Consider the following 57,671-nt stretch of genomic DNA (forward strand, 5'->3'; position numbering starts at 1 on the left):
CAAACCGTTGCTGTTAGCATCTCTGATTAACTGTACATCTGCATTCGCACTCAAGCCGTCAACAGCGATATTGACTGTACTACTAGCAGTTAGGCTAAAGCTGTAAAAATCATTGATATTTGTTGAATCTACCTTATCTGCAAAAGTCTGGGTACTACCAGAAGGGGTGATTTTTTTAGCGGTGGTTAATGAAAGCCCTGAATTCTCCAGAGTCACACCTAAGCGTACTGTATTACTAGCACCGCCAGTCTTGTCGTAAGCTATGCCCTGGAGAGTATAAGTACCAGCTGTTAGATTCAAGCTATTTAAGGACAAACTATAGCTGAAACTTGCTCTATTTGCATTATTAGAATCGGCAGTAAATGTATTTGCATCAGCTACATCCAACCAGGTTCCGTCTGCTCTTTGAATGCGAAAATCAACTCTGGAAAGGTCGCTAGCACCGTTGCTATCTGATACCCAAGCACTATTGACGCTGAGTGTGTCTGTTGTTTTAAGGGTGGTACTGTTGAGTTTAAAGTCTAGAGAGGTTGGAGCGAAGTTTTGGAAGAGTTTGAGATTGTAGTTAGTATCGCCAGTGTTTGAATAGACTCTGATGAAATAATTGCCAGCATCTAGAGTTGGACGAAGGGATTCACTGGTAGTTCCCGTCTTATTAGAAGTACTGATAACTTCACCACTATCAACTATACCATTACTATTAGTATCTCTGATTAATTGTAAGTCTGCATTAGCACTCAAACCATCAACAGCAATATTCAAACTACTACGAGCGGATAAACTGAAGCTGTAGAAATCATCCAAGTCTGTCGAATCTACCCGGTCTGTGAAGGTCTGAAGATTAGAAGATAATGTTATTTTTCTAGCAGTAGTTAATGTGTTACCCGCATTATCCGTCATAATTACCTCTAGTTATACCTGTTGGAAAAAATGTCAGCAAGAGTTGGCGTAGGGATGCAAAGCATGACATCCATACACATACTGGAACTGATATGTTGTAAAAATATTTTCGACTTGGTTTTTCTTTGCTATTCAAGAGAATTTGCTGAAACAAATCCTCTTAAATTATTGGAAATTTAAGACAGACCTTAATTAAAATTGCAAACTGTTTAATGTTGCTTTAAAGTCTTGATATTTAGCCAGAGTGCATTCACGTAATCGAGAAATTGAGTATAAATACCTAAAATAAGAAGAAATATGTATGAAGATTAGAATAATTATTTTTAAAGGGCTAAGTATTGTCTATTTATTTGGATAATTCTAAGTTGCAATAAGTTAGATACTCTAACAGTGTAAACTCTATTATGGTAGTTTTATATAGCAGGGGACAGGTGATAGGGGACTCTTGACAGGGCTGAAAGCCTTTGAAATTAACTGCCCTTCGGGCGAGGCAGAGGGCAGGAGGCTTGAGGCTTGAGGGAAAATCATGAGTATCAGGGAAGAATCCCCCAGCTTTTCATGAAAACGAGCGATCGCTATGTTTTCATAGCTGTGGGGAGTTAAGTCAAAAGATATTTAACTTTGAGGATGACTCTCGACTGATTGTAGAGCTTGCTTGGCTTCAAGTGCGATCGCTTCTACTTCGTCATTTACCAGAGTTTCCAAGATAGACCTAGCCTCTGCACCACCTAAGCGCCCCAAAGCTTGGGCAACTCGGTAACGAATCTGCCAATCGGAACTGGTAGCATAAGGAGCCAAGACAGGAACTGCTTGCACATTGCCTAACTCGCCAAGAGAACTAATGGCTGCCGTTTGCACTAATTCCACATCTGAAGAGAGTGCTTGTTTGAGTAATTCAAACGATCGCGGATCTCCTAATTCCCCCAATGCAGCAATAATACTGAATTGCACCAACCATTCTGGAGTACTGTGATAAAGCTGCTCTAAATCATCAAAAGCAGCTTGTAATTTCAACGCCCCTAAACAGTCGGCGGCGGCGGCTTGCACATCAGCCTCTGGGTCATTTAATAAACCGCGCAGTATATCCAACGATAAATCTAAATCCTGAGCGCCTAATGTATCGAACTGACTAACGGCTGAATACCTGACACGGGAATTACTATCAGTAACAGCTACTTGCACCAACTCAAAAGCGATCGCTGGTTCTAAATCACGGATTTGATTTACCGCACGTAAGCGTTCACCTAAATCTTCCGAACTGAGTGATTCTCTCACCGACTCAGGGGTAATACTCATTTAGCTTTCCTTGTGTTGACTGTTGACTGTTGACTAGCTGGCGGCCATTGCACGAATAATATCGCCACGGGTAAGGATACCAATGACTTGACCTGCATCATCTAATACTGGTAAGCGGTGGACATTGCGATCGTGCATCAATTGGGCTGCTAGTTTCACAGACTGTTCAGGGGAAATAGTAACTGGATTTTTCGTCATCACTTCGCCCACACTTTGTCCTAACGCTTTATGTAGGTCGCGTTCATATACGAGAGGATTCTGTAAATAAATGACGCTATCTAAAAACATTATGTATGCGGGTGGAGATACACCAGTTTCTTGCCACATCAAATCAGTCTCTGAGATAATACCCAACAATTTACTGTCGTTATCCACAACAGGTAGACCACTAATCCGTCGTTCTGCCAGAATCTTGATGGCTTCTTGTAGCGGCGTTTCTGGCTTGACAACAATAGGGTTGTGACTCATCACATCGGCAACAATTTTAGGCATTGGTTCGCTGATACTCTTTTTCCAAAGTCTCTGCGCTTATTGTAGAAAATTCGGGGACTCTACTGATGTTGGTTAATAGATTGTTACGGTAGGGGACAGGTGATAGGTGACAGGTGATAGGTCAATACGGTTCAGATAAGAATAATTAACCGCCGATAAACGCCGATAAACGCCGATTAGTTTAGATATTTAGTCAATGTTTCTGCCCAATTTAGCCTTAACTGAACCGTATTGGGTGATAGGTGACAGGTCACCGAAAATGATTTTTTAGATAAGCGATGAGATATTTATAGCAGTCAAAGCATAGGTTATACCGTTTCTTGATGAAGATGCACTTTATTCTGCGCTGTAGAGACGTTGCATGCAACGTCTCTACATTGTTTATTCGGCGCAACTTCATGGAGAATTGGTATTAGGACATCATACAATTTTAAAACCTTTAATTTCAAAGGCTTTCAGCCCTGTCAAGAGTCCCCTATCACCTGTCCCCTGCTATACATATCTCATCGCTTTTTTTTGAAATTGTGAGGATGAAAAAAGCGATCGCTCTTTTTTCTCTACAGCTACTCAGAACATATGAGAGAGCGATCGCATCAATTTTTGCTTAATTTAAAAGTTTAAATCCTACCTTTTGAGAGCAACAATATACTCTCGAAAAACCTCGTTTCCATTAATTCAACTTCCGAAGAAGTTTAAAGTCGCACTCGCTGTCTCGTTTTTAGGCATTCCAACTGGTTTCCATTAATTCAACTTCCGAAGAAGTTTAAAGCCATTCAATATCTGTCTGATGAGGTGTTCTTCGAGTTGTTTCCATTAATTCAACTTCCGAAGAAGTTTAAAGCTTTCTGCTGAAGGTCGTTCTCTTATTCAAGGAAGTTTCCATTAATTCAACTTCCGAAGAAGTTTAAAGCTAAAATTAAATTGATTATGACGTTGCATGGTCTTGAGTTTCCATTAATTCAATTTCCGAAGAAGTTTAAAGGGCTAGGCTGTAGAAGCTTGACCCAGAGCCGATCCTACAACAGTTTTTTGGGGGTTGTCAAATTTCTCCTAGATAAATGACATTAATTCTCAACAACTTTAATAATGACCAACCTCAAACCCATATCAGGAAGGTGATTTGGGGCATTTAACGAAAGAATCAGGGTTTCAGCGATTTTACTTTTGCCCCAAAAACCAATGTCAGCCCATGAATAAGTCATGATAGCTATATTGGAGAAACTTTATGTATCGTAATTCGCCACAATACCCTCACCGATATTCTTCACTCTCTCCACTAACTCCTGTGGCGATACTACCTTGACACCACTACCAAAACCAACAATCCAGCGCCACAAATCAAAATCCTCTAAAGTCCACTTGGGAAAGGTGGCTTGAAAACGATGGGGGAAATTGCGATCGCCTGTCCTCGTCAAGCAAAATAAAGACTTTGGTAAATTAGTCGTAGTCTTCTGCATCGGTGGTGACATCTTCATCTCGGCGAAGCGTTTCGTCCCCTCAGTAATAAAAGGATAAATCCCGTCATTAAACCACAGTTCCACAGTCACACAGACTTGCTTTCGTTTTTCTTTATCCGCACTGAGAAATTGTTTTTGGTCAGTGCTACTATTGCCTAAGTGCATCCCTGCACCAGCTTTAAATAATTTTTGTAGCTTTTGTAAAGCTTGTGCTTGTGCTTCTCGACTGCGTTGTTGGGTTTGATGTCTAGCTAAAAACAGCCTATCCAGGCGTTCAAATCGCATTAAACCAGAACCATCACCGCTTACACACTCATAACCCAAATACCAAGCCAAGTTAGAGAAAACTATTTGCAATGGATAAGCCAAGAAGAAGTCTTTGTCATCCCCTGGATAACCCACACCCGCAAACCGTTTTAACTCTAACACCCTAGCTTCCACAATTGCTGTTTCCAATTGGGACAGATTATTACTCAAGGCGCTACTATGCAGGTGTTTGGGGTCTACAATCGAACTGTTAGCGATCGCCCGCACTGGATAAATTTTAGCAGTATTTTCAATGCTGTGTGTTTGTAACAAACGCTGCTTAAAAGTTTCGTATATTGCCAAAGCCTGGGGGTCATTTAAACTGTTGGCTTGCGCTTGAATTATCTCAAACACTTTGATTAATTCCGGTTTAGACAGAATCCCAGTACCAGCAAAATAACCGTTACGCATAGGAAACTCAGGTAATATCTTATACGGTTTTAACACTTTTTCAATATCTTTACGCACTGTATCTTTTTCGCTTTCTGGGTTGTAAATTACGCCAGTTTGTGCCAAAGATTGAGTTAAAGTTTTTAAGCTACCCCCACCATTGTCAGTTAAAAAAGGGTGGTGAAGAATCAAGCGAATTGTGCCGATTAAACGCTGAAAAGTCTGTTTGTCGGAGTAGGAATGTATACCAATTAAAGATGTCAATTCACAACTAGCAAATTCTTCAGGATTTTGATTGGTAGCTGGGAAATTACTATTAATAATACCTTCTGTTTCTAGCCATGCTAAATCAGCCGCTATAGCTGCTTCCTCAGCATAAATTGTACCCCGCAGCTTTGCCATAATTGCGGTAATTTCTTCCAGGGAGTTGTCAAAATCGGGAAGATAGCCGAGAATATTTTCTAAAAGCTTTGGCTGAGTTAGGTGAAGTTCACCAATACCAGGATAATGAATAATTAAGAATATCAAATACATCAAGCGTTCAAAATCCACCAGATGACTGTAACGATGCGGTGTAATTTTTGCACGACGATTTTGGGAATTGACAATTTGACGGGGAATACCAGCGATGAGTTTGGTAATTTGCTGTTGGGAAAATTTAGGTGAGGTAACATCAACTTTATTGACTGCGGCGAACCCTTCACCAATAATCGGCGGAAAGTCTTGCAGCAGTTTATACATACTTTCAATGATAGGGGTGGGGACTTGGCGCTGGCGTTGTTGATTCCAATGTATGCAGGTTGACAATGGAGTTTGTAAGTACCAGCCAATCCATTGGGGTTGGGGTAAATCGGTTAAAGCCAGTTGGTTGTTGACTTTGATCAAAAAGTCGATGCGAAAGGGACGCTTAAAATTAGTCGCGTCGTAGATTATGCTTTTACCTAATTTAATTGCAGTACAAATACGGTCAATTGCTGTAGCCTCGATTTTCTGCCATTCACCTTGAATTTTCGCATCACCATATAATTCGGCGCGGATGTTGTCAGTGGAGATGATTTCGTAGTTTCCCAGCTTGGATAGGATTGTTGCAAAGGTAGATTTACCGCTTCCAGGCGTACCGATGAGAAAATGAGCGATCGCTTTCGAGTCGGTTTTGGCTGACTGTTGATTCTTGACTATAGCAGGCATTTAAGATGTTGTTTGAATAGTATTATTGCTGAAAAATCTTAAAGACCTAACCCCCCTACCCCCCTTCCCTACGAGGGAATGGGGGTTTTAAAGCCTCTCCCCTCCAGGGGAGAGGTTTGGAGAGGGGTCTTAAGTATATTTTGCACCTTTTCAAACATCCTCTAAGGTTATAATTTATAGTTATTATGCGTAGCCTCACATAAAATTTTCCAAAAAGTTTAGAATAACTTATTCTTTTGTGTTCTCATAAATCTTTCCCTCATAATCATCTAATGCCTTCATCAAGTCCTGATGTACCTGAAACATTAAACTAGCCTTCGGTATCGAAGTAAATATTGTTTGACCAGAAATAAAATTTAAACAATTTAAAAGTTTCTTTTTCCAGTTATCTTTCTTATTAGTCCCCCAAGCCTCAAATAATTCTGATTCTTGTAAACCTAACATCTGATGAAATAAAACATTTCTATAGTCTCTAGCTTCACCCCAAACTACATTCATAACGTGTGTTTCGTCTTGGCATTCTGGCTTAACAGTTTGGATTAATTGATAAAGGGCTTCACTGTAAAGACCTATCATACCGTCATTATTTAACTGGTTAAGCATAGATTTACGAGGTTTTTTACCTGTAGATAAATAATTGGGATATTCATTTAATATAGTCTTTTTCAGCTTGGGTGATTTAGCATTTTTATATTTACCCTGCTTTTCATATTCTATATGTTTTGGAAAGTTATATTCAGCCCATTTACAAATCAAGCTTTCCACAGCGCGGAAACTATGAAATAATGCCTCAACAGTATTACCTTGTTCCAAACGAACAACAGCTAAATAAGCAGCCTCATAACCAGTCCACCACCAATGCTGTAAACGTTCTTGTGCATTATCCCCTAGTTCTTGGGCAAAATTGTCAAAATTAGCGAAATTCCATTGGATTGCTATTTTAAGCGATCGCTGAAGCTTTTCCTCTTCTGGACTTAAATTATTGTTTTCCCAGTAAGAACTTAATAAACGTTCTACACCAGAATAATCAAAACGCTTTAACAGCATTTTTGCTTCTTGTAATTGAATACCTTTGAGATATTTAGAACTAGCAATGATATCAGTGCGTTCTTGTTCATATTCATTAGTTACCAAGAACCTGACTTGCTTACCAAATTTCGCTATACTCACAAATTGAACAGCCGAAGAAATTGCTGGAGTTCCCGCTTGATGGCTAACATATATCTTATCCTCCGGCTTAAATGTTAACTGAGATAATCGTTCTCGAACTAACCCTAAAGCCTGATCCCAATTATCTAAACCTTCATTTTTAGACTCAGGGTTTAGTTCTATAAACTGAATATTTTCTGCTTGTAATCTAGTAAAATTGATTTGAAAATACTTAGCAAGTATAGGCTGTAACTTGCAAGTATCTTGCCAGTAAGGGCATTTTTTTAATCGCTTATCCTGTGCTGTAAAAACAGACTCTTGATTGGATAATATGACAATAATCTTATCCGGTAATAATTTACCTGTTAATTTTTTAGATAAAGCATCTAAAATCGGGAAGTGTAAATCAGTATAAAACTTATCATCTAAATTTTGTCCATATACGATTCCCATCACTCGTGCTGGAACTGTAAAACTTTCTTCTTCTTCAACTTGTACAGGTTGAAAATTACGGTCATTTAATTGACTTCTAACTTGTCTATAGAGATTGTTCCAATTATCTCTAGTTTTTAACTGAACATCACTATTTCCTATTGATACAATCCAAATATTCATAATTACTCCTCACTATTAAATAAGCCGTTAAAAATAAACCGAACTCAAATCTTTAACCACATTCTTATTGACAAAATAACAGCCCCAAAAGCCTATTATTTCGTAGGGTGGGCATCGCCCACCACTTGCTTATTGAGAAGGTGCAAAATATGAAAAAAGTAAATCTTCAGTAGTAGCGTGGCAAGGCTAAAATGTGGCAATAGGTTTGGATAAATTTGAACGCAGATGAACGCAGATGAACGCAGATGAACAAGATGATAGATTTTTCGCTAATGCACAAGTTTAGGCTTGCCACGCCAGTAGGGTGTGTTACGGCTATGACAGAATTTGAGATAAAAAGACTTTGAGATGTAGCCGTAACGCACCGCCCACCAAAACCATGATATGGTGGGCAATGCCCACCCTACAATTACTACTGGCGCGACTGGACTAAAATGTGGCAATAGGTTTGGGGAAAATTGAACGCAGATGTACGCAGATGTACGCAGATGAAGAATATTTAGATTTTTAGCTAATGCACTATTTTAGTCTTGCCACGCCACTACTGGACTGTCTAGATTAAATTTGTGCATTAGCAAACTCTTGTGGGATGGGCATCTTGCCCGTCCAGTGCAGGCAAGATGCCTACACCACAAGAAAATTTTTTGCAACATTTTAGCCTAGACAAGCTACTACAATTACTTTATGATTCAACAGAAATATTTATATTTTGTTATTTGTCACCACCTGATTTTTATAGTTACCTAAGAGGAAAAAGTTTAGTAAAACTACTATTTTCTAAATGATTAATAAAAGTTTGAGCTATTGGCAAATCATCAGGTGTAAACATTGTTATTAATTCCACATATTTTGGTTCACGGCTATCATTAAATTTCGGTTTGAGGATACCCCCAGATTTAACATAAAGAGGGTACATTCGATGCCAAATTCTACTCACCTGACTCGGATTCTTAGAATTACCAATCTTTCCCGTCAACTCTGTCCTTTTAATAAAATTATCTCGGTGAAACCATTCTACCGCCTCACTATCTAACTCATTTTCCGCAACTCTTCCCCAAACTTGCACCCTGTGGGGATGCCAAACCTCTCGCCAATCTCGGACATAATTATTATTAGATGGTAAATCAAAACAACTTCTGATAGTATTGGGAATACTAGCTAAAAAATTCGCTATATTCTCAAGCTCACCTCTAGGAGCAGTTAAACAAAATTCCTCTAACAATTGGGAAAACTCCCAATGAGAACCTATCATGGCTTTATCATGGTTTTTAAAGTAATCAGGAAAAAATCTTTTATGGTGAACTCTCCGCCAAGATTTACCAAAGCCACCGAGAAGTAAAGAAAATTTCATCAAAAGATTTAAAAATTCTCTTTCCTTTTGAGTAACTTCTTTGATGGAAAAAATATCTAACCTGCCGGATTTTAACTGATAAATTGGCATCGGTTTAGCTTGTCTACCATTGGACGAGTATTTATGTTCTCCTGCTATTAATTGTTCTACATCAAAATTAATCCCCAATTTACCAACTATTGCCCCATCTTCGGTTCTACTTTCCCCAATACCACCCCATAATTGCTTCGTTAAACTTTGTGCTGTTTGTTGATTAGTTACTCCAGCTAATAACCGCAGTGTATGTCCTCGCAATGCAGCTTTAAACATATTTGGACGAAATTCTGGAGTGTCATTCAGCAATTTAGAAGTTATTCCCTCACCGCGAAGATTAACAGAAAGAATAACTCTTGGATCTACAATTTCTTTTACCCTACCATAACCTGCGCTGACTCTTGAACCAATACCTTCAGATAAAGCAGCTTCCCAAATTTGTTTGATTTTACCCCACTGCGTTGCATTTAACTTTTTACTACTAGAAATACCAAACTTGAATTTGGTTTTGTAAAGCGATATCTGCACATTCGCACTGGTTTTAACATTACTCATCACTTGGCGTGGTTCTTGGGAATGAATAACATCTACTAGACGCTTTTCGTCTCCCCAAGACATATCTACAGGATAGCCACCATGAAAGCGTAAAATTCCTGGTTTAGTCTTTTTTTGCCCATCTTCTATAACTTCTCCGCCACAATATTCCAGCACTTCCTCTGGTGTACATATCTGGCGACAAGCTCGCAAGAATGCACCTTTCATGCTAGAACCAGGATAATAAGGTAAGCCTTTAGCACCAATTACGGGAATAATTATGCTTTCATCTTGTCCAGAGTTGGTGACTAAACGCCAACTCAGCGTATATTCCCAAGGTTCTTTACAGCAAAATTGTGGCATTTTCACTGTAGGCTGAGATGGTCTGCGCTTCCATATTGGCACATTTTCTTCTACGGTATCTGGTACTGGTGGACAGCCTTTCAACCATTCTCTCACCCACTCAGTCGCGGGTTTTGCGTCTCCCGCATACTGAATTTTTCCCCTCTCTGGTAATTGTGCTTGATACATTAGGGGAACTAACTCATGTTCACTCATCGTCATCTCCTGAATTATTGCCAATATTGGCGGTAGGTTTGTATCTCTGCGTCCACCACACCATACAGTCACATAACTGGGTCAAAATAGCTAATGTTACTTTGCGGTGTGCGATGGAGAAAATTTGCGAGTCCCAAAGTGCATTCGCCATAGTTTCCACATCATCGTGGTTGGGAATTGTCATGTCAGCTTCAGCCATGATGTGTACAAGCTTAGTCCAAGTATCTGCCCAATATTGGGCTTTTCTACCCTCCAGGCGCAGTTGTTCCCCCCAAAAACGTTCTAAGCCATAGGCGACGGTAGCACGCATTTTATGGACTTGGTTAATTGTTTCTCTATCATCATTTCGGTATTGAAAAACCAAATCATGAGCATATTTATCTAGTCCAAATGCTGCAAATGCCATAGGGTTTACACCTTAGTTAATTGTGAATTATTTAATATGAAAAATTTGATTTCGCAATGACCAAAACCAACAGATTCTAACCCACCTAAATAAATATCATTGACCTTTTCAGCATTGGGAAAGGGTTGCCATTTTTCCCCTGCTTCATCTGGTTTGAGGGCTACAGGAAATACTAAAATGGTTTCTTCTGGTAAAGCTTCTACATTAAAAAATGCTTTATCAGCTACTCGTTTTTGGTCTTTTTCTAAGGCGACTCGACTTTGGCGGTATAATGCCATATCGTGAATCATACCGATTTCATCGTCGCCTATGACCACTGCTGGCAATTCTTGACCATCAGGAAACCAAGGTGAAAGATTTTGATGGTTTTCTATAGTCAAAAATCCAAAGTTGAAAAATAACTTATTGCCAGGTAATGGCACTAGGTTACTGGAACGAGTATATTTAGATGGGATAGGTTCTTTACTTTGAGTAATACGTTTATATCGCTTGAGTAAACGGGGACAACTTACCCAAACAATTGGTTGTCCGGGACAAAAAACTGGTAGCCAAACAATTGAGGCGTATTCAAATTTTACTAGAGACTCGCTGGTGCGTTCTGAATCTGAAGAATTAGCATCATTCCCATACCATTTATTAACTTTAACTTCTGCTAATGTTCTGGCTTCTGCTTCTTCTTTTTTTTCTGACTGCTTATATTTTTGATACTCATCTTGGCGCATTTCTGAACGCAACCGACCGCGAATTGAACTCCCAGGAATTATCCCTGTCTTAGTAAATTGGTCACGAAAAATTAAATTGAGATTTCCTCGTTCTTCTCCGGCTGTTGCTCCTACATGAACTGGTGCTAGAGTATTGATAATGCCATAACCTTTTTGATACATTAATCGACTCCTTCAATGGTAATTGGTAAACACAGTCCGCATCCTACTTTTTTTAGACCAAATCCTTCTTTGGGAAACCATTCATCAGGAAAACCTGCTTCTTCTTTGTTTCCCCACCAAGTTTTATTTAAAGGTTCATCTAATATATAGACAGTCCCAGGCGGAACCGCGTAACGTCCTCTACCTAAGCGTCCGCGTCCTTTGCGATCGCCTACACGATAACGATAGGGTGACGGTCTATCTGTGAGAATATGTGTAGGTTTGGGGAAGTCTGGATGTTGGGGATAGCGGTAAGAATAATGAGTGGAACCCCAAATTCCGGGTGTAATTAAAGCAAAACTGCGGTGAATTTTTTGTTGCAAAAGTTTGATGATCGGACTGTCATCAAGTAGTGGTATACTGGTAATTTCCACTAGATGGTTTTCGCCACCAAAGCAGTACCAACCATCAGGTAAGGCATAAGTTGAAAGATAAACTAAGCAGGTATCTTTTGGTTCTCCATTTCTGAGATGAAAACCCATTTGTACGGTGTTTTCTAAAAATAATCCATTTTCATCTTCAACATTACGCTGATTATCTTTAAGTCGGGGATGAAGCATGGGAACATATTCCCAAGGATTTTTTGCTGCATCAAAGTTTCTCCGAATTACATCAGCCGTATCTTCCCAAGAATTGACTGTTTGCCAACGACAATCAGGTTCTAAATCTTTTGTCTGTTCTGGACGATACCATTTACTTTCTTGAATAGTCCATTCGGCTACTTGTTTCTCATCTTGATTGATGATTTTTGTCCAAGGAATGGGTATATAGAAATATTCGGGGTTATCAATTTCTGCCCAAAAAGGCCCAGCGAGATAAAGATTATCTCTTAATTCTTCATGTTCTTGGAATTTGTTAATTTTATTGGCACTGAAAAATAAGCCTGATAAAGTGGTGGCATCAGGAGGAAATTTTGCACCAGAGATTCCTACTAAGTTTTCTGGTGAAAGAAATGCCCCTGCACTACCATACATTAAACCAAGGGGATTGATGATAATTAAATGTCTGTACATAATTGCCAACCTACATTGATGAGGTCGTTAATCCATTGAATGATTTGTTTGGGTGAATCTTTGCCGACTATGTGTTTGGCATCATTGCTGAGTTTTTGTTGATCATTAAAGTAAATATTAAATAAGGCTAAGGCTAATCTGTCATCAATGCTGTCTTCATCTATATTTAAATCGATTGCATGACGTGCTTTGAGTTGGGCTAAGTCACTATAAATATGCGTCCAATTTGGTTGATATTTTTTATCTCTACCAGAACATTCCCATTTTTCGTAGGTGTTACCATTGCGGTCTTGATATTTTTTCAAAATATGTAAATAATCCCAAGGACAAGTCCACTGAATGTATTGACCACTGTTAAATACAATTCGGATTGTTAGCCGATTTCTACCTAAGCTTTTTGAGCGTTTTTCTGCTTGTCTGCAATGTTGCAATACATCCCGTTGGGGAACGCTTCCCGCAACCCAGACAAAGCCAAGACTGAGAGTTATTGAATGTCCATGTTGTTTCCATCTGTCAGATAAAGTCATCAACCACTCATAGGCGGTAAATGCTGGGATAGGATTTTTGGCGCGATCGCTGTAAATTATTCCTAGAAAATCGTCACCGCCTGCATAAATTATTCGTCCATAAGAAAATGCCTCAATAAAGTTTTGTCCCCAATTTCGCATATCATGGCTAAATTGGCGGATTCCTTTATCACCTTGAGTTTCTGCGATGTCTTGCAAATATTTACCAACTCGATCGCCATCCCCCATAAACCAACCTGTCCACTGTCCTGATGTATCTTTGGTTGGTTTGCGCTGAATATCTCGAAATCCTTCATCAAGGCTTGTCATCCCAAAACGTTGGGCAATTTTTGGCCATGTCACCAAGCGTTTGGTTAATTCTGGTATGCTGAGTTTTTCATTGGGGGCAATAAATTTACCTTCAACTTCTGATGTAGTGGTGCTTTCTGTTGTGGTTGCTAGTAGGGTATAAAAGTTTTCAATCTGTTTTTTTTCTTGATTGTAGTCAATATCTTTGGGATTACGCCTTTGTCCGCCAAGCCCTGGAAATACTATTGCATCTGTTCCACTAAGGCTGGAACTTTCTCCAATCCAGTTTACGGCTATCCAATTGCGTTCGAGTTTGCTGGTTTCTAATTCTTTCATTACTTCTGTGGGAGAATTCCCTTGCGCCCAAAATATCTCCCAGCTATGATTTGCCCATTTTTTCCACTCTCGTTGCCATTCTTCGTAGGGGCCAAGCTGTCTTAAGTTGTCCTCTACCCATTCCCGACAATATTTCAAGACTTCTTTCCATGCGGATAGGAGGGTTTCTTCACTGAGTTGTTGGGGGAAGTCGCCTTTAATAAGGATACGGTTAGGCATCCCTTGTTCCAGGTTTGGTAGTCCAGGGGAAATAACTTCCGCGCCTGGATAAGCATTGGCTGCGTCTACTATCTTTTTACTCAAGTAGGAAAGTATCTCAGATGCACCATACAAGTCTCTGAGTTTACGCGATTTTTCAATAAATCCCTGTACGGGTGCGAAGGTAATGGCGGTATATATTGCTTTATCTTCCATGCTTTTGGTTTGGCTAATACTCAATGTACTAGACTGGAACGATTGTATAATTAATTGCTAAGGATGTATGCTGTAAAAATACTGTTTTATTTATTCCCTGTAATTGCTCTGGTTGACTGTGTTAAATGTAATGGTTGCATATGTGCCAAAATTTTCCCTCTGTTTTCATGCGAATGACGAGGGACTGCTGATTTTGCAATGTAGTCAACCAAAATCAGCACTAAGTCCCCTGGCGCATCCGTAGGTCTGGTAAGCTGTGATCAGCAAGTCACTATCTCGAACTTTAGCCACCCGCTTGCGTCAACCACTAGCTGTTTTTTTGAAGCAACCAAAATTTGAGGCTGTAACCTTTACCACGACTGCTTTTGAGCGATTTCACCTAAAAGTGAGGTTGGCGCAAAGCTTGTAATGCTTACTCTGTAAGCTTTTGGGGAATATTTACTCAACCACGAACTTGACAAGCAATGTCCCAAACGGTAGTTTTAAGAGAGGTTGACGCAAGTGGGTCTTTTAAGTCTTATTTTGTAAGGCTTTCAGATACCAGCAGTCTCTAATAACAATTAGGAGACGAATTAATGGAAACAACTAAAGTGCCGATTAACCCCTGCCCTGAAGCGTCTCTAATAACAATTAGGAGACGAATTAATGGAAACATTAAGAGCGTTGACCCTTGCCAAAGGAATACTGTCTCTAATAACAATTAGGAGACGAATTAATGGAAACTCCACAAACACCGGATGATTTTCAGATTACGGAAGGTCTCTAATAACAATTAGGAGACGAATTAATGGAAACTTAAGGCTAATTCCTTACGGTGCTTGAATAAATGTCGTCTCTAATAACAATTAGGAGACGAATTAATGGAAACGCCATTAAAATGATGACTTGTACCATTTGGAAAGTCTCTAATAACAATTAGGAGACGAATTAATGGAAACTTTCTAAGAATCCTTGTCCACCGTCTTTCTTAGAAGTCTCTAATAACAATTAGGAGACGAATTAATGGAAACTCTAAATTCTTGAGATTTATTTTTAAAGGGCAATCCGTCTCTAATAACAATTAGGAGACGAATTAATGGAAACGGCGCGGTAACACCTGGAACTGGAACTTTCACAACGTCTCTAATAACAATTAGGAGACGAATTAATGGAAACACAGAATAAGAATTAATCAGGTCGCCCAAGTCAAGTCTCTAATAACAATTAGGAGACGAATTAATGGAAACACGATATCGCAGAACTGCGCCATTAAGCCATGACGTAGTCTCTAATAACAATTAGGAGACGAATTAATGGAAACCAACCCCTACTTTCAATATTACGCCTAGAGCCAGGTCTCTAATAACAATTAGGAGACGAATTAATGGAAACCCTTTTGATAAAATGCCAATACCAATTGATTCAGGTCTCTAATAACAATTAGGAGACGAATTAATGGAAACACGCAAGGTTTCTTGCCCTTGCCGTGTATCTGGTCAAGTCTCTAATAACAATTAGGAGACGAATTAATGGAAACAAACCAATGCCCAGCGCTAGGCATAAGCGTCAATGTCTCTAATAACAATTAGGAGACGAATTAATGGAAACTTAATGGGCTGATTACAGAGCAGCAAGTAACTGTCTCTAATAACAATTAGGAGACGAATTAATGGAAACGCGCATATTCTAAGACTTGATACTTGTTATACTGTCTCTAATAACAATTAGGAGACGAATTAATGGAAACCTTATACTTGGCGATCGCATCTACTTTAGCTATGGGTCTCTAATAACAATTAGGAGACGAATTAATGGAAACGGTATCGTACCACTGCGAAGATGAGTAATAGAAATGTCTCTAATAACAATTAGGAGACGAATTAATGGAAACTGCAAGTCTGAACAGAATCACAGACTTCTCTAAAGGTCTCTAATAACAATTAGGAGACGAATTAATGGAAACCAAGTACCTCCTTCGCAACAACAGGAATTTTAGTCTCTAATAACAATTAGGAGACGAATTAATGGAAACTTTCTTTTTCCTAGCAGTCGCGCATTCAGTATATGTCTCTAATAACAATTAGGAGACGAATTAATGGAAACTGGTATGGAATTGAGGGGCGAGGCGGGGTCGAGTCTCTAATAACAATTAGGAGACGAATTAATGGAAACTTGAGAAGAAGGATCAAGTATGGATTCGTAAACGTCTCTAATAACAATTAGGAGACGAATTAATGGAAACTTGAATAATCCCCGCATTAGCAGAAATATCTAAAGTCTCTAATAACAATTAGGAGACGAATTAATGGAAACAATACCCCAAGCAGTCAAGTCAGGGATTTCAGTCTCTAATAACAATTAGGAGACGAATTAATGGAAACTTCAAAATATCTCAATAATCAATTATATTGATTACGTCTCTAATAACAATTAGGAGACGAATTAATGGAAACTCGTTTATCGAATTAATGGGCAAGACTCATCAAGGGTCTCTAATAACAATTAGGAGACGAATTAATGGAAACCACTCATGATCATCATTAATCCAGGGGGGATTGAGTCTCTAATAACAATTAGGAGACGAATTAATGGAAACTCCTAATGCTAAATTAGCTTGATAAACTCCATTAGGTCTCTAATAACAATTAGGAGACGAATTAATGGAAACGGTGACGCGGGTGGAGGCGATCGCAACTCAGATGGGTCTCTAATAACAATTAGGAGACGAATTAATGGAAACGCCAATATATACAAGCAGTGTTTAAATTCGTCGGTCTCTAATAACAATTAGGAGACGAATTAATGGAAACGAGACACCTGGGATACTAATGGTGGGAATACCTATGTCTCTAATAACAATTAGGAGACGAATTAATGGAAACACTGACTGGTACACCAATTAAAAACGGTAGACCAGTCTCTAATAACAATTAGGAGACGAATTAATGGAAACCACAAAAATAAACCTAAAATTGTAGGCACACCAAAGTCTCTAATAACAATTAGGAGACGAATTAATGGAAACTCAGCTTCCTTAACTAGCATCTGCCAGACTTCATCACGTCTCTAATAACAATAAGGTCTGTTAACTGACATCTTGCATCTTCTCAATAAGCTAGTGCCTCCCTGCACTGCCCACCCTACGAAATCATAAGTTTTCCTTACGTTCCTCACTGCGCGGAGGAGAAGTGTCGGCGATGCACTCCCCACCCTACGAAATAATAAGTTTTCCAGCCTGTTATTTTGTCAATAAGAGAATGGTGCAAGGTACAGCACATTTCATCTGAGTGAGGTACACAAGGGCGGGCAAGATGCCCACCCCACAAGAATTTTATAATTTATATCTGTACCTCATTTAGCTGCAACTTGCTGTATAAGTTATCTCCCCCCACTTCCCACTACTCTCAACGCGGCGATAATCTCACTATTTGCTTCTGGAAATGTAAACTGGTCTAGTTCATCTAAATTTACCCAGCGAACTTCGGCACATTCTAGAGGTTGAGGAATACCTTGAAGCCAGCGACAATGATGTACTGTCAAGGTGACGCGCAGGTGGGTATAGGTGTGGTCGATAGTGATGAGACGTTCACCCACTTCAATTAATATCCCTAGTTCTTCCTCAATTTCTCTTTGAATACACTCTTCTACGGTTTCCCCTGGTTCAATTTTACCGCCCGGAAATTCCCACAAGCCGCCCATCACACCCTCTGGACGACGACGGTCAATTAATATTTGCTGCTGGTCGTTCCAAATTACAGCAACGCCGATAATTTTGTGTGGTGGAGTGGTAATTGTGTTCATGGTGTTTTGCGATCGGGAGAGGGGAAGGGGGAAGGGGAAAAGGGAAAGGGGGAAGGGGAAAGGGGGAAAGGGGAAAGGGGAAAGGGAAGAATTTATTGCTTTTGCCCTTCCTATGGACTAATGACTAATGACCAATAGCAAAACTCGGCAGACCTGCTAAATATCTACCGAGTTTTTGCTTTTAAAAATATAACTTAATTGTTTACATATTTTGTATGTAGTAAGGACTTTAGTCCTCTAGATATCAGCACTAAAGTGCTTACTACATACTATTCAGCTTCGTTTTGGTTACTGTCGCTTCCTTGTAAGACTGTTTCAAAGTTCATTCTCTGTTCGGCGTTACGCAAGAAGTAGCCGCTAATCATGGCTGAAGCCAGCAAGCGTCCCAGGTTTTCCCGGCTGGTGGTGATGGTAACACCAAAATGTTCTGGAGGTAAGTTACCCAATAATCCAATGATATTGCGTTCCATTACCTGAAAAACTTCTGGTGATGTGGGTTTAGAAAGTTGGGTAACTGTCTCTGGACTTAATGATTTAACATACTGCCACAGCAAATTACTTGTTTCTGAATCGCTATTAAAAAATTCTGACACTCGGTTAGATTGGTTACTCACTTTTTCCTCCTGCAATAACACTGCTGGCTGTGATGATAGTGACTTTAAATATATGACTGTGTATTTGTCTATTATTGAACTTGTTACACCATTTGGTGTTCCTGTCAATTAATGTAACAAACTTATTCACATATCAAAGTGGGTGTAACCGAACCATCATCAGGGGATTTTCTCACCTTTTGGTCATTTGTCGTTGGTTATTAGCCACTGACAATTGACTAACTTGCCAAGTATTCGTCCATATTAGCTTTAGACTTGCGTAGTTTGGTGAGGGCTTCTCGTTCGATTTGTCTAACTCGTTCACGGCTGATGTTGAGTATTTCGCCAATTCTTGCTAGAGTCAAAGCTTGTCCATCGACTAAGCCAAAGCGCAGTGTGATTACTTCTTTCTGTTGGGGTGTTAATTGCTCCATCAGGACTTCTAGGTCGTTGGATAGGGAAGATTGCATGACAAATTCTTCGGGGGAAGCGCCTGGATCTTCGAGCATTTCGCCTAGTTCGGTGTCGTAATTGTCTCCTAAGCGTAAGTCAAGAGATAAGGGGAGACGGGCTTTTTCTAAGTATTCTCTGACTTGTTTGGGTGTGAGTTCTAATTCTTGCGCTAATTCACCAGCTGTAGGCGCACGCCCCAATCTTTGGGATAGTTGACGCTGGGCTTTTTTGATTTTATTTAGTTTTTCGGTAATATGAATGGGTAGGCGGATGGTACGTGCTTTTTCGGCGATCGCACGAGTGATGGCTTGCCGAATCCACCAATAGGCATAGGTGGAAAATCTATACCCTTTGGTAGGGTCAAATTTCTCTACGCCCCGTTGCATCCCAATACTGCCTTCTTGGATGAGATCCAATAAATCAACGTTACGTTTAATATATTTTTTGGCAACGGAAACTACAAGCCGCAAGTTGGCTTCTACCATTTTACGTTTAGCAATTTCACCTTCGGCGATCGCTTCATTCAATTCTGCTGAATCTATATTCGCCGCTTTTGCCCACTCTTCTAAGCTTGGTTCGCGCCCCAATTGGGTTGCCAAACCCTCGCGTACTTCCTGCAATGTCGTTGAACGCTGTACCTGTTTCCCATATCGAATCTCTTCTTCATGGGTTAAAAGTGGTACACGTCCGATCTCACGCAGGTATGTCCGCACGAGGTCTGTGGCTGTTGGAGCGGTCTTCATGGCGCTACTCTTTGGTGATGATGGTTCTGTTGGTAGGGTCATTAACTGATAGATGCTCTTTGCCTTCAATACCCAATTAGTTGGGATGTTTCATGATTTAGGAGTTATACACCCGATAATCTCGGCTGTTATAGGAGTTTAAATAGGCCTTTATTTGCTAGACCTTACAGCGATTCCCTATTCTGCACAACTATCCTTAGTTAGATAAAAGGTGCTTAACTTAACATTTTTGGTTTACTTGTTACATTAATAATTGTAACATTTATGAGAAGAAATAATTTAATTTATGTTCAAAAATTTCCATATAGTGTTCATCAGCAATCTTTGATACAAAAAAGTCAATATTTAACTATTATTTTTATCCTTCACCTAGCAAGTCTTTGACAATAAGACTTGTTTATGAGAAAACTTTGGCAATAACTATTGCCACTAAGAACGCTCTATAAGGTTTTTCTAAAATTGGTAGAATGCTCTGAGTTTGGATATGAGGCTGATCTAGCTGACAGTAAAAACGGTTGTGCTGGTAATATTACTCACCAAAGGGATATTTGATGAGCTTTCCCGCAGAAAATCACTATTTCCTTATACTTGTTAAAATATCTCAATAAAAACAATATTTATTTTTCCATAATAATTACTTAATTTTTTTTGTAAATACTGCTTAATGTAGATTTCAGGAAATGGGAGTGGGGAGTGGGGGGAGATGGAGGAGTCTGACAGGTGCAGGTTTTTTATTGGTGTTCCAAAAACCTTGGTTTGGGGTGTAAGGGTGTAAGGGTGTAGGGGTGTAGGGGTGGATGAAACAATGATTTTCTCGTTAGTTTTAGAGTCCTTACTCACTGCTAGATTAAAAACCTACACTTGTGAGGATGGGGGAGTGGGGGAGCAGGGGAGAAAATATTTATTTCTCAATCCCCAGTTCTCAGTCCCCAATCCCCAGTCCCCAGTCCCTAGCCTCTAGAAGTGCGGACAATACTCTTGGATGATTTTTACGTCCAAAGTAGTATTTTGCAGGGAACGAATGGCGGCGACGGTGGCTTTAGCGCCGGCGATAGTGGTAATAATGGGGATTTTGTAGGCTAAACCTGTGCGGCGGATTAACCTTGCGTCGGTTTGTGCTTCTTCTCCCGATGGGGTGTTAATAATTAGTTGGATTTTTTGGTTTTTGATGGCATCAATAACGTGGGGACGGCCTTCATGCAGTTTCAGGACTAATTCTACTTCCAAGCCATTTTCCAAGAGGACGCGACTTGTACCAAAGGTAGCCATGACTTTAAAGCCTAAGTCGATAAACTCTCTGACTACGGGGATGGCTGCGGCTTTATCGCGATCGCTCATAGAAACAAAGACGGTTCCTGTTAAGGGTATACGTTCTCCTGCACCTAATTCTGCCTTGGCGAAGGCGCGACCAAAGTCGCTGTCAATTCCCATCACTTCGCCAGTAGAACGCATTTCTGGCCCTAGTATTGTATCAGTCCCTGGGAATTTATTAAAGGGTAATACTGCTTCTTTGACGGCGATGTGATTGGGGATGACTTCTTGGGTGAAGTTCAACTCTTCCAGTGTTTTACCGGACATGATTAAAGATGCCAATTTCGCCAAAGGTACGCCTGTTGCTTTGGAGACAAAGGGTACTGTGCGGGAGGCGCGGGGGTTGGCTTCTAAAATGTAAACTTGGGGTGAATATGTACCAGCACCAACAACAGCAAACTGTATATTCATCAACCCAACTACAGACAGCGCCTGTGCTAGTTGTACTGTCCAGTTGCGGATTTGATTGAGGACGGCTGGTGGCAGGGAAATCGAGGGTAGTGAACAAGCGGAGTCTCCTGAGTGAATACCCGCTTGTTCGATGTGTTCCATGATGCCACCAATGACGACTTTTCCTCTGTGGTCGGCGATCGCATCTACATCGACTTCGATGGCATTTTCTAGGAACTTGTCGATTAAAATTGGGTGTTCTGGTTCCACCTGCACTGCAAAGTTCATGTAACGTTCTAACTCTGCATCGGAGTAGACGATTTCCATCGCCCTTCCTCCCAACACGTAACTCGGACGCACTACCACAGGGTAGCCGATACGTTTAGCAACAATCAATGCGTCTTCGTAACTCCGCGCAATTCCGTTTGGTGGTTGAGAAATATTCAACTGTTTCAGGATTTTCTCAAACCGTTCCCTGTCTTCGGCGATGTCGATGGAGTCGGGAGAGGTTCCCCAAATTTTGGTAATTGGTAATTGGTCATCGGTAATTGGCTGTTCATCCCCATTACCTATTACCAATGACCCATTACCTACCTGATTGAGATACTGTTGCAAAGGCAAGGCTAACTTCAACGGTGTTTGTCCACCAAACTGGACTATGATTCCTACAGGGTTCTCAGCTTCGATGATGTTGAGAACATCTTCTTTGGTTAAGGGTTCAAAGTAGAGGCGATCGCTGGTATCATAGTCGGTAGAAACTGTCTCTGGGTTGGAGTTGACCATGATTGTTTCATAGCCTGCGCCTTTGAGTGCATAGGCGGCGTGACAACAACAGTAGTCAAACTCGATACCCTGTCCGATGCGGTTGGGGCCTCCTCCCAAAATCATCACCTTGGGTTTGGTGGTGGGGGTGACTTCGCTTTCTTCTTCGTAGGTGGAGTAGTAATAAGGTGTAAAGGCTTCAAATTCAGCCGCGCAGGTATCGACGGTTTTGTAAGCAGGGATCACCCCTAACTGTTTGCGATAAGTACGGACTTCATCCTCGGTGGTTTTGGTAGCGTAGGCAATTTGGCGATCGCTAAATCCATCGCGCTTAATAGCATACATTTGCTCTTTTGTAAATTGTGGCAATGGTGTCCGCTTGAGGAACTTTTCCACCTCCAACAATTGCTGCATTTTATCTAGGAACCAAGGGTCAATCCCGGTGAGTTCGTAGATTTCCTCCGCACTCATACCTAATTGCAAAGCATGACGTAAAGCGAAAATCCGCTCTGGGTTGGGTGTCCGCAGTTGGGCGCGAATTTGTTCACCGCTAGGTAATTTTTCGGCTTTGTCACAACCCCAACCAGCGCGTCCAGTTTCCAGAGAACGTAATGCTTTTTGGAAGGATTCGTTAAAAGTCCGCCCAATAGCCATTGCTTCCCCGACTGATTTCATTTGCGTGGTCAGCACTGGTTCGGAACCGGGGAATTTCTCAAAGGCGAAGCGGGGAACTTTAGTAACTACGTAGTCAATTGTCGGTTCAAAGGAGGCGGGGGTTTTCTTGGTGATGTCGTTGCTAATTTCATCCAAGCTGTAACCTACAGCTAACTTAGCCGCCATTTTTGCAATTGGGAAACCCGTGGCTTTGGAAGCCAAAGCGGAACTGCGAGAAACGCGGGGGTTCATTTCAATGACGACCACATCCCCATTCACAGGGTTGACCGCAAACTGGATATTAGAACCACCAGTTTCTACGCCAATCTCACGGATAATTTTAATCGCCATATCCCGCAGGCGTTGGTATTCTTTATCGGTGAGGGTTTGGGCGGGGGCGACGGTAATTGAGTCGCCGGTGTGGATACCCATCGGGTCGAGGTTTTCGATAGAACAGATAATGACAACGTTATCTGCTAGGTCGCGCATCACTTCCAACTCGTATTCCTTCCAACCCAGGAGGGACTGGTCGATGAGAATTTGGGAAACGGGACTTGCATCTATCCCGACTTGCGCCATTTCTTCAAATTCTTCTTGGTTGTAAGCAATACCGCCACCTGTCCCACCCATTGTAAAGGCTGGGCGAATAATTAAAGGATACGTCCCTATGCGTTGGGCGATCGCTTTGGCTTCTTCTAAGGATGAGGCTGTACCACTGGGACAAACTTTCACCCCAATTTTATCCATCGCTTCGTTAAACAGTTTCCGGTCTTCGGCTTTTTCGATCGCTGGTAACTTCGCGCCGATTAATTCTACGTTATATTTATCTAAAACGCCATTCTTTGCCAAAGCCACAGCGATATTTAAGGCTGTTTGTCCGCCCATTGTCGGTAGTAAAGCATCTGGGCGTTCTTTGGCGATGACTTTTTCTACTAATTCTGGTGTTAATGGTTCGATGTAAGTGCGATCGGCTGTTTCCGGGTCGGTCATAATTGTCGCCGGATTAGAATTCACTAGCACTACTTCGTAACCTTCTTCACGCAGTGCTTTACAGGCTTGAGTTCCTGAGTAATCAAATTCACAGGCTTGTCCGATCACGATTGGGCCAGATCCCAATAATAGTATCTTCTGGAGGTCTTGACGGCGGGGCATAGTTGTTGGGTTGGAGTACGAGAATACAAATCCTGAATATTTTAAGGGTGTTTATCCCTCTTGAGCTTGTTTTTTATCCAGTTTTCTAGGTTTGATAACAGCGACTGGCTAGTACAACAACGCAAAAGGCAAAACAATCATATCTCTATATAGTGCGCTGGTTGCTGATTTCACAGTGTTTGTGAGATTGTTACTGCCATTGCACTGAGTCATAGATTCAACCTTTGGTAGTATTTCAATACTAACCTTTCGGCTGAGTCATAAATTTAGTATTTGCAGTAATTGATGAATGTTTCCTATTTTTTTGTTGAAAGCAGTTATCTTTATGTTTGCTCAAAATCTTTGATTATGGCGATCGCATCTTTAGATCATCTCAACAACGCCATTGTTACGCATTCACTACGTCAATCAAATTTATTATTTATAAATCTATAATAATTATGTAAACCAATATAAATATTTTGCAAAACTCTTCTAAATTACATTACAAATGTCAATAAATTAAATCAGTAGTTCTACGGCTCAAATATGTCAATTGATTTGGATGAAATTAACCGCCGATAAACGCCGATAATCAAGATTTTAGATTTTAGCTTTGCTACTCTAGTAGGGTGGGCAGTTCCACGCCAAAGATATGATATTCAGACTAAAAAGAATAAAGAATGGCAAACAGTATTTATACTTACTGCCATTCTTTATTTTTATTTAAGATTTAGTCCTGTTAAGAGTACTTCTTATTGATATAGCAGTCGAAGCATAGGTTAGGACATCATACAATTTTAAAACCTTTAATTTCAAAGGCTTTCATCCCTGACAAGAGTCACCTATCACCTGTCCCCTGCTATATATTAAGAAGTTAATTCTGAGCAGGTTGAACAAATCCCAAGGTTAAACTATCTTTAGCCAAGAAGTGAGCTAAATGGTAAGCTCTTTCTTCAGTTTTTAAGAGAATCTTTTCGTAGAGATAGCGTGTACCACGATCTCCCAAGCTTTCAGCCTGAGCGGCTTGACGACGAATAACGTTGATAATAGCCTGTTCTGCTGCTAGGTCATTTTCTACCATTTTACGGGAAGAATAGACACCATCAGATTCTTGTTCAAAACAGGTTAATTCCGCCAACTTGCTGAAAGTTGCAGCAGGTACGCCACCCAAACCATTCAAGCGTTCACCAATTTCATGAACGTGGTCTTGAACTTCATCGTAGCTGGAGTTAAAAAATTCATGCAGTGAGTAAAATTCTGCACCTTCAACCACAAAATGGTGTTTTTGGTACTGTAAATAAAGTGCCTGAAAACTAGCTAGCAGAACATTGAGTCCTTCTGTGACCGGAGCAGTTACACTCCGATCCAATAATACCGGATTGTCGTAGACTTGACCAAAATTTTGTAACAAAGTTTGTGTATCAGCCATTGTTCTCCTCGCTTTTAAGCAATTATGGTTGTTAATTGCTTAGTTCCTACATATTAACACTTGAAAAAGTGTAACAAGCCTAGTAAATATCACAAAATTCTGAATTTTTTGTTTCCAAAATGCCAATCTTTCGCCTTTAGCAAGGTGAATTTCTATTCAATAATTAATGTTTAGTCGCAACTCTTATTGAAATAATTTCTAAACATCACCAAGCTTAACTAAAACCGCTCTGCTTACTAGTAGGAAGACAGTGTGATTAATTAAGGAGTGACCGGAAACTACAAGTAAAACAGAAAAATTGTCATCTTCTAGACATTCCACTCTACTGTAGTAAAGTGGTCTTTTCAGGAAAGATTATCAAAAAGTTGACAGTTGACAGTTGTCAGCTTAATTTTACTGTCCACTCCCCACTCACCACTCAGCACTCAACACGGTTTAAACGCCCTGCTACCGCGCTTCAGCACTACTCAGCAGTTTTTCAATCATCCGGTTGGCTTGGGAGGCGTAACCACCGCCAAATAAATTGAAGTGATTCAGGATGTGATAGAGGTTATAGAGTGTTTTTCGCTTTTCATAACCAGCATCTAAAGGAAAAACTTGATTGTAACCCTGGTAAAAAGCGGCGGGGAAACCACCAAAAAGTTCTGTCATGGCGATATCAACTTCGCGATCGCCAAAATAAGTAGCAGGATCAAATATCACTGGTTCCCCCGCTACTGTACACCCAGCATTCCCTCCCCACAAATCCCCATGTACTAAGGAAGGCTGTACTTGATGATCTGCTAAAATTTCTGGAAGCGCGGCTAGTAACTCATCTTGTTGAGGAAAACTACCACCGCGTCGCCTTGCTAACTGAAATTGATAACCAAGGCGATGTTTAGCGTAGAATTGTATCCAATCTGCTGTCCAAGTATTGATTTGCGGTGTGGAACCGATGGTGTTATTCATATCCCAACCGTAACCCTGTGCGCTGGTGGCTTTGTGCATCATCGCCAACCTCCGCCCCATCTCTTCCCAGGATGCGCTGTTACCGCTTCCCATTTCTAACCATTCCAAGACGATATAACCAGAGTTACCAGCGACACCCCAACAAATCGGTTTCGGTACACGGATAGTATTTGTTGCCAGCATTTGCTCTAACCCCAGTGTCTCCGCCTCAAACATGGCAACTTGGCTGGCTTGGTTAAGTTTGACAAAATACGTCAATGTACCATCAGATACAGCATAACCTTGATTAATACACCCACCACTCAGCGATCGCTTCTGCTGAGTCTGGAATTTTTCGCTAATTATACGGCTAATATGAGCATCTATTTCTGTCCACATGATTAATTAGGGTATTCAGTTATCAGTTATCAGTTATCAGTTATCAGTTTATATTTACTGTTTACTAATAACTGACATACCGACTCAGCACTCTTAACTTGGTTTCAGGACAACCACCCCATAAGCCTCTGGACAAAGGTACTGATTGGCTGCTAGGAGTAAATCAGTAGCTTCCAGGGCTTGGATGTGGGCTGGGTAGTTAAATGCTGGTTCTAAGTCTCCTACTAATGATTGGTAGAAACCATATAAGCCGGCGCGATCGCTTGGTGTTTCATTACCGAAAATATATCTGTTGCTGACACGCTTGCGGACACGGGCGATTTCTTTTTCTGTAACTAACTCTGTTTGTAATTTGCGGATGTGTTGAGCGATCGCATTTTCTACCGCTTGTATATTTTCTACCGCACATTTAGCGGAAATATAAAACGTGCCTTGCAAACGGTTACTCATATTGCTGACAGAAATCGAAGTTACCAGCCCTCGTTCTTCCCGCAAATCTTGGACTAATCTTGATGTCTTTCCATGTCCCAAAATACTAGCCAAAACATCCAAAGCATAAGTTTGTTCGAGATAGTTTAACCCAGGTACTCGCCAAACCATCATCAGTCTTGCTTGCTGGAGGCTTTCATCCAGAAATTCTCGACGCGATATTTCTGTAAATCCTAGTTCGGGGATTGGGGAACTCGGGGCCCCCTCTGGGGATAAGGGGTAATGGGGATTGGGGACTGGGGACTGGGGAGTTTTGTCAAACCCTGCGGCGATAATTTCAATTAATTCTTCTTCCGGTAAATTACCTACAGCTACAGCCGTAATTGACTGCGGTTGATACCATTGGGCGTGGAAATCTCGCATCTGTTGGGGGGTGAGTTGGGAAATTACTGACTCTGGCCCCAATACCGGACGACGATAGGGTAACTGTGCAAATGCCGTTTCCATCGCCCGACGGAAGGTGCGGCGACGGGGATTATCTTCGGAACGGCGGATTTCTTCTAAAATTACTAAGCGTTCACGCTCAAAAGCTTCATCAGGAATACTGGCATTTAAAACTACATCTATTTGTAACGGTGCTAACTTAGCAAAGTCTTGAGGCGCAGTATTTATATAGTAATGAGTATAGTCTTGGCTAGTAGCGGCATTAGTCACAGCGCCCCGTTCTTCTATGTGACGTTCAAACTCACCACTGGCTAGTCGCTCAGTTCCTTTAAAAACCATGTGTTCTAGAAAATGAGCCATACCGTTAATAGCATCAGATTCTACAGCTGAACCAACATTCAGCCATAAACTGAGATTTACCGCTTCAACTGGCATTTGTTCCACTACGATGGTCAAGCCATTGGAGAGTTTATGTAGCTTGGGGGCATTCAGCCGGGGAAGTTTCCGCAGGGTTGAGGTCATTGTTGAGTGGGAAGTGAACTGATATGTTACTTTATTTTATCTACGACTGATTGGCGATCGCCTATGGCGGGGCGGAGCATCGTCGCGCATTTTGTCACTGCCATAGAAAAAACTACTAACTACTGACACAAGGAGCAGAGTAAAATTATTAGTAGTAATATTAATTTTTGTAAAGCTAATCTTAATGTCTAATATTTTTCCTGAGAAAAGTAAACCGCGTGTAGTTGTAGTTGGTGCGGGGATTGGTGGGTTGACGGCTGCTGCGTTGTTAGCCCATCGTGGTAACAGCGTCTTAATCTTAGACCAAGCCCTTGTGCCTGGGGGTTGTGCTTCCACATTTAAACGGCAAGGATTTACTTTTGATGTCGGGGCGACTCAAGTTGCAGGTTTGGAAGTTGGGGGTATTCATCACCGCATATTTTCCGAACTGGAAATAGATTTACCAGCAGCAACGCCTTGTGACCCAGCTTGTGCAGTGTATCTACCAGGGGAAAATACACCCATCAATGTCTGGCGCGACCCCCAGATGTGGCAAGAAGAACGGCAAAAGCAGTTTCCAGGGAGTGAAGGGTTTTGGCAATTGATGGCGACTTTATTTGCGGCTAGTTGGGAGTTTCAAGGACGCGACCCAGTTTTACCGCCGCGTAATTTGTGGGACTTGTGGCAGTTAACGCAAGCAATACGCCCCAGTACCTTAATTACTGTACCCTTCACTTTGTTAACAGTGGGTGATGCTTTAAGATTATGTGGTGTGGGCAATGACCAAAGATTGAGAAGGTTTTTAGATTTGCAACTCAAGCTATATTCTCAAGTCAACGCTGAGGAAACGGCGTTGCTTTACGCTGCCACGGCCTTGAGTGTATCGCAACTACCACAGGGATTATTTCACCTCCAAGGTAGTATGCAGGTATTAAGCGATCGCCTAGTTGAATCCTTAGAAAGAGACGGTGGTAAGATATTGATGCGTCACACCGTCGAACAAATCAAGGTAGAAAACGGCAAAGCCTGTGCTGTGGTAATTAGAAACCAAAAAACAGGGGAAGTCTGGACAGAAGAGGCTGATCATGTGGTAGCTAACGTGACTGTACAGAACTTAGTGCAACTATTAGGAGAGAATGCGCCGACTGGTTATAAACGGCGTGTGAATAAACTACCCCAAGCATCAGGGGCGTTTGTGGTCTACTTAGGTGTAGATGCTAGCGCCATTCCCCCAGAATGCCCGCCCCACCTGCAATTTATGTATGATGCTAATGGCCCCATTGGCGAGAATAACTCTTTATTTGTGTCTGTGAGTCATGCAGGTGATGGACGTGCGCCAGCAGGAAAAGCCACAATTATCGCCTCATCCTTTGTAGACCCCCAACAGTGGTGGACTACCGCAGATTATGCAGGCTTGAAACAGAAGTATACCGAAGAAGCGATCGCCAAACTAGCCCAATACTTTTATCTCAAACCAGAAACCATAGTCTATCAAGAAGCCGCCACACCGCGCAGCTTTGCCCATTACACAGGGCGCGATCGTGGTATAGTAGGCGGCATCGGTCAAAGAATCCCCACATTCGGCCCCTTTGGTTTTGCTAACCGTACACCCATTAACCATCTGTGGTTAGTTGGTGACTCCACCCACCCAGGCGAAGGTACAGCCGGCGTAAGTTACTCAGCACTAACTGTAGTCAGACAAATTGACAGTTGACCAATTACCAATTACCAATTACCAATGACTATTGACTATTGACTATTGACTCATATCTAATGTAGACATCTACGCTGGGCTGGATAGATGAATTACGAGACAGCTTACAAACTCCTGGTAGGCCAGACAATAGGAAGTGAGGAAAACCCAGATGCTTTGTTGACGCGGATGAAATATGGGAAACCGCCCGTACCTGGTCAAATTACCTCCATTCTATTAGCGTTGAAAGTAGTGTTTGAGGCTGTGAAAGATTCACCCAGTCTAGACAAGGAATTGGTTTATGCGCTTTATCAGTTAACTGTGAAAGCGCAACAGCTATTTATAGCAGGACGTAAAGCTGGTATAGACTGGCCGCCACTACTTAAAGAAGATTTGCTGCGAATTGCTTTAGCTAGTGAAAGTATTTTTTCTGGTGTTTGGCAAACCCTACCCCCAAGTAATGTTTAGACATTCTCATATCATCAGGACTGACGCAACTGGCACATGGGGTAGAGTGCGTCAGATGTGGAAAATCCAATGTGTACGAAATTATTGGGGCTGACGCACCCTACAGTTAGTTTGATTATGACACTTGCGTAAGTCCTAATCATGTCCGGTTGAGTGGTTATAATTGACACTCACTTGGCTAAAAGCCAAGGGGATTCTCAGAAGTTGTTACGAGCGAGAGGGGTTTCCAAACTCCCGTGAGGTATTTTATGATTGAAATTCACATAGTTCTGATGTGATACCAATTTGAAAAAAGAATGCGACAGATACCAGGGTAGGGGCGCACAGTTGTGCGCCCCTACAGATAATCGATGTGTTGCAAATATTTTTTGAATTGGTGTGAGTTGCTCATAGAGCAAAGTAAGCCTTGATACCTACTGGCAATTACTCAATTGCTTGTCCGAATTTCATCGTACTTGGCACGCACTGTTTGTATATCTTGCCACATTAACCATTTGGGGCTATTTGGTTCTTTAGATGGGTTACGCAATAAGTACGATGGATGGAAAATGGGCATACATAAACGTCCTGCCCACTCTAGCCACTGACCACGAATCTTTGTGATACCACGTTTATCTCCGGTAAGACCTTTGACGGCGGTTGCACCTGTTAATAAGATAATTTTCGGGTCAACAAGGCGTATTTGTTCTAGTAGGTATGGTAAACAAGCCGCCATTTCGTTGGGAGTGGGTACTCGGTTATTTGGTGGACGACATTTATTTATGTTTGCAATATAGACATCTTGTTCAGTAGTCAAGTTGACTGAGGCTAGAATTTTATCTAGCAACTGACCTGATCTACCAACGAAGGGTAGACCTGTTTCATCTTCATTTTGACCAGGTGCTTCTCCGATAATCATGATGGGTGCTTTGAGGTTGCCCCGTCCGACGACTGCATGAGTCCGAGTGCTACCTAATTCACAACGCTGGCACTGATTGCAATGTTGTGCTAATTCGGTCAGGTTTGTATAGGTTCCAGGGGGAACGGGGATTTTGGCATCTGTGGGAATTAGCTCTTTTTGAGCAAAGTTGGATTCTTCGTTAAAGAGGCTGAGTTGGATTTCGCTACTCATGAAAATCTGGATAATTTGCGCGGCAGCAGTGAATGTCTGAGTTTCATGGACAATAGCTTGATGATATTTCTCAGACAGATACTTTTACTGAACAATGATATTGATTAGACTTTTATTGTATCAGTGAATTTCGGGACTGATACAGTTGTATGAAGTTTAGTTATAGTTTATTATAAGGTGGGAGAAATTGCCGACTTAATTGTATCAATACGGTAATTCAAGTATTCATGGATGTGTCTTGTTGGTATTGTATTGCTTTGGCGTAATCTCCTAATGCGTAGCAGGCAATTTTGAGGCTGGCTAGTGCTTGTTCTTCAATACGGTGGTCTTTGAGGCTTCTAGCTAATAACAGGCGTGCCTCATAATATGTGATTGCTTTTTTGTGGTCTCCTAAAGCTTCACAGGCAACTCCTAAACTGCCAAGAGATTGTTCTTCACTACGTTGATCTTTGAGGTCTCTGGCTAATTGCCAGCGTTTTTCATAATATTTAATTGCTTTAGCATAATCACCTATTGCATAGCAAGCGTTACCCAGATTCTTGAGGACTTGAGATGCACTACGAGGGTTATTCAGGGAAAGGGCTATTTTGACACATTTTTCGTAGTAGGCGATCGCTTTTGGGTAGTTGTCCAAAGCATACCAAGTATTGCCTAGATTTTTTAGGACTTGTTCTATTCCCCAATTATCTTTGAGTTCCTGAACAATCTTCAGGCTTTGCTCTTGATACTCTATCGCTTGGGTGAAATTACCAGAAGCTTTGTATACTAATCCTAAATTATTTAAGGCTGCAACTTGGCTGCGCTTATCTTGTAACTTTTGAGTTAGTTTTAAACAGGCTTCGAGAACTTCAATGGCTTTGTTATGGTCATTGAGATGGCGGTAAGCGTTACCTAAATGAGAGAGTACCTGCATTCTTACTGTTAGGTCTGGGGTGTCTTTTATGGATAAGCACTTTTGGGAGTAAGAAATAACACTTTTATAATCTCGAGAAGTGTAGGCTATTAATGCCAGTAAAGACAGGACTTGCTGTTGTTGTTGCGTATTCCCTGCTAGCCGAAACATTTCTAGAGATTTTTCTAAGGATTTTATGGCCGCTATTAAATCTCCTGCTTGCTGCTGTTGCATTCCTTGGCTTAGTAACTTAGATGCTTCTGACGAATGGTTATCGTTCTGTTGGGAGGTCAGCAATTCTTTCGGCACACCTTCGACGAATTCATGGGTAATTGTGTTCCGCCTTACCTGTTTTAAATACTTGGCAACTTGTGCAGGAACTTTATTGTTATTGTTGTTCCCTTCACTGTTTGACATTGACCCATTCCTGTTAACTAGGGCGACTTACTTGGTTTACGTTATACTAGATTCGTCTCAAATTACTTAAAAGTTGAGAACTTTAGCTTCCTGCTTCGCTTCTCTACGAGAGGCTACGCCAACGCGACGCTAGCGCGAACATCCTGGTAATGACGGCATTATCCAGTCCACAGGCTGAGAATAGGGTGTAACTCACCCTATTTTTTGAGATTTTCATGAGAGAATCTTTGCTACTTTACTTTGTTATTTTCAGCCATTTAAGATTTTTGGATTTCTCAATCGCCTTGTTAGAGGCACGGCTAATCTCAAAAGTTTTATACAGGATCTCCAGCCTTAATTTTTTGGCTCTTGGTTGTTACTTTAAATCTAATTCTACAGCATTTTCAGTAGATTTAGGTAAGTTTTCGGTTACTGTTTTTAGCCCCAAAATCGAATATTTTTGTTCATGTTGAGCCAAACTAGAGATAATGGCTAGCTCAAGCGTCCCTTTTTCCTGCTAGTTTTTACTTATGTTAACGTGAGTTCGACCAGTGCGGTTTTGACCTCTCCCCCAACCCCTCTCCTACGAGGAGAGGGAAGTGTAGAGTATGAAATATCAAAGATAAATTAGGCTTTTAAAGCCTAATTTATCTTAGGGGAGAGGAATGGAAGTGGGGTTTTTCAGCCGTCGAACTCAGGTTATGTTAGGTGTGTGGAGGGATTAGCAATGGAAAGACAATTAGAACCAGAAGTGATGGATAGTTGGGAAGAAGCTAGTGAATATGATGCAATGGATTTTACTGAGGTAAATAGTGCTTTTGCCCAAGAGGCTGTGTTACTTGGGCCACCAGAACAGGGTTTAGTATTGGATGCGGGTACTGGGACTGGTCGTATTCCGATTTTAATCTGCCAGAAACGTCATCAATGGCAGTTAGTGGCGATTGATATGGCTGAAAATATGCTACAAATTGCTACACAGCACGTCCAGATGGTTGGGTTGGAAGAACGTATTCGCTTGGAACTGGTGGATGCGAAACGCTTACCTTATGAGGATGGAATATTTGATTTGGTTGTCTCTAATAGCCTAGTTCACCATTTACCTGATCCTTTACCTTTTTTCGCGGAAATCAAGCGCGTTTGTAAACCTCATGGTGGTATTTTTATCCGTGATTTGTTTCGTCCTGCGGATGAAACAACTATGAATGCTTTGGTTGCGAGTATTGGCGAAGAATACGACGATTATCAAAAGAAGTTATTTCGTGACTCTCTCCATGCTGCTCTGACTTTGGAGGAAGTTCATAAATTGATTATAATAGCAGGTTTGGTGGGTGTAGAGATTTATCAGTCAAGCGATCGCCACTGGACTGCTAGACGCAGTTGGACTTCCCCTGACTAGAAACATGATGTTGTTCAACTTTAGCTAGGTAGAATCATCTATTTATTGGGGTTTTTGTATTCCACACTTGCTCAAATTCAGCTTTTGTAATGCCAAATTCTAGTAAATCAGCTTTATTTAAAGGTTTATCACACAACATTCCATAATTATCTGCGAAATGGTGGTCATCATAAGATAAGACATTGCCGTTTTCGTAAACTTCTATTTGTCGAGTAGCACATAAATCATTACCTACCTGCTTTAGTTCTATAAAGTAGGTACTAGTTCCCCAGGTATCAAACTCTCCACCAAGGGTTTCATCCCAGAACCATTTGCAGTATTTCGTTTCTTTGATTAATGAAGGCATAAATTCTCTAGTCCTGATATGGAGTTTCATACTATCAAGGTACTCTAAAAGAATATGCTTGTGTATGTGAGTCAGTATATTCAGTATATTTAGTATAATTTAAGATAACTATCAAGTGATGAGCAGTTGCTTTTCTTGTAAATGTTGTTTAATATTAACATTGGTTTTGTGTTTTCAATTAGTACTGAATTTGATTATCAGTATCTGTAATATTAATCACTAAGTTTAACGATGATATCTTACAGCATCATTTCCTAGTTCAGTGGTCTTGACTCAGCGCCATTGGTCACGGATTTCCATTAAAATGATGCCTAACATATTCTTACCACTACCATCAGCACCACAGCCCCAATAATAGTCGATGGGTGAGTTCTCTATAATTTCTTCATCACCTGTAGAAAGCAGGATTTCTCGGATATCAACATGGGTTTCAAACTTGCGTAGTACGGCTTTTCGCATGATGTCATCTTTAACTTCTAACCAATCTTGACGTAGAGGACGGGTTCTCTCACGTCCCATTTTGGCAGCTTCTTTTGGGGTTTTTGCCAAACGAATCTGTTCTAGATGAGGTGTTCCTAAAAACTTTTGGGCTTGAAAGTAATGTTCACTGGTAGACCAATACAAATCATCTAGTATGAAACCATGAGGTGAAAAGTTAGAAAAACAACCATATTGTTCACGAATGCTGTAGAAATAAATAGTCATCGGCTGAGATATAGTGTCAGTTTTAATATAACGATTCTCAGTTAATTGTGGTACATATAGGACTCATATTTGATTGCTGAAATATACGTAGTGTGGGCATTATCCACCGTATCATGGTTCTGGTGGGCAGTGCATCGGCCTACAGATACTTAGATTTTTTCAACAATCAATTCGGATTCCTATAGTTAATGTTGTTAAACGCAGAGGAACGCGGGGGAAAGCGCAGAGGAATTTCTATTTTACCTTTGTGTTTTTTGATTATTTTGTAGGAAATGCTTAAGCCTAATCCTATACTTTTATGTACGGGTTTAGTTGTCAAGGAAAATTTATTAGTTTTGATTAACTATAAATATTAAACTAGCGTTTGTCATGGGAAGTATAAATACTGGCTCACGCAGAGACAGGGCGATCGCAGTTACGCCGACTGGCGATCGCGTCATCTCTCAACTTCAGAACTCACGCGCCAAGGTTGTCTGTTGAGACTGGGTATAACGGTGTCAGGGTTTTGAAGTCTGTTGTTTTTTAAATAATTTAGTGTTGTCATCATCTGAGGGGCGTTGACACTCCTCGCTCTAAAGAGACGTTCGCGTTAGCGTCCCGGAGGGAGGATTCTTGCTTCATCCGTCCTCTCTAGAAATCTGAATACTAGTATTCAAATTTCTCCGTTTGGATACGTCCACAAGCTCACACGGACTGCCCGACCGCGTTTGAAAAGGTTTTTAATTTCTGTGTTTACTCCCACATTTGTCAGCCACTGCGTTGGACGGGTTTCCCGGCATAAAGCAAGTGGCGGTACAAGATGCGCGGATTTATACTACCTGTCTTTCCGGATCAGGAGTAGTCCGCTTGACCTACTTCGTCTTTTATTTGTGCGCTTTACCGCTATTAGTTATACTACCACAAAAGCCGCCCTTCTAGGGCGGGGCTTTAAACCCAGTTTTTCGGTAAAATAAACCTAATTTTCGTAGCTTCAACAGAATAAATATGGCAATGCCTTCTACACTACAACGTGCATTCACCAACCACCGCGTACTGAAAGTAATTAGCGGTTTGAACAACTTTGACGCTGATAGCGTCGCAGCTATTGTCAAGGCTGCTGAACTTGGTGGTGCAACTTTTGTGGATATCGCCGCCGATGCTGATTTGGTTCAGCTAGTGAAAAAATTAATCTCTTTACCAGTTTGTGTCTCAGCAGTAGAACCAGAAAAATTTGTCTCATCAGTAGAAGCTGGTGCAGATTTGATTGAAATCGGTAACTTCGATTGTTTTTACGCTCAAGGACGCAGATTCGAGGCTGAGGAAGTGTTGGCGCTGACTCAGCAAACCCGCGCTCTTTTACCGGAAATTACCTTATCTGTAACTGTTCCTCACATCTTAAAATTAGATCAACAGGTGCAGCTAGCAGAAGAACTAGTCAAGGCTGGAGCCGATATCATCCAAACCGAAGGCGGTACTAGCAGCCAGCCTAACCACCCTGGAAGCTTGGGATTAATTGAAAAAGCTGCTCCCAGTTTGGCAGCAGCTTATGAAATTTCTCGTGCTGTATCAGTACCAGTATTGTGTGCTTCGGGTATTTCTAATGTTACTGCTCCATTGGCGATCGCAGCTGGTGCGGCTGGTGTTGGTGTCGGTTCTGCTATCAACCAACTCAACAGCGAAGTAGCTATGATTGCGGCTGTACGCGGTTTAGTGGAAGCGTTGGGAAGCGTTGAGCGTGTAATTGTCTAAAAGATGAGGGGAAAAGTTTAAAGGGGAAAGGGGAAAGGGAAGAATTTGAACCCTTTTCCCCTTCTCCTGTCTTCCCCCAGTCCCCAGTTCCTCTACAAAAGAATATCCTTCAACGCATAAATCACTTGATCTTGCTGTTGGGTTGTGAGTTCGGGGAACATGGGTAAGGATAAAACTTCATTGCAGGCTTGTTCGGCAACTGGTAGTTGTCCAGGCTTGTAACCGAGATATTGATAAACTGGTTGCAGATGTAGAGGGTAGGGATAGTAAATCATTGAGCCTACTTTCTTTTCTTGCAGGCTGTTACGTACTGTTTCTCGGTGTGCGGCGCTTGTACCGTTGCGTCCTTGGGTAATGACGCGAATGGTGTATTGATTCCAGACGCTAACGCCACCAGCTAATTCTTGCGGGGGAATGATACCGGGAATTTGACTGAGGAATTTTTGGTAATAGGCGGCGATCGCTTGTCTTTGCTGATTCCAAGTATCGAGATATCGAAGTTTAATCTGCAAAATTACTGCTTGAATCACATCTAAGCGGCTATTAACGCCTATTTCTTCATATTGATAACGTTGTTTCTGTCCATGTTCCTTGATGATCCGTACCTTAGCAGCAATGTCTGGATCGTTGGTAGTAATCGCTCCCCCATCACCGCAAGCACCTAAATTTTTGGTGGGATAGAAGCTAAAACAACCAATATGCCCAATACTACCGACTTTCTTGCCATCCCAACTCGCGCCTGTAGATTGAGCGCAGTCTTCAATTACTGCTAAATTGTGAGCTTGGGCGATCGCCATTAGCGTTGTCATATCCACAGGCTGTCCGAACAGATGCACGGGAATAATCGCTTTGGTTTTCGGTGTAATCGCCGCTTCTACTTGTTGTAAATTGAGGTTGAAGGTTGTCTCATCGATATCAACAAACACTGGCTTTGCACCGACAGCACTGATCACTTCAGCCGTAGCGACGAAGGTGAAGGGGGTGGTAATTACTTCATCGCCAGTACCGATTCCAAAAGCGCGTAACGCTAAAAATAGGGCATCTGTACCAGAATTACAAGCTACACAATCAGTAACGCCATGATAAGCAGCAAACTGTTGTTCAAAGCTTTCCACTGGCGGCCCGCCAATGTAACGCCCAGAAGCCAGCACTTCTAGAACGGCTGTACTCACTTCGGCTTCTATGGAAGCATATTGCTGCTTGATATCAAAGGCTGGGATCGAACTTAGGCTTTGGATCATGAGTTTTCATTTTCTCTGGAGATACACAGAATACATTTCAACTGTCAGTTTTGACTGGAGAAATTTTTCTTTAAAGAAACTTTAAAAAGCTGTTGCTCTAGATACGCATCCAACAAGGATTATTACTGAAATAATTCTATGGGTAAGACTTGGACTAGTGGTAAGTTATGAGTGCCTGTTCTGTAACTGACATAGGGGTGGTAATGGGTAATTGGTAATTGGTAATGGGTGATTGGCACAACAGCTATGGACTATTTACTGTGGACTGTGGACTATTGACTGTGGACTATTGACTATGGACTATGGACTATTGACTATGGACTATTGACTATGCAAGCTTTGATTAGGTTGGATTTGGTTGATTTGGGTATGGCGGTGGGATTGATGGCGATCGCTATTGGTTTTTCTGCTTGGGAAAGATTGGGGCTAGAGTTGAATTTAGCGATCGCTACTGGTAGAACCATCCTCCAGTTATTGGTTTTGGGGTATGTTTTAGACTTCATCTTGGCTTTGGACAATCCTTGGGCAGTTTTAGCAATTTTAGCGGTGATGCTGACGATTACGGCGATTGTCGCCCGAAATCGCATTAGTCAGAAAATTCCTTATGTATTGCCTTTGGTATGGGGGGCAATTTTCGTAAGTACAACCCTGACAGTACTTTACACAATCTTCTTAATCATTCAACCCGATAGATGGTATGAGCCGCGTTATGTAATTCCCCTAGCAGGGATGGTGTTGGGGAATGCGATGAATGCAGCTGCGATCGCAGGTGAACGTCTGGTAAGTTCCCTCAATACTTTTCCTATAGAAATAGAAACTCACTTAAGTTTAGGCGCAACCCCAGCACAAGCTGTCAGCCAGTACCGCAGAGAAGCGATCAGATCGGCGTTGCTTCCTACTCTCAATCAAATGATGCTTGTAGGGATGGTAGCTATCCCAGGAATTACAACGGGACAGTTACTTGCGGGAGTTAACGCCCTTGATGCTGTATCTTATGAGATTTTAATCATTTTCATGGTTGCTGTGGCTAATCTACTAACTACTGTTTTAATTACCAAAGGATTATGTAAGCAGTTTTTCAATTCCGCCGCGCATAGGGGTGTAGGGGTGTAAGGGTATAGGGGTGTAAGGGTGTGAGGGTGTGAGGGTGTGAGGGTGTGAAGAAATATTGATTTCTCCTAGACCCATACACCCCTAAACCCCTACACCCCTAAAATAAAAGGGTATGAAGAAAAATTGATTTCCCCTACACCCATACACCCCTAAAATAAAAGGGTATGAGGAAATATTGGTTTCCCCTAAACCCCTAAACCCCTATACCCCTACACCCCTAAAATTAAAGTGTCTGACTCATTGCCATTGCGCGATCGCTACCTCGCCCTCATCGATGAAATTATCCAGTTGACTCTCCAGGGGAAGATTAGTTCTGTGGAGATGGTCTACCAAATGCTGCAAAAAGGTATATTAGCTGGTACGGGGGAAGTGTTTGAGTTAGTTTTGAGCGATCGCTTCGACGCTATCCAAAAGCAGGTGGATGGTGAAAAAGATGAGTTGAAAAAAGCTAAGGCTAACCGGAGTTTACGCGCTATTAAGACGATACAAAGTCAATGGCAAAGATATTGGGAACAGAATAAAGCAATAGAAGCGATCGCTCAAGCAGCTCAAGAAATCACTACAGCTTCCACAAGTGAGCGATTAGGCACATTTTTACGCATTATTGACCCCAATCTCAAGAATCCGCTAAATTTGTCCCAACTCCAGCAATTAGCCAAATCATTAAATCAATTTGCTCAGTTTGCACCTGATGTTGAGCAAATATCACAAGGAATTACCCGTGGTTTAGCTAGTTGGCAGAGGTTACAAGACCATTTGATAAGCTGGATGTATGATCAAAATCAGGCGTTAGGGTTTGGTGGTGTACCTGGAGACACTGGGCCTTGGGCGACTTGGGCAAAAAAAGTTAATAGTGAAATACCCCAAGCTTTATTTCGCAGCTTGGCTGTAGAACAATCAGTTATACCATTTGTAGAACAGCATAGCAGCATTACTCTGGCTGATTGGGTGGAAATAGCGCTGATTTTTCAGTATTTGCAACGAGGGTTGGTTAGCTGGTTCGACCAACAAACATATAATATCCAAGCAGGGTCAAAACTGTCGATTTCTACTTATTTGACCTTTGCAGTGGTGTGGAGTCAGTTAGCAAGCGGTTTTCAAGGGTTCGCAGAATACAGCAATGGCTCATCACAAATTATGCTGCAAATTCTGCGTACTTTTGCCCAGCGTCCTTATTTTCCCCTCTATGGCGGGATTTTTGCATCTTTTTCCGGTAGCTATCTGCGGGATGCTTTGGATTATTTGGATGAACCGTTAAGCAGGGTTGAGGGAACGCAAGAAAAGGCGCGGATTTTGACGCTTTTAGGCTATTCTCAGCGTGCAATGGGACAATATCAGCGTTCGATTAGGTTCCATGAGCAAGCATTGGAAATTGCCAGGAATGCAGGCGATCGCGCTTGTGAAATTGCCAATCTCAATCATCTTAGCCGGACTTATGTGCAGGAGCAAGATTTTGCTGAGGCGATCAATTATAGCCAGCGAGCGTTAATGTTGAGTAGACAAGCAGGCGATCGCACTGGCGAAACTAACGCACTGGTAAATTTAGGTAACAGCGAAGTGATGCAGGCGCGAAAGCTGGAACAAGTCGAACCAGAAACCTATGAAATGGCGATTAATTATTTAGAACAAGGGTTAAGGTTATCGGAAAAATCAGGTGATATTCAAAGTAAGGCTTTATGTGTCAGTAGTTTAGGGATTGCATATTTAGTTATTAGTCAACCGCAAGATGCAATTAAATATCTGGAAGAGGGTTTTAAAACAGCACAAATTTCTGGAGATTTGTATCTCCAAGGGAGAAATTTAGCTTACCTCTCTGAAGCTTACTATCAATTACTAAACTTTGAAAAGTCTATTTACACTGGTTGTTTAGGAATGTACTTATTAGAACAAATCGCCTCTACTGAATGGCGACAACCAGCCAGACTATTGACTATTTTACAAGGTCAAATTGGGGTCGAATCTTTTCAAAATTTATTACAACAAAGTCGAGCTAGAGTCATGTCAATTATTGGTGTAGATGGATATGATTATATTCCGAAGTTGTTAATTCAATATCAAGAAGATATGTAATTCAACATAAGATGTTTGAGAATGTCAATAGATTTGGATAAAATTAACCGCCGATAAACGCCGTACCCGTTGGGAACCGAAGGAAGAAACGCCGATGGGGAAGATTGGATATTTTAGCTGAGGTTATAAATTAATGTTGCTTAAAATTTAGTTAAATTCTGTCTTTATTGAGAAAATTATCACTTTAGGAGTATGGAAATTTTATAGATATAGCATTTAACACATAGATGAGAACATAAATAAATCATCAAACCTTTATAACTAGAAGCTTTTACTCTGTACCCTATCACCTGTCCCCTGTCCCCTACTATAGAATTGTGATGGTATGTTAGTTGATGCTTAACCCCTGATTTTCATGTTATTGATGGCTGATTTATTTCTCATAAATCTAGCCAGTGCTAGATGCTGTCATCGTCTAAAAGGTCTTAATCTACAACTGTTGTACCAAGAGATACGCCTGTGGATGATATATTAGAGCGATCGCACAATCTCAAACAAGCCTTAGTAGACTTTGTGCTGGATGCAGAAGGGCCGCTAGCTGAAGCACTAGAAAGCTTTGCAGCAGAAAAATTACGTCGTGGTAGCGGCGATAGCACACAGCAAGACTTAACGGTTGATAGCTTTCTCAGTGAGGGGAGAGTTGGTGATAAGTCCCCAATAGATTTATTTATCGCTAGTCATCCAGATTTACAAGAGAGCGATCGCAATTTACTCAAAAGTTGGCATCGTAGCTTTATTGGTTTATTTGCGATTAAACAAATTTTACCAGATGGCTTACAATTATTGAACTGGTTAACGAATAAATCCTATTTAGTTAAGCCGAATAATCCTCAGACATTACAAGCAATTTCTCGCTTAAAAGTAGGGGAAATTGTGCTAACTCGCATTTCACCTATTACAGATAATTATTGGACATTTACTAGCCCGTTTACACTCATGGGTAAATTGGGTAAACCAAAACTAGCTGTAGCTATTGGTAATTTTAAGGAAACTTATAGAAATCATCTTTACAGTGATGCGCCAGAGTTACTAGAAGCAGCTTGGGATTCTGTATATCAATATCACCAGTATTTTGTAGACTTCTTTGGCAGTGATGAAATTACCTTACCTGGATATAAACTGAATAAAGAACTTGCAGCATTTCAAGAGCTAATTACCGAGAAACGTTTAACCGAATTAGGTCTTGATAAAATAAAAAATTTAGCTGAATTAACAGCAACAGGCGTGCAAGGTGTGGAAGAAGACATTCAAGCTGTTATTGAAGAGGCTGGGATAGATCCCCAGGTAGCTTCGCAGATATTGAATAATAAAAGCGGCAAAAACAAGATGGTAATGCCAAAAATAGATTTACCTGCGGAACTAAAAAAAGCCGAACAAGTAACAACTATTTCTCATCCCCGTTGGGGACAAACCTTTTTACCGACATATAGTAAATTCCAAGCTTTGTTATTAGCAAGAGATTGGCAAAGCGTTGAAGGTGCTGAAAAACTAGTTCGTCATTATTTGGAAGATAAAAGTATTAGTGCTTTTATTTGGTATCGTTTAGCAAAACAGTATCCAAATTCATTAGAGAAAGTTTTGCAAACAGTTTTACAACGTCCAAACTTGGAACTTAGCAGTGATTTGAATGCAGTTTTGCAAGAGTTTAATAAACCACTTGAGCCATATTTACCAGATAGTGCTAGTGTGCCAATACATCTACATGAATTATTTCAAGAAGCAGTAGCAGAAGTCCAAAAATCTCAGCCAAAGGGTAAAGGTCAAAAAAAGGTAGGTAAAGGGTTTAAATAGAATTAGTCTGTTGTCAGTTGTCATTAGTCCACAGTCCATAGTTTTTCTCCTCTACTTCCCCCACTCCCTCATCTCCCCCAGTCCCCAGTCACCAGTCCCCAAGAGGAAATTCTTATGTCTATCACACTTCTAGAGTCTAGTTCTATCGAGTCATTTTTAGGAAGTGAAGCAGAAGACTTGCTTACTTACAAAGCCAAAGTCTCTCAAGACTTGTTACATTTACCAGGGCCTGATTTTGTGGATCGAGTTTGGTTAAATAGCGATCGCCATCCTCAAGTCTTAAGAAATCTCCAGCTACTCTATTCTACAGGTCGCTTGGCATATACTGGATATCTTTCAATTCTGCCAGTAGACCAGGGTATTGAACATTCAGCCGGCGCATCTTTTGCACCAAACCCTATTTACTTTGACCCAGAAAATATCATCCGTTTAGCAATAGCAAGTGGTTGTAATGCTGTCGCTACAACTTTAGGAGTATTAGGTAGTATTTCGCGTAAATATGCCCATAAAATTCCCTTCATTGCTAAACTTAACCATAATGAATTGTTAACCTTCCCTAATCAATTTGACCAAGTTCTGTTTGCTGATGTGGAACAAGCTTGGAATTTAGGGGCTGTGGCTGTTGGCGCAACAATTTATTTTGGTTCAGAACAGTCCACCAGACAAATTCAAGAAATCAGCCGGGCTTTTAAACGCGCCCATGAATTAGGGCTGGTGACAATTCTTTGGTGTTATCTGCGGAACAACGCCTTTAAAAGCGACAAAGATTATCACCTTGCGGCTGACCTCACCGGACAAGCAAATCATTTGGGTGTAACAATTGAAGCCGATATTATTAAACAAAAATTGCCTGAAAATAACAATGGTTATGGTGCAGTAGCTAAAGCAACGGGTAAGAGTTACGGTAAAACCCATGAAAAAGTTTACACCGAATTAACATCTGACCACCCGATTGATTTGACTCGTTATCAAGTACTCAATTGCTACTGTGGACGTGCAGGTTTGATCAATTCTGGGGGTGCATCTGGTAAAAACGACTTTGCAGAAGCAGTCCGCACAGCAGTTATTAACAAACGGGCTGGTGGTACAGGATTAATTTCTGGGCGAAAAGCTTTCCAACGTCCTTTTGATGAAGGGGTGAAATTGTTTCACGCCATTCAGGATGTTTATTTATCGCCAGATGTGACAATAGCTTAAAACAGTGGACAGTGGACAGTTATCAGTGAACAGTTATCAGTGGACAGTGGACAGTTATCAGTGAACAGTGAACATCACTTATATCTTGCACCATTACCTTCCACTCGAAAATCTGAGCTTGAAACCCTTATTATTTCGTAGGGTGAGCAGTGCAGGGAGGCATCAGCTTATTGAGAAGGTGCAAGATTTGAGATCACCTGATAACTGATAACTGGTAACTGATAACTGGTAACTGATAACAGACCGCTATGAAGCTTCTCAGCCCTATTACGGTAATAAAGACCGCCGCAAGCAAAAAGCCAATATCCGCGTTTCCGATGATGATTTTACTGCTAACCGTAAGCAAATCAGAAGAAATAGAGGCGATTTTGAGTAGGTAAAAATTTCTTTAGTTTCATCAGCAGACGTGATAATTCATGTTGCTATTATTTTGATATCACGTCTGCTTGATTATTTATGAAGCTTTGTGTGTCAGTTGTTAGTTGCTTGTTGAGCTTGTTGAAAATACCATTTTTTATCGACGATTTTTAATGTTTATATTTCCTCAATATCCTCAGTCATGCCAGGATTTATGAGTGTAATGTCGTATTCACTAGCATCTGTTTGCCCTGAACGTTGAGTATTCTTTAGTAGATAATAAATGGCACGTACTTTCGGGCCAAAAACTATTTCGTCCTCGTTCTTTAAGTCGTGGGCGGGGATTTTGCGGCCATTAATCATCAAACCATTAGAACTTGGTTTGCCTTTACCGTCACCATCTACAATTCGGTAATAATAACTATTATCATTGCCTTTTGGTAGTCGCACTAGAGTAGCATGACGGCGAGAGACAAATTGAGATACTAAACGAATATTAGCCTCTTTATCTCTACCAATAGAGTATAAAGGTTTATCTAGAGAAAATTCTTTACGACCTTGATCGTCTTCAAGAATTAGTAGATGATTTTCCTGAGTTTCTGCTGTCATTGATCAATCTTTGCCACAATCAGTTGAAGTTGGATTCATCCAGGTTAGTTAAGTATTTTTTCCTGCCATGATCACACATTGCAATCTGTGGTATTTCCAGATGAGAAAGAGTAGAACAGTCTTGCTCTACCCTATTCTCCAATTACTGCGACTTGATGAGGAGTTTTAAGAGAATTTGCGAGATAGTTATGGCAGGGGACAGGGGACAGGGGACAGGTGATAGAGTTAAAAGCCTTTTGCTGTCTCAGTTTTTTCATTTACTGATGTCCTAACTGTCTTGGCTATTGCCATAACATCCAACTATCGTTTTAGTTTAACCTGAGACAGGGACAACTAACAGTTAGTAGATTTATGGACAAATATCCTAAATAGCTACTTTACCCGGAGTAATCCGAAAAGGGCAAACTGCTTTTGCCCGCTATCCCTAAGCTAAAAGCCGCAGGGACTACCTTTCTAATAACATTCAAACTGGCACATCTTTTCTGGTAGCTATTTTACTACAATTGGGTATATGTGAACCTAAAACCATTGAGTATTTACAACCTCAAGTAGAAGGTGATAGTCAACAGTCAACCATTAACAATTTTACTCACCTTTAGCTAGCCGACGTAATAACAAAGAGTTAGTGACTACACTGACTGAACTAAATGCCATTAACGCAGCAGCACCAGAAGGACTGAGGACGAAACCAAAGTTGGGAAGTAGAACACCTGCTGCTAGGGGGATGCCGATGGTATTATATGCGAAAGCCCAAAATAAATTCTGACGGATTTTGTTGAAGGTGGCACGACTTAGTTCAATGGATTCTACAACGTCGCTAATGCGATCGCGCATCAAAACAATCTGTGCAGTTTCCATCGCCACATCTGTACCTGATTGTACAGCAATACCCACATCTGCTTGCGATAAAGCCGGGGCATCGTTGATTCCATCCCCAACCATTGCTACTTTAGCCGCAGATTGTGTTTGTAGTTCTTGAATAAATGCTGCTTTTTTGGCTGGAGGTACACCAGCTACTACATCAGCGCTATCAATGCCTAATTGTTGCGCGATCGCATTAGCAGTTTCTGGGCGATCGCCACTTAGTAACATTACCCTCAAACCCATCTGACGCAATTTGTCAACCGTAGCTTGAGCATCTGTTCTGGTAGTATCTTGCACCGCAATCAATCCAGCTAAAGTTCCCCCAACGGCTACACCTACCACGGTTTTACCCTCTGTGGCTAACTTTTGTGCTTCTTGTTGGGCTGCTTCACTCAAACTAACCCCATACCAACTTAACCAATTCCAATTACCTAACAGCACAGTTTCACCGTCCACTACACCAGACACACCCATTCCTGGTTCAGTGTGGAAGTCCACAGCTGCGGGAATTGATAACTGTTGCTTTTGTGCAGCTTGCTTAATGGCATTGGCTAAGGGATGGTGTGTACCGCTTTCTACTGCGGCGGCGAGTTGGAGGAGGGACTGGGGAGTGGGGGGAGATGAGGGAGATGAGGGAGATGGGGAAGAATTTATTAACTCCTGCCTCCTGCCTTCTGCCTCCTGCCTCCTGCCTTCTGCCTGCTGCCTCCTGCCTTCTGCCTGCTGGCTTGTGCCTTCCAACAGCAGACAATCGGTAACGATGGCATTACCTGTAGTGAGAGTGCCGGTTTTGTCGAAAACTATGGTGTCTAGCTGATGTACTCTTTCTAAAACATCGCCGCCTTTAATTAATAAACCGCGTTCTGCACCTATACCAGTACCTACAAGAATGGCTGTGGGTGTGGCTAGTCCTAAAGCGCAGGGACAGGCAACGACCATGACGGCGATCGCTAGTTTTAAACTAACTAACAGGGGGGAGTGGGGATTGGGCAATGGGGAGTGGTGGGTAGCGTGGCTCATCATTGGCATACCACCACCGGACATGACGACATCTGGCCAGATGTGGCTGCCGAAGAAGTACCAGAAGATGAAGGTTAATAAAGATGCGGTTAATATGGCGTAGGTAAAGTAACCGGCGGCTGTGTCGGCTAATTTTTGGATTGGGGCTTTACGGGTTTGGGCTGCTTCTACCAAGGCGACGATGTGGGCGAGGGTGGTATCATTGCCTGTACGGGTGGCAATGATTGCGATCGCCCCTGATTGGTTGATTGTCCCTGCCGCTACCTTGTCTGGTGGTTGCTTAATTACCGGCACAGCTTCCCCGGTCAACATCGACTCATCCACCGTTGTCTGTCCAAAACTCACCTCGCCATCAACGGGAATTTTATCTCCAGGCAGAACTTGCAACCATTCCCCCACCTTTACCTGATCAGCCGGGATTTCTACAGTATTTGCTCCCAGTCCCATCTTCTCTGGATTTGGGTTAGCAATTAATCTTGCTACTTGTGGTTGCAAAGCTAGCAGTTGCCTAAATGCTGCCGCCGCCTTACCTCTAGCTTGTTGTTCTAATGTCCTACCCAACAGGATAAAGCCCAGCATCATCACTGGTTCGTCAAAGAAGCACTCCCAACCCATTTGCGGAAATAGCAGCGCTACGACACTGGTTGTATAAGCTGTGATTGTTCCCAATCCCACCAAGGTATTCATATTCGGCGCATTACGTCGCCACCCCAGCCAGCCATCAACCAGAATCGGACGACCAGGAATTAGTATTGCTACCGTTGCTAGTCCAAAGTGGAACCAGATGTTATTTAATAAGGGAATTGAGCCGCCAAGATTGCCTAAATGCCCGATTCCTGAAAAGACGAGCAGCACCCCAGCAATCATTAACTGCCGGAATGCCTTGAGCATTTGTTGGCGCTGCTTTTGTGCTGAATCTTCTATTGTGGCTTCACCTGCCTGATCTCTGGGCTTGCGGGGTTGAGTCGGGAATCCGGCGGCTGTTAGTCGCTGTGCTAGCATATCTGGGTCTACCGCGCCGACTTCCGACTCTACCACCGCTACCTCTGTAGCCAGATTCACGCAGGCACTTTTCACCCCTGATTGTTGGGTAAGCTGTCGCTCTACTGCATTTACACACCCAGCACACTTCATCCCTCCAACATCCAGAATAATTTTTTCGAGTTGGGGGGTTGGTTCTGGGTCAAGCTGAGTTTTTGGCACAAGTTGCATGGCAAGTGTTGAGATCCGCTACGAAAATTATACGTTTGATGACAAACCTATCTATTTCGAGCGTAGGCGAAATTTGGAAATATGACTGATTGTCAATAGCTTTAATTTTATTAAGATTGGGGACAGTTGACAGGTTATTTTCACTGTCCACTTTCCACTGTTAGCTGCGGCTCCAGCGTGCAGCAGTTACGTAGGCGATCGCCGCTATCTGTACTGGTATAAAAGCAATCAGGCTTTTCCAAAAATAGTGAGTTTCTAAGTTAGACATAGCACTGAAGTAACCAATACCCACCAATAAGCACATGAACCATATCAGGTGTTTACGTTTCATAGGGATTAGGGATTGGGGACTGGGAAGAAGAGGGGAAAGGGTGAAAGGGGAAGGGGAAAGGATTTTTTGCCTTTGCCCTTCCTATGGACTAATGACTAATGACTAATGACCCCTTAAAACCAACTCTGCTTATTTACTATATAGGTATTCACAAATTCTTCAGGGGTTTTGTTGAGATATATCATACCTTCAACTAATCCTACTAGTTGCATAATTAACAAAGTAATACCGTAGGAAAAAGTCCCACCCACGACAGCGATTACTAACATGATAAACCCTTCGATGGCATAACCTAAAATGAACTTATGAATACCAAAACCGCCAAGAATAATACCGCAATAACCAGCTAATAGCTGTTTGTTGGTTTGAGTTGGATTAAGATTTGCCATAGTTAGTTCACTCCTGAAAAATGTGTATAAAATTACAGTTTTTATTTTATTGATTTACTACAATATGCTTCGCTAGTAAATAGTAAAATTCTTGGTAGCTCACTAGGCAAAAGTCAGCTACAACAAATATATGTGATATCCTATTGATAGGAAATATCACTTGATACTATTGTCTTATTACATAGCTACATATAGTTGTAATTATATAAATCCCAACACAAGTATTACAGCTTCTGGGAAATAATTAATCTTTCAAGAGAATTAATCCTAATTATTGATGAAAGTGTTTGTAATATACCACTTTCTACAGGTACATCAGTGATATCTCCGGAATTTTTGTTGAAGATTACAAGTATAAGAGTGATATTGTACAGCTATATGCTTTATTTAGTATATTAGAGTATTTTTATTTCAGGGTAGGGTGCGTCAGATGTGGAAAATCCTTGAATCTGTACGAAATTATTGGGGCTAACGCACCCTACTGGCGTGGCAAGGCTAAAATAGTGCATTAGAAAACATCAAAAATCTTGGTTTCTATCAATACCTCAAAAATCTATTGCATCATTTTAGTCGTGTCAGTCCACTACAGTTAGTTTGATTATGACACTTGCGTCAGTCCTAAGTAAATTAAAGGATTTTTATTTCAACTAAAAGTTTTTATGTATAGCAATTATTAAAGAAATTAGAATATAAATTATAGCAGGGGACAGGTAACAGGTAACAGGTAACAGTCTTTAAAGCCTGTTCTTATAAGCATTTTATGCTTAGTCGGTGTCCTAACCTATCAGGGGATTGCTATAACCAAACAATTAAATATAGCGGATTGCAATAGGATAGAATACAGATTCATCTGCGTCCATCTGCGTACCCTTCGGGAAGGCTGCGCCAACATCTGCGTTCAATCATTTTTTCTGTACCTTACTGACTTGAGTACCGCTATATACTAAGCGACTTTCCAGCCCGTCACCTATCACACCATTATCGCTTCTATGCAGTCGTAAGGCAACGACTAGAACGCTCACGAATGCTGAACGCTCGGAGGAAACTTTTCTCCAAGTACTTTTTCCTTTGCTACGCAACGCTAATGCGTAGCTTACTGCGGCGGCGGAGTACGCAATGCTTTACGAACGATAACCCTTTTACTACGGTTCCCTATGGGTAAGGCGAACAGCAGTCCGCTAAGGCGCAAAACCCCTCTGGTACTCTTCTGTACGGAAAGCTACAACGTAGCTGACTTACCTGACTTGCAGCCACTATAACTATTCAGCCAAGTTAGTTATGTGAAATAAAAGGGATATTTCAACTATTGTGAGTTGGTGTTTTTTTGTATACGGATTAATGTGTTGTAAACTTGTTGTTTTAAGTTGCTGTTATTTTGGATTTCCGTAGTCATTCTATTAAATTTATCAATAGTCAAACCGTAATCGCCAACAATTCTTTGAGAATGATTACAGTAGTTTACAGCAATATTTCTGGCCTTACTTGGCAAACTATTCATACTGCTTGGTTCGCTACAAACAATCTGAGGAACGTCTCCACCGCCGATGATTTTTTTAATTTGCCCGAATGCTTCTTGGCGTGCTGGCTCCATTGCTAATACAGCCTGAGCATAGCTAGTAATCTCTGTACTATTAAAAGATTGATTCTGAGCGTTAGCTTTTAAGCTTCCAGTACTTACAAGCAAACTAGCACTGGTAGAAATGCCAAATAACAAAGTTTTAGCCAGTAACTTTTGCATACTAGTTGGGAAAAAAGTATGAGGAATAATCTTCATAAGGTATGACACAGACAGACAGTAAAGTTATATTAATGACTTTGAATTATTTTGGCTGTGAGAAGTTCCAATGAGTCGGAGCAATTCACAAAAGATTTTTTTAGATACGTCGGCATACTTGACAAAGTTCGATGATTTTATTTTGTAATATGGCTATTTCTGGACGGCTTTGCTTGAGTGTAACCTCTAGCTCTAATAACAATGGTAAACAAGAAATTAGTTGCGCTACAGAAAGCGATTGAACCTCTTGCTGGAGAAAATAGATACGTTTAGGATTACCAATTTCCGCAGCTTGTGCGATCGCCTGCGGATTGCGTTCACCACTTTCTACCATCAGTTTCACCCATAACCAAGTGCGAAATTGTCCAATTAAGGTGGCTACTATCCGCAATTCTGGTTCGGCTGCATTGATGAGATCAGCCAAGATAGTTAAAGCTTTAGCTGTATCACCAACCCGAATAGCTGCGGCTAGTTGTAGACTATTTTGCGTTGTATTTCTGACTAAGCGAATAACAGTATCTTCTTGGATAGGGCGATCGCTGTCTTCGGCATAGAGGCGTAATTTCTCTATTTCATTGTAAAGCAAGCGTGTATCATTACCTACAGCTTCTGCTACAAGTTCTGCCGCTTTCGGTGTCAATTTAACCCCCACAGTTTGAGCTGCTTGATTCACAGCTTGGATAAGTAACTCTGTTTTCCAAGGAGGAATTAGGGGAAATTCTCGAAACTCAGTGGCGAATTGCTTGAATAATTTTGTTGATTTGAGGCGCTCATCTGGTTTATTGCGGCTGGTAAGCAATAAACAGGAGTTTTCGGGAATTACGGACAAAGTACGCGAAAGTTCCGCCATGACGTTTTCTGGGCAATTTTGTAACAGGTTAGTATTCATCAGCCAAACTAACCGCCCCCCAGCGCCAAAAGTTGGAGTCATGACTTGGTTTAACGCTTGGATAGCTGCGTCGCTGTCTTCTGGGGAGAAAGTTGTGTAGTTGAAACTCATCCACAGGGGATCAAGGACGCGATCGCGCAATGTTGTCACTGCTTTAGCGATCGCAAAGTCATCTTCACCCCAGTAAACATAAATTGGCATTTATCAGTTATCAGTTATCAGTTATCAGTTGTCATCTTTTTATCGGCGTTCATCGGCGTTCATCGGCGGTTTTTTATTTAAATCTAATGCACTACTTTAGTCTTGCCGCGCCACTACAGTTAGTAGCGTGACCGGGCTAAAATGTTGCAATAGATTTGGGAAAAATTGAACGCAGATGAACGCAGATGAACGCAGATGATAGATTGGTATTGCACAAAATTAGTCCAGTCGCGCTATTAGTATAAATCTTTAACCGAACTTAATATAAGTAGGACTTACGCATAAAAACGAAAAATCAAGGGTTTGGGCAAGGGTGTAGGGGTATAGCGCAAAGTCTGAGCGGTTCGCGTAGCGTCTCGTAGAGAGGCTTCCTCCGTTGGCGCAGCCCGCCGTTCGCGGTAGCGTCTCTGAAAGAGAAGGCATCAGAACTTTGTAAGAGAGGGGTATAGGGGTGTAAATCTTTAAAACCCTTACACCCTTACACCCTTACCCCCCTACACCCTGTCTCAACAGATAACCTTGGTGCGTAAGTCCTGATAAGTAAGAAATAAAAAAGGGATAAGCAAAATGCCTATCCCTAAAAAATCAACTAATTAATCTATCAAGTTCCACTTGTCCAAGAATTGATGTACTCAATTTGGTCTGGTGTGAGGCTGTCGATGTAAATACCCAAGGCTTGCAACTTCAAGCGGGCGATTTCTTGGTCTACTTCAGTGGGAACTGAATGTAAACCGGGTTCTAAATTACCTTTGTTCTTGACTAGGTATTCTACAGCTAAGGCTTGGTTAGCAAAGCTCATGTCCATGACGGCGCTTGGGTGTCCTTCCGCCGCAGCTAGGTTAATCAAGCGTCCTTCACCCAGAACGATGACTGATTTACCACTGTTGAGGCGATATTCTTCAGTAAAGGGGCGTACTTGCTTGATTTGTTTGGCTTGACTTGCTAAGTATTTTAGGTCAAGTTCAATATCAAAGTGACCGGAGTTACAAACGATCGCACCGTCTTTCATTGCGTCAAAATGTTCACCACGGATGACGTGCTTGTTACCAGTCACGGTAATGAACAAGTCGCCTTGGGTTGCAGCTTCAGCCATTGGCAATACGCGGAAGCCATCCATTACTGCTTCAATAGCTTTGATGGGGTCGATTTCGGTGACGATGACGTTAGCACCAAGTCCACGGGCGCGGAGGGCTGTACCTTTACCACACCAGCCGTAACCAACTACAACTACAGTCTTACCAGCTAGTAAGATATTTGTAGCGCGGATAATCCCGTCTAAGGTGGATTGACCTGTACCGTAGCGGTTATCAAAGAAGTGCTTGGTGTCAGCGTCATTAACGTTGACTGCGGGGAAGGTGAGAACGCCATCTTTAAACATGGCTTTGAGGCGGACGATACCTGTGGTGGTTTCTTCGGTAGTCCCAATCAAGTCAGCAATCTGGTGTTGACGTTCTTTCACCAGGGTTGCTACCACATCGCTACCATCGTCGATGATGATGTTGGGGCGATGGTCTAAAGCGATTTGCACGTGACGGTTATAGGTTTCCGCATCTTCGCCTTTTTGGGCGAATACGGGAATTTCATGGTCTAAGACGAGGCTGGCTGCTACGTCGTCTTGTGTGGACAAGGGGTTACTCGCAATTAACAGCGCGTCTGCACCACCAGCTTTTAAGGCGATCGCCAAATGTGCTGTTTCTGTGGTGATGTGGGCGCAAGCTACAAGGCGCAGCCCAACAAACGGTTTCTCTTGGGCAAAGCGATCGCGGATTTGCCGTAATACTGGCATTTCCCTTCCAGCCCATTCAATACGCTGTCTTCCCAAGGGAGCGAGGGCGAGGTCTTTAACCTCGTGCTTTAATCGGGGAGAAGTTGCGGTCATTAAATATACCTCTAAAAAGTCAAACGAGTTACGTAATCGCTTACGCACCCTACTAAATTATTCCATGACTAGCAAATTTTGGGTGTAATTCCCCAAAACCTAGTCAATAATCTTCTGGATTAGCTTGGCTTTTCCCAGACACAATGTCAACACCAGACTCAGCTTTTCCCTTTTGTGTTGATTTCTGGTAAAAGTATTAGGAATCTTTTCTCTAATTCTTAGAGTGATTATATGAGCTTATTTGTCCTCTATCTGAAGGTGTAAATATCAGCAAAATTCCCAAATTTCCAGCCAAAAACGCAACTTTAGATAGGTACAATTACCACTGTGAATTATGGAGGATAGCAAAGGAAAAGCTGAATATAACTGTCATAATTTTAAATTTTGAATTGATTAAGGAGGTGTGGTAGTGCGATTTAACTTTTTGGCGATCGCTCTTTCAATGGCGATAACCATTGTCTCAATGCCAAAAGCGACAGCCCAAATTCAATTTTTGCAACAACTACCAGTACCAAACAGTAGCAGTAATGAGTCGGAGAGTCGAGTTGTCTCTGACTGGGTTTATTTAGATGGTCGCCGCTTATTTCAAATAGCCGCAACTAGAAAAAATCTTCCCGAACGGAAGGAAAACATTGAGCAGAATTTGCAAGAAATTTCTCGCAATTATCTACGCTCATCGGCGGCGGAAGCTGATGTACAAGTCCGCATACTCAATGGATTGCCAGTAATTTATGTCAATAATCGCTACTTAATGACTATCACCTCTCTCGATGCTACCCAAGGAGAGGGTGACGCTTTTGCATTAGCCGAAAGCATAAAAGAGTCCTTAAAGCAAGACCTACAACGAGCAAAACAAGAACGACAAACTCAATATTTCATCGACCAAGCCAAAATTGCTGGTGCGATCGCCCTCGCCATGTTGCTCGCCAGTTGGGGCGTAGCACGTTGGCAACGCCGTGCTTTACATGATTCTCTACAATCCAACTCTACCCCATCAGCCACCAAAGAAATTACAGATCAGCTAAATCAACAGCAGCACCGACATCTGCGAGAAGTCAAAAGACGGTTGTTTCAATTCTCGCAACTAGGAATTTGGGGAGGGGGAAATTTCCTGATTTTGGGTCTATTTCCCTATACACGCAGCTTGCAAGTAATTATTCTCACAGCCGCCCAAATCCCTTTACGATTGGCTGTAGTAGGAGTGGGAACTTATGTGACAATTCGTTTAACCTATGCGCTGATTGACCGTTTTACTAGCACTCTCATCAGCAGTGGCGCTTTATTCACAACTCCTGAAGCCTCGGAACGCCTGCAATTGCGAGTCTCTACACTTTCTGGGGTGACTAAAAGTATTGCCACTATCGTCTGTGTAGGAGTTGGTATTTTGCTGGCTCTGGTATCCTTGGGTATAGATATCGTTCCTTTACTCGCTGGTGCAAGTTTAGTTGGTGTGGCTGTCTCCCTAGCCTCGCAGAACTTAATTAAAGATGCAATCAACGGCTTTCTGATTATTTTAGAAGACCAGTACGCCTTGGGTGATGTGATTAATGTAGGTAATTTCGGCGGTTTAGTAGAAAATCTCAATCTGCGGATGACTCAGATACGTGACGCAGAAGGCAGGTTAATTACAATTCCCAACAGTGAAATTAAAATCGTAGCTAATCTTTCCAGCCGTTGGTCACGCGCCGATTTATCGATTCCTGTAGACTATCAAGCCGATATTAACCAAGTTTTGCAGCTAATTGGCGATGTAGCCTTAAAAATGGATCAAGACCCCCTCTGGCAAAAGCAGATTATCGAAACACCACAAGTATTGGGCGTTGATAATTTTGGCGATCGCGGTTTAATTATCCGCGTCTGGATTAAAACCCAACCCCTCAAGCAATGGGATGTAGCCAGAGAATACCGCCGTCGCCTGAAAATCGCCTTCGACCAAGCCGGTATTTTTATTCCTGTACCCCAACAAGCCATCTGGGTAAACGATAGCCCTGCACTACACCCGCAGGAGAATGGGAAGGGATGAGGGAGTGGGGAGATGGGGGAGTGAGGGGAGTGGGGGGAGATGAGGAAATTGTTAATTTTGAACTGATTTCCCTCTATCTTGCACCAGTGGCTTATTGCTAAAAGTACAAGCCAAAAAGCCTATTATTTCGTAGGGTGGGCATTGCCCACCACCTGCTTATTGACAAGGCACAAGATATCAGCAGAAGAAGAAATTATTACTCTCCAGTCAACTGACAACTGTCAACTGTCAACTGTCAACTGTCCCCTATCCCAGATTTTCAACCCATTGCGAACTGCTAACTATCTTGCTAATGAAACCATCTTGAGCAACTAAAATTGCTCTATGCAGTTCTTCATCAGTAGCTGCACCGCCATTGTTTTGGAAGGCGAGAGTTCCGGTTGCGTCGGAGAGAAATTCTACAGAAAAACCTAGATGAGCAGCTTGTCTAGCTGTGGTGTCACAGCACATTTGTGTCATATATCCACTGATGACGACGGTATCAATACCCTTGTCTCTCAACCAAGCTTCTAATTCAGTCCCGGTAAAGCTTCCTGGTAAGCTTTTCTCAATCAGCAAATTATAGGGGAACTGGGCAACATCTGGATGGAGTTCCCATTCTGGAGTCCCTTTTTTGAATATGGGTGTATCTTCCTGTGGTTGGGTGTGTCGCACTACAATCACGGGAATATTTTTCTCATGGGCAGTATTCATTACTCGCAAAATTTTGTCTAGGCTACCTGATGGATAGCTGACTGGCAATTTACCCGTGAAATATTCGTTCTGAACATCGATAACTAGCAAGGCTCGATTCATTTGATGAGTCTCCCTGGACACATCGAACAGTTTAACTTTGATTTCTTTCCAAGAGAACTTGACTCGGAAACTTGCCATTTATAGTACAATTGTACTATAATATATGTAGCGTCCAGAAAGCCCAGTGCCGCGCAATTATGATCAAGCATTATATTCTGACTTTAAATCCAACTGCCAAGCACGAATGGGATCGTTGCATTCTACGTGATCCATTGACTGCAAAGCGCCCAGACATTGCCAAATTAGTGGCTGAAGCAGTTGGTGCTGATACAGGCAGTTATCTGATAAGTGTGAATATCGAAGTCCAGGTTTTAGAACAGGCTGCTGTACCGCAAAGTGAACAACTTTCACTGCAATTTCCAGAGGTATCTGTGTCTACGCCTATGAGAGAAGCAGCCTAGCTTAACTCTGTGTCTCTGTGGCAGAAAATTCACCACAGAGGCACGGAGACACAGAGAGAAGAGTAATAATTTTGTCACTTAATTACATAAAAACCGAGTAGCGCATATGAGAAGAGGAAGCGGGAGAAAAAAGGGGTGAAATTGTCTATATTATATCCCTTTTTTTGTGCAATGTGAGTAAAATTTGACTATAATAGATATATAACGAAGGCTAAAAGCAAGTAATTATTTTGACCAGTCGCAAAGATAATTGATAAGCGGAAGAAGATATCCGCGAGTTTGTGCAATCAAGGTTTTGAGAGGAAGATTGTTTTGATGACACAATTGAATCATTATCCATCGGCGATCGCTCAAGCTGCCCAAAGAGTAAACGAAATTGACTCACAGTTAATGGCAGTGCAGCAACAAATTAACCGCTTTGAAGGAAATGCAGATCGTGTCGCCGCCTTTGAAAATCACTTGAAAAACGATGCCCAACGCCGGGCGCGTCGTTTTGAAGTGCTGTTAGTTAATCAGGAATATCAAAAGGCGATGGACACACTCATTCAACTTACTGCGGAAAAAGCAAATGCGATCGCGCATTTAGAATATCTGCGTAACCAGTTTAGTGTAGCTAAACTAGAAGCCAGATTGAAAATTGCCCAACAACTCACAG

The 57,671-nt window shown here is 41.6% G+C and carries 43 protein-coding genes and 2 CRISPR repeat arrays (2 of these 45 cut by a window edge); of the genes, 13 read left to right on the forward strand and 30 right to left on the reverse strand.

Annotation, left to right across the window (positions count from 1 at the left end; translation table 11 throughout):
- The 14 genes from H6G83_RS15420 to carB all read right to left on the reverse strand — a co-directional run.
- Positions 1–900, reverse strand: partial view of a pre-peptidase C-terminal domain-containing protein gene (locus H6G83_RS15420; RefSeq protein ID WP_199328453.1) — the start only. 1,566 nt of this gene lie to the left of the window's left edge; only the first 900 of its 2,466 coding nucleotides appear in the window; the start codon lies at positions 898–900; its stop codon lies off the left edge, out of view.
- A gap of 615 nt (positions 901–1,515) precedes the next feature.
- Positions 1,516–2,196 (reverse strand): phycobilisome degradation protein NblB, encoded by a 681-nt coding sequence (gene nblB / locus H6G83_RS15425; protein WP_190473771.1) that lies wholly within the window; start codon positions 2,194–2,196, stop codon positions 1,516–1,518.
- 33 nt (positions 2,197–2,229) lie between these two features.
- A complete protein-coding gene (locus H6G83_RS15430; protein ID WP_190473773.1) occupies positions 2,230–2,688 on the reverse strand; it encodes a CBS domain-containing protein in 459 nt (152 codons plus the stop codon).
- Between the two features lie 663 nt (positions 2,689–3,351).
- A CRISPR array of direct repeats spans positions 3,352–3,670; the repeat unit is 35 nt; unit sequence GTTTCCATTAATTCAACTTCCGAAGAAGTTTAAAG.
- A gap of 241 nt (positions 3,671–3,911) precedes the next feature.
- Positions 3,912–6,029 (reverse strand): WYL domain-containing protein, encoded by a 2,118-nt coding sequence (locus tag H6G83_RS15440; protein ID WP_190473777.1) that lies wholly within the window; start codon positions 6,027–6,029, stop codon positions 3,912–3,914.
- A 228-nt stretch (positions 6,030–6,257) separates the two neighbouring features.
- Entirely contained in the window at positions 6,258–7,793 is a 1,536-nt protein-coding gene (locus H6G83_RS15445) for a hypothetical protein (protein WP_190473779.1), read from the reverse strand.
- A 739-nt stretch (positions 7,794–8,532) separates the two neighbouring features.
- Entirely contained in the window at positions 8,533–10,269 is a 1,737-nt protein-coding gene (locus tag H6G83_RS15450; protein WP_190473781.1) for an RAMP superfamily CRISPR-associated protein, read from the reverse strand.
- Positions 10,262–10,675: a hypothetical protein gene (locus H6G83_RS15455; RefSeq protein ID WP_190473783.1), complete on the reverse strand. Its 414-nt coding sequence runs from the start codon at positions 10,673–10,675 to the stop codon at positions 10,262–10,264. Before H6G83_RS15455 ends, H6G83_RS15450 begins: the two co-directional genes overlap by 8 nt.
- 5 nt (positions 10,676–10,680) lie before the next feature.
- Positions 10,681–11,559, reverse strand: coding sequence for an RAMP superfamily CRISPR-associated protein (locus H6G83_RS15460; protein ID WP_190473784.1), 879 nt, complete (start codon positions 11,557–11,559; stop codon positions 10,681–10,683).
- On the reverse strand, positions 11,559–12,611 hold the full coding sequence (locus tag H6G83_RS15465; protein WP_190473786.1) for a CRISPR-associated protein: 1,053 nt from the start codon (positions 12,609–12,611) through the stop codon (positions 11,559–11,561). Before H6G83_RS15465 ends, H6G83_RS15460 begins: the two co-directional genes overlap by 1 nt.
- The gene (locus tag H6G83_RS15470) at positions 12,596–14,176 is read right to left on the reverse strand and encodes a Cas10/Cmr2 second palm domain-containing protein (RefSeq protein WP_190473787.1); all 1,581 of its coding nucleotides are present in this window, start codon (positions 14,174–14,176) and stop codon (positions 12,596–12,598) included. The genes H6G83_RS15465 and H6G83_RS15470 overlap by 16 nt, the downstream gene beginning before the upstream one ends.
- A 546-nt stretch (positions 14,177–14,722) precedes the next feature.
- A CRISPR array of direct repeats spans positions 14,723–17,180; the repeat unit is 37 nt; unit sequence GTCTCTAATAACAATTAGGAGACGAATTAATGGAAAC.
- 353 nt (positions 17,181–17,533) lie between these two features.
- Positions 17,534–17,956 (reverse strand): 8-oxo-dGTP diphosphatase MutT, encoded by a 423-nt coding sequence (gene mutT / locus H6G83_RS15475; protein ID WP_190473788.1) that lies wholly within the window; start codon positions 17,954–17,956, stop codon positions 17,534–17,536.
- A gap of 269 nt (positions 17,957–18,225) precedes the next feature.
- The gene (locus H6G83_RS15480; RefSeq protein WP_190473790.1) at positions 18,226–18,570 is read right to left on the reverse strand and encodes a DUF760 domain-containing protein; all 345 of its coding nucleotides are present in this window, start codon (positions 18,568–18,570) and stop codon (positions 18,226–18,228) included.
- A gap of 218 nt (positions 18,571–18,788) precedes the next feature.
- A complete protein-coding gene (locus H6G83_RS15485) occupies positions 18,789–19,745 on the reverse strand; it encodes an RNA polymerase sigma factor, RpoD/SigA family (protein WP_190473792.1) in 957 nt (318 codons plus the stop codon).
- Positions 19,746–20,702: 957 nt separating this feature from the next.
- On the reverse strand, positions 20,703–24,014 hold the full coding sequence (gene carB / locus H6G83_RS15490) for a carbamoyl-phosphate synthase large subunit (RefSeq protein WP_190473800.1): 3,312 nt from the start codon (positions 24,012–24,014) through the stop codon (positions 20,703–20,705).
- Between the two features lie 285 nt (positions 24,015–24,299).
- Here carB and H6G83_RS15495 point away from each other — a divergent pair, with 285 nt between their 5' ends.
- A complete protein-coding gene (locus H6G83_RS15495; protein ID WP_190473802.1) occupies positions 24,300–24,449 on the forward strand; it encodes a hypothetical protein in 150 nt (49 codons plus the stop codon).
- A 421-nt stretch (positions 24,450–24,870) separates the two neighbouring features.
- Here H6G83_RS15495 and H6G83_RS15500 read toward each other — a convergent pair whose 3' ends face one another.
- From H6G83_RS15500 to H6G83_RS15510, 3 genes are all read right to left on the reverse strand, one after another.
- Complete coding sequence (locus H6G83_RS15500) at positions 24,871–25,425, reverse strand: DNA starvation/stress protection protein DpsA (RefSeq protein ID WP_190473804.1); 555 nt, start codon at positions 25,423–25,425, stop codon at positions 24,871–24,873.
- A gap of 447 nt (positions 25,426–25,872) precedes the next feature.
- Positions 25,873–26,751 carry a fructosamine kinase family protein gene (locus H6G83_RS15505; protein ID WP_190473807.1) on the reverse strand — a complete coding sequence of 293 codons (879 nt, stop codon included), beginning with the start codon at positions 26,749–26,751 and terminating at the stop codon, positions 25,873–25,875.
- 93 nt (positions 26,752–26,844) lie between these two features.
- Complete coding sequence (locus tag H6G83_RS15510) at positions 26,845–28,146, reverse strand: M16 family metallopeptidase (RefSeq protein ID WP_190473809.1); 1,302 nt, start codon at positions 28,144–28,146, stop codon at positions 26,845–26,847.
- Positions 28,147–28,330: 184 nt separating this feature from the next.
- Between H6G83_RS15510 and crtD the strand changes: the two genes are divergently transcribed.
- Together crtD and H6G83_RS15520 are read left to right on the forward strand one after the other, a co-directional pair.
- Positions 28,331–29,839: a C-3',4' desaturase CrtD gene (crtD, locus tag H6G83_RS15515; RefSeq protein WP_190473811.1), complete on the forward strand. Its 1,509-nt coding sequence runs from the start codon at positions 28,331–28,333 to the stop codon at positions 29,837–29,839.
- A gap of 87 nt (positions 29,840–29,926) precedes the next feature.
- Positions 29,927–30,286, forward strand: coding sequence for a Dethiobiotin synthetase (locus tag H6G83_RS15520; RefSeq protein ID WP_190473813.1), 360 nt, complete (start codon positions 29,927–29,929; stop codon positions 30,284–30,286).
- Between the two features lie 427 nt (positions 30,287–30,713).
- On the opposite strand, the gene H6G83_RS15525 is transcribed toward H6G83_RS15520, so the two are convergent.
- Entirely contained in the window at positions 30,714–31,397 is a 684-nt protein-coding gene (locus tag H6G83_RS15525) for a uracil-DNA glycosylase (RefSeq protein WP_190473815.1), read from the reverse strand.
- Between the two features lie 217 nt (positions 31,398–31,614).
- Positions 31,615–32,706, reverse strand: a complete 1,092-nt coding sequence (locus H6G83_RS15530; RefSeq protein ID WP_190473817.1) for a tetratricopeptide repeat protein — start codon at positions 32,704–32,706, stop codon at positions 31,615–31,617.
- Between the two features lie 706 nt (positions 32,707–33,412).
- Here H6G83_RS15530 and H6G83_RS15535 point away from each other — a divergent pair.
- Positions 33,413–34,081, forward strand: a complete 669-nt coding sequence (locus H6G83_RS15535) for a class I SAM-dependent methyltransferase (RefSeq protein ID WP_190473819.1) — start codon at positions 33,413–33,415, stop codon at positions 34,079–34,081.
- A gap of 34 nt (positions 34,082–34,115) precedes the next feature.
- Here the strand turns inward: H6G83_RS15535 and H6G83_RS15540 are convergent, their stop codons facing one another.
- Both H6G83_RS15540 and H6G83_RS15545 read right to left on the reverse strand, forming a co-directional pair.
- Positions 34,116–34,427, reverse strand: coding sequence for a hypothetical protein (locus H6G83_RS15540; RefSeq protein WP_190473822.1), 312 nt, complete (start codon positions 34,425–34,427; stop codon positions 34,116–34,118).
- A gap of 273 nt (positions 34,428–34,700) precedes the next feature.
- Positions 34,701–35,132 (reverse strand): NADAR family protein, encoded by a 432-nt coding sequence (locus tag H6G83_RS15545; protein ID WP_190473823.1) that lies wholly within the window; start codon positions 35,130–35,132, stop codon positions 34,701–34,703.
- A 707-nt stretch (positions 35,133–35,839) separates the two neighbouring features.
- Here H6G83_RS15545 and H6G83_RS34980 point away from each other — a divergent pair.
- Both H6G83_RS34980 and H6G83_RS15550 read left to right on the forward strand, forming a co-directional pair.
- Positions 35,840–36,085, forward strand: coding sequence for a hypothetical protein (locus H6G83_RS34980; RefSeq protein WP_206758993.1), 246 nt, complete (start codon positions 35,840–35,842; stop codon positions 36,083–36,085).
- A gap of 31 nt (positions 36,086–36,116) precedes the next feature.
- Positions 36,117–36,860: a DUF561 domain-containing protein gene (locus H6G83_RS15550; RefSeq protein WP_190473826.1), complete on the forward strand. Its 744-nt coding sequence runs from the start codon at positions 36,117–36,119 to the stop codon at positions 36,858–36,860.
- A gap of 92 nt (positions 36,861–36,952) precedes the next feature.
- Here H6G83_RS15550 and H6G83_RS15555 read toward each other — a convergent pair whose 3' ends face one another.
- Positions 36,953–38,101 carry a DegT/DnrJ/EryC1/StrS family aminotransferase gene (locus tag H6G83_RS15555; RefSeq protein ID WP_190473827.1) on the reverse strand — a complete coding sequence of 383 codons (1,149 nt, stop codon included), beginning with the start codon at positions 38,099–38,101 and terminating at the stop codon, positions 36,953–36,955.
- Between the two features lie 330 nt (positions 38,102–38,431).
- Here H6G83_RS15555 and H6G83_RS15560 point away from each other — a divergent pair, with 330 nt between their 5' ends.
- The 4 genes from H6G83_RS15560 (at position 38,432) to H6G83_RS15575 (ending at position 44,272) form a co-directional block, all read left to right on the forward strand.
- Positions 38,432–39,214, forward strand: coding sequence for an ABC transporter permease (locus tag H6G83_RS15560; protein ID WP_190473828.1), 783 nt, complete (start codon positions 38,432–38,434; stop codon positions 39,212–39,214).
- Between the two features lie 228 nt (positions 39,215–39,442).
- Positions 39,443–41,284, forward strand: a complete 1,842-nt coding sequence (locus H6G83_RS15565; RefSeq protein ID WP_190473829.1) for a tetratricopeptide repeat protein — start codon at positions 39,443–39,445, stop codon at positions 41,282–41,284.
- 459 nt (positions 41,285–41,743) lie between these two features.
- The gene (locus H6G83_RS15570) at positions 41,744–43,075 is read left to right on the forward strand and encodes a hypothetical protein (RefSeq protein WP_190473830.1); all 1,332 of its coding nucleotides are present in this window, start codon (positions 41,744–41,746) and stop codon (positions 43,073–43,075) included.
- Between the two features lie 114 nt (positions 43,076–43,189).
- Entirely contained in the window at positions 43,190–44,272 is a 1,083-nt protein-coding gene (locus H6G83_RS15575) for a class I fructose-bisphosphate aldolase (protein ID WP_190473831.1), read from the forward strand.
- Positions 44,273–44,806: 534 nt separating this feature from the next.
- Here H6G83_RS15575 and H6G83_RS15580 read toward each other — a convergent pair.
- The 7 genes from H6G83_RS15580 to ahcY form a co-directional block, all read right to left on the reverse strand.
- The gene (locus H6G83_RS15580; protein ID WP_190473833.1) at positions 44,807–45,238 is read right to left on the reverse strand and encodes an FHA domain-containing protein; all 432 of its coding nucleotides are present in this window, start codon (positions 45,236–45,238) and stop codon (positions 44,807–44,809) included.
- A gap of 585 nt (positions 45,239–45,823) precedes the next feature.
- On the reverse strand, positions 45,824–48,334 hold the full coding sequence (locus H6G83_RS15585) for a heavy metal translocating P-type ATPase (protein ID WP_190473835.1): 2,511 nt from the start codon (positions 48,332–48,334) through the stop codon (positions 45,824–45,826).
- A gap of 160 nt (positions 48,335–48,494) precedes the next feature.
- Positions 48,495–48,665 (reverse strand): hypothetical protein, encoded by a 171-nt coding sequence (locus H6G83_RS15590; protein WP_190473837.1) that lies wholly within the window; start codon positions 48,663–48,665, stop codon positions 48,495–48,497.
- A gap of 113 nt (positions 48,666–48,778) precedes the next feature.
- Positions 48,779–49,054 carry a TM2 domain-containing protein gene (locus H6G83_RS15595; RefSeq protein WP_190473839.1) on the reverse strand — a complete coding sequence of 92 codons (276 nt, stop codon included), beginning with the start codon at positions 49,052–49,054 and terminating at the stop codon, positions 48,779–48,781.
- Between the two features lie 1,303 nt (positions 49,055–50,357).
- Positions 50,358–50,828 (reverse strand): DUF4168 domain-containing protein, encoded by a 471-nt coding sequence (locus H6G83_RS15600; protein ID WP_190473841.1) that lies wholly within the window; start codon positions 50,826–50,828, stop codon positions 50,358–50,360.
- Positions 50,829–50,928: 100 nt separating this feature from the next.
- Positions 50,929–51,918 (reverse strand): DNA polymerase III subunit delta, encoded by a 990-nt coding sequence (gene holA, locus H6G83_RS15605; protein ID WP_190473842.1) that lies wholly within the window; start codon positions 51,916–51,918, stop codon positions 50,929–50,931.
- A 601-nt stretch (positions 51,919–52,519) separates the two neighbouring features.
- On the reverse strand, positions 52,520–53,797 hold the full coding sequence (gene ahcY / locus H6G83_RS15610) for an adenosylhomocysteinase (RefSeq protein WP_190473844.1): 1,278 nt from the start codon (positions 53,795–53,797) through the stop codon (positions 52,520–52,522).
- 409 nt (positions 53,798–54,206) lie between these two features.
- Here ahcY and H6G83_RS15615 point away from each other — a divergent pair, with 409 nt between their 5' ends.
- A complete protein-coding gene (locus tag H6G83_RS15615) occupies positions 54,207–55,820 on the forward strand; it encodes a mechanosensitive ion channel family protein (RefSeq protein ID WP_190473846.1) in 1,614 nt (537 codons plus the stop codon).
- 246 nt (positions 55,821–56,066) lie between these two features.
- Here the strand turns inward: H6G83_RS15615 and H6G83_RS15620 are convergent, their stop codons facing one another.
- Positions 56,067–56,693 (reverse strand): cysteine hydrolase family protein, encoded by a 627-nt coding sequence (locus H6G83_RS15620; protein WP_242044606.1) that lies wholly within the window; start codon positions 56,691–56,693, stop codon positions 56,067–56,069.
- A 59-nt stretch (positions 56,694–56,752) separates the two neighbouring features.
- On the opposite strand from H6G83_RS15620, the gene H6G83_RS15625 reads away from it, so the two are divergent.
- Together H6G83_RS15625 and H6G83_RS15630 are read left to right on the forward strand one after the other, a co-directional pair.
- Positions 56,753–57,016, forward strand: a complete 264-nt coding sequence (locus H6G83_RS15625) for a hypothetical protein (RefSeq protein WP_190473847.1) — start codon at positions 56,753–56,755, stop codon at positions 57,014–57,016.
- Between the two features lie 315 nt (positions 57,017–57,331).
- A protein-coding gene (locus H6G83_RS15630; RefSeq protein ID WP_190473849.1) for a hypothetical protein crosses the window boundary here: on the forward strand, positions 57,332–57,671 show its 5' portion. Its footprint extends 32 nt past the window's final position; the window shows 340 of its 372 coding nt (coding positions 1–340); it begins with the start codon at positions 57,332–57,334; the stop codon falls past the right edge of the window.

The sequence above is a fragment of the Anabaena azotica FACHB-119 genome (genome assembly GCF_014697625.1).
GTDB lineage: Bacteria > Cyanobacteriota > Cyanobacteriia > Cyanobacteriales > Nostocaceae > Trichormus > Trichormus azoticus_A.

Coding starts and splice junctions, on each gene's coding strand:
- H6G83_RS15595 (WP_190473839.1), bottom strand. CDS start 49,054: ATGGCAAATCTTAATCCAACTCAAACCAACAAACAGCTATTAGCTGGT.
- H6G83_RS15465 (WP_190473786.1), bottom strand. CDS start 12,611: ATGTACAGACATTTAATTATCATCAATCCCCTTGGTTTAATGTATGGT.
- H6G83_RS15440 (WP_190473777.1), bottom strand. CDS start 6,029: ATGCCTGCTATAGTCAAGAATCAACAGTCAGCCAAAACCGACTCGAAA.
- H6G83_RS15530 (WP_190473817.1), bottom strand. CDS start 32,706: ATGTCAAACAGTGAAGGGAACAACAATAACAATAAAGTTCCTGCACAA.
- ahcY (WP_190473844.1), bottom strand. CDS start 53,797: ATGACCGCAACTTCTCCCCGATTAAAGCACGAGGTTAAAGACCTCGCC.
- H6G83_RS15590 (WP_190473837.1), bottom strand. CDS start 48,665: ATGAAACGTAAACACCTGATATGGTTCATGTGCTTATTGGTGGGTATT.
- H6G83_RS15520 (WP_190473813.1), top strand. CDS start 29,927: ATGAATTACGAGACAGCTTACAAACTCCTGGTAGGCCAGACAATAGGA.
- H6G83_RS15500 (WP_190473804.1), bottom strand. CDS start 25,425: ATGGCTGATACACAAACTTTGTTACAAAATTTTGGTCAAGTCTACGAC.
- H6G83_RS15525 (WP_190473815.1), bottom strand. CDS start 31,397: ATGAGTAGCGAAATCCAACTCAGCCTCTTTAACGAAGAATCCAACTTT.
- H6G83_RS15495 (WP_190473802.1), top strand. CDS start 24,300: ATGAATGTTTCCTATTTTTTTGTTGAAAGCAGTTATCTTTATGTTTGC.
- H6G83_RS15535 (WP_190473819.1), top strand. CDS start 33,413: ATGGAAAGACAATTAGAACCAGAAGTGATGGATAGTTGGGAAGAAGCT.
- holA (WP_190473842.1), bottom strand. CDS start 51,918: ATGCCAATTTATGTTTACTGGGGTGAAGATGACTTTGCGATCGCTAAA.
- H6G83_RS15505 (WP_190473807.1), bottom strand. CDS start 26,751: ATGTGGACAGAAATAGATGCTCATATTAGCCGTATAATTAGCGAAAAA.
- H6G83_RS15620 (WP_242044606.1), bottom strand. CDS start 56,693: ATGGCAAGTTTCCGAGTCAAGTTCTCTTGGAAAGAAATCAAAGTTAAA.
- H6G83_RS15600 (WP_190473841.1), bottom strand. CDS start 50,828: ATGAAGATTATTCCTCATACTTTTTTCCCAACTAGTATGCAAAAGTTA.
- crtD (WP_190473811.1), top strand. CDS start 28,331: ATGTCTAATATTTTTCCTGAGAAAAGTAAACCGCGTGTAGTTGTAGTT.
- H6G83_RS15545 (WP_190473823.1), bottom strand. CDS start 35,132: ATGACTATTTATTTCTACAGCATTCGTGAACAATATGGTTGTTTTTCT.
- H6G83_RS15445 (WP_190473779.1), bottom strand. CDS start 7,793: ATGAATATTTGGATTGTATCAATAGGAAATAGTGATGTTCAGTTAAAA.
- nblB (WP_190473771.1), bottom strand. CDS start 2,196: ATGAGTATTACCCCTGAGTCGGTGAGAGAATCACTCAGTTCGGAAGAT.
- H6G83_RS15455 (WP_190473783.1), bottom strand. CDS start 10,675: ATGGCATTTGCAGCATTTGGACTAGATAAATATGCTCATGATTTGGTT.
- mutT (WP_190473788.1), bottom strand. CDS start 17,956: ATGAACACAATTACCACTCCACCACACAAAATTATCGGCGTTGCTGTA.
- H6G83_RS15575 (WP_190473831.1), top strand. CDS start 43,190: ATGTCTATCACACTTCTAGAGTCTAGTTCTATCGAGTCATTTTTAGGA.
- H6G83_RS15450 (WP_190473781.1), bottom strand. CDS start 10,269: ATGAGTGAACATGAGTTAGTTCCCCTAATGTATCAAGCACAATTACCA.
- H6G83_RS15540 (WP_190473822.1), bottom strand. CDS start 34,427: ATGCCTTCATTAATCAAAGAAACGAAATACTGCAAATGGTTCTGGGAT.
- H6G83_RS15470 (WP_190473787.1), bottom strand. CDS start 14,176: ATGGAAGATAAAGCAATATATACCGCCATTACCTTCGCACCCGTACAG.
- H6G83_RS15485 (WP_190473792.1), bottom strand. CDS start 19,745: ATGAAGACCGCTCCAACAGCCACAGACCTCGTGCGGACATACCTGCGT.
- H6G83_RS15580 (WP_190473833.1), bottom strand. CDS start 45,238: ATGACAGCAGAAACTCAGGAAAATCATCTACTAATTCTTGAAGACGAT.
- H6G83_RS15510 (WP_190473809.1), bottom strand. CDS start 28,146: ATGACCTCAACCCTGCGGAAACTTCCCCGGCTGAATGCCCCCAAGCTA.
- H6G83_RS15625 (WP_190473847.1), top strand. CDS start 56,753: ATGATCAAGCATTATATTCTGACTTTAAATCCAACTGCCAAGCACGAA.
- H6G83_RS15430 (WP_190473773.1), bottom strand. CDS start 2,688: ATGCCTAAAATTGTTGCCGATGTGATGAGTCACAACCCTATTGTTGTC.
- H6G83_RS15550 (WP_190473826.1), top strand. CDS start 36,117: ATGGCAATGCCTTCTACACTACAACGTGCATTCACCAACCACCGCGTA.
- H6G83_RS15460 (WP_190473784.1), bottom strand. CDS start 11,559: ATGTATCAAAAAGGTTATGGCATTATCAATACTCTAGCACCAGTTCAT.
- H6G83_RS15585 (WP_190473835.1), bottom strand. CDS start 48,334: ATGCAACTTGTGCCAAAAACTCAGCTTGACCCAGAACCAACCCCCCAA.
- H6G83_RS15560 (WP_190473828.1), top strand. CDS start 38,432: ATGCAAGCTTTGATTAGGTTGGATTTGGTTGATTTGGGTATGGCGGTG.
- H6G83_RS15555 (WP_190473827.1), bottom strand. CDS start 38,101: ATGATCCAAAGCCTAAGTTCGATCCCAGCCTTTGATATCAAGCAGCAA.
- carB (WP_190473800.1), bottom strand. CDS start 24,014: ATGCCCCGCCGTCAAGACCTCCAGAAGATACTATTATTGGGATCTGGC.